Annotated in this window: 48 protein-coding genes (2 of these 48 only partly in view); 8 read left to right on the forward strand and 40 right to left on the reverse strand. The window is 66.8% G+C overall.

Going from position 1 to position 57,671, the window contains the following annotated elements; genetic code table 11:
• On the reverse strand, window positions 1–21 hold the start of the coding sequence (locus H582_RS0103015; RefSeq protein WP_028597319.1) for a hypothetical protein. 432 nt of this gene lie to the left of the window's left edge; the window shows 21 of its 453 coding nt (coding positions 1–21); its start codon is at window positions 19–21; its stop codon lies beyond the left edge, outside the window.
• 359 nt (window positions 22–380) lie between these two features.
• Here H582_RS0103015 and helD point away from each other — a divergent pair, with 359 nt between their 5' ends.
• The 3 genes from helD (at window position 381) to H582_RS31565 (ending at window position 4,565) form a co-directional block, all read left to right on the forward strand.
• Entirely contained in the window at window positions 381–2,729 is a 2,349-nt protein-coding gene (gene helD, locus H582_RS0103020) for an RNA polymerase recycling motor HelD (RefSeq protein ID WP_028597320.1), read from the forward strand.
• Window positions 2,730–2,791: 62 nt separating this feature from the next.
• Window positions 2,792–4,231 (forward strand): hypothetical protein, encoded by a 1,440-nt coding sequence (locus H582_RS0103025; protein WP_028597321.1) that lies wholly within the window; start codon window positions 2,792–2,794, stop codon window positions 4,229–4,231.
• 157 nt (window positions 4,232–4,388) lie between these two features.
• Window positions 4,389–4,565, forward strand: coding sequence for a hypothetical protein (locus H582_RS31565; protein ID WP_153783699.1), 177 nt, complete (start codon window positions 4,389–4,391; stop codon window positions 4,563–4,565).
• 60 nt (window positions 4,566–4,625) lie between these two features.
• Here H582_RS31565 and H582_RS0103035 read toward each other — a convergent pair whose 3' ends face one another.
• The 8 genes from H582_RS0103035 to H582_RS0103070 all read right to left on the reverse strand — a co-directional run bounded on the left by H582_RS0103035 (window position 4,626) and on the right by H582_RS0103070 (window position 12,444).
• The gene (locus tag H582_RS0103035) at window positions 4,626–5,849 is read right to left on the reverse strand and encodes a Ger(x)C family spore germination protein (RefSeq protein WP_164820142.1); all 1,224 of its coding nucleotides are present in this window, start codon (window positions 5,847–5,849) and stop codon (window positions 4,626–4,628) included.
• On the reverse strand, window positions 5,836–6,930 hold the full coding sequence (locus H582_RS0103040; RefSeq protein ID WP_028597323.1) for a GerAB/ArcD/ProY family transporter: 1,095 nt from the start codon (window positions 6,928–6,930) through the stop codon (window positions 5,836–5,838). The genes H582_RS0103035 and H582_RS0103040 overlap by 14 nt, the downstream gene beginning before the upstream one ends.
• 19 nt (window positions 6,931–6,949) lie before the next feature.
• Window positions 6,950–8,401, reverse strand: a complete 1,452-nt coding sequence (locus tag H582_RS25765) for a spore germination protein (protein WP_240478918.1) — start codon at window positions 8,399–8,401, stop codon at window positions 6,950–6,952.
• A 50-nt stretch (window positions 8,402–8,451) separates the two neighbouring features.
• Complete coding sequence (locus H582_RS33080) at window positions 8,452–8,586, reverse strand: hypothetical protein (protein WP_255309697.1); 135 nt, start codon at window positions 8,584–8,586, stop codon at window positions 8,452–8,454.
• Between the two features lie 129 nt (window positions 8,587–8,715).
• Window positions 8,716–9,507 carry an undecaprenyl-diphosphate phosphatase gene (locus H582_RS0103055; protein WP_043110844.1) on the reverse strand — a complete coding sequence of 264 codons (792 nt, stop codon included), beginning with the start codon at window positions 9,505–9,507 and terminating at the stop codon, window positions 8,716–8,718.
• Between the two features lie 74 nt (window positions 9,508–9,581).
• The gene (locus H582_RS0103060; protein ID WP_043110845.1) at window positions 9,582–10,709 is read right to left on the reverse strand and encodes a DUF3900 domain-containing protein; all 1,128 of its coding nucleotides are present in this window, start codon (window positions 10,707–10,709) and stop codon (window positions 9,582–9,584) included.
• A 24-nt stretch (window positions 10,710–10,733) separates the two neighbouring features.
• Window positions 10,734–11,258 (reverse strand): glycosyl-4,4'-diaponeurosporenoate acyltransferase CrtO family protein, encoded by a 525-nt coding sequence (locus H582_RS25770; RefSeq protein ID WP_052332914.1) that lies wholly within the window; start codon window positions 11,256–11,258, stop codon window positions 10,734–10,736.
• Window positions 11,248–12,444, reverse strand: coding sequence for a glycosyltransferase family 2 protein (locus tag H582_RS0103070; RefSeq protein WP_028597326.1), 1,197 nt, complete (start codon window positions 12,442–12,444; stop codon window positions 11,248–11,250). Before H582_RS0103070 ends, H582_RS25770 begins: the two co-directional genes overlap by 11 nt.
• Before the next feature lie 175 nt (window positions 12,445–12,619).
• On the opposite strand from H582_RS0103070, the gene H582_RS0103075 reads away from it, so the two are divergent.
• Window positions 12,620–14,119: a phytoene desaturase family protein gene (locus tag H582_RS0103075; RefSeq protein ID WP_028597327.1), complete on the forward strand. Its 1,500-nt coding sequence runs from the start codon at window positions 12,620–12,622 to the stop codon at window positions 14,117–14,119.
• Window positions 14,120–14,618: 499 nt separating this feature from the next.
• Here the strand turns inward: H582_RS0103075 and mnhG are convergent, their stop codons facing one another.
• The 9 genes from mnhG to H582_RS0103130 form a co-directional block, all read right to left on the reverse strand.
• The gene (gene mnhG, locus H582_RS0103085; protein WP_028597329.1) at window positions 14,619–15,011 is read right to left on the reverse strand and encodes a monovalent cation/H(+) antiporter subunit G; all 393 of its coding nucleotides are present in this window, start codon (window positions 15,009–15,011) and stop codon (window positions 14,619–14,621) included.
• Complete coding sequence (locus H582_RS0103090) at window positions 15,004–15,279, reverse strand: Na(+)/H(+) antiporter subunit F1 (RefSeq protein ID WP_028597330.1); 276 nt, start codon at window positions 15,277–15,279, stop codon at window positions 15,004–15,006. The genes mnhG and H582_RS0103090 overlap by 8 nt, the downstream gene beginning before the upstream one ends.
• The gene (locus H582_RS0103095; RefSeq protein WP_028597331.1) at window positions 15,279–15,755 is read right to left on the reverse strand and encodes a Na+/H+ antiporter subunit E; all 477 of its coding nucleotides are present in this window, start codon (window positions 15,753–15,755) and stop codon (window positions 15,279–15,281) included. The genes H582_RS0103090 and H582_RS0103095 overlap by 1 nt, the downstream gene beginning before the upstream one ends.
• Window positions 15,756–15,761: 6 nt before the next feature.
• Window positions 15,762–17,252, reverse strand: a complete 1,491-nt coding sequence (locus tag H582_RS0103100) for a Na+/H+ antiporter subunit D (RefSeq protein WP_028597332.1) — start codon at window positions 17,250–17,252, stop codon at window positions 15,762–15,764.
• Window positions 17,245–17,583: a Na(+)/H(+) antiporter subunit C gene (locus H582_RS0103105; protein ID WP_028597333.1), complete on the reverse strand. Its 339-nt coding sequence runs from the start codon at window positions 17,581–17,583 to the stop codon at window positions 17,245–17,247. The genes H582_RS0103100 and H582_RS0103105 overlap by 8 nt, the downstream gene beginning before the upstream one ends.
• A complete protein-coding gene (mbhE, locus tag H582_RS0103110) occupies window positions 17,584–20,436 on the reverse strand; it encodes a hydrogen gas-evolving membrane-bound hydrogenase subunit E (RefSeq protein ID WP_028597334.1) in 2,853 nt (950 codons plus the stop codon).
• Between the two features lie 232 nt (window positions 20,437–20,668).
• Window positions 20,669–21,928: a nitric oxide synthase oxygenase gene (locus H582_RS25775; protein WP_084136532.1), complete on the reverse strand. Its 1,260-nt coding sequence runs from the start codon at window positions 21,926–21,928 to the stop codon at window positions 20,669–20,671.
• A 4-nt stretch (window positions 21,929–21,932) separates the two neighbouring features.
• Entirely contained in the window at window positions 21,933–22,787 is an 855-nt protein-coding gene (locus H582_RS0103125; protein ID WP_052332915.1) for an EcsC family protein, read from the reverse strand.
• 161 nt (window positions 22,788–22,948) lie between these two features.
• Complete coding sequence (locus H582_RS0103130; protein ID WP_043110846.1) at window positions 22,949–25,021, reverse strand: HelD family protein; 2,073 nt, start codon at window positions 25,019–25,021, stop codon at window positions 22,949–22,951.
• A gap of 152 nt (window positions 25,022–25,173) precedes the next feature.
• Here H582_RS0103130 and H582_RS0103135 point away from each other — a divergent pair, with 152 nt between their 5' ends.
• Together H582_RS0103135 and H582_RS0103140 are read left to right on the forward strand one after the other, a co-directional pair.
• Entirely contained in the window at window positions 25,174–25,929 is a 756-nt protein-coding gene (locus H582_RS0103135) for a response regulator transcription factor (protein WP_240478919.1), read from the forward strand.
• Entirely contained in the window at window positions 25,926–27,983 is a 2,058-nt protein-coding gene (locus H582_RS0103140) for a sensor histidine kinase (RefSeq protein WP_028597338.1), read from the forward strand. The genes H582_RS0103135 and H582_RS0103140 overlap by 4 nt, the downstream gene beginning before the upstream one ends.
• Before the next feature lie 285 nt (window positions 27,984–28,268).
• Here H582_RS0103140 and H582_RS0103145 read toward each other — a convergent pair whose 3' ends face one another.
• The 5 genes from H582_RS0103145 to H582_RS0103165 all read right to left on the reverse strand — a co-directional run bounded on the left by H582_RS0103145 (window position 28,269) and on the right by H582_RS0103165 (window position 34,208).
• Window positions 28,269–28,526, reverse strand: coding sequence for a hypothetical protein (locus tag H582_RS0103145; RefSeq protein WP_028597339.1), 258 nt, complete (start codon window positions 28,524–28,526; stop codon window positions 28,269–28,271).
• Between the two features lie 628 nt (window positions 28,527–29,154).
• Window positions 29,155–29,436, reverse strand: a complete 282-nt coding sequence (locus H582_RS0103150) for a DUF1294 domain-containing protein (protein WP_052332916.1) — start codon at window positions 29,434–29,436, stop codon at window positions 29,155–29,157.
• A 30-nt stretch (window positions 29,437–29,466) separates the two neighbouring features.
• Window positions 29,467–32,133 (reverse strand): ATP-dependent helicase HrpB, encoded by a 2,667-nt coding sequence (gene hrpB, locus H582_RS0103155; RefSeq protein WP_028597341.1) that lies wholly within the window; start codon window positions 32,131–32,133, stop codon window positions 29,467–29,469.
• Window positions 32,134–32,168: 35 nt separating this feature from the next.
• A complete protein-coding gene (corA, locus tag H582_RS0103160; protein WP_028597342.1) occupies window positions 32,169–33,119 on the reverse strand; it encodes a magnesium/cobalt transporter CorA in 951 nt (316 codons plus the stop codon).
• A gap of 66 nt (window positions 33,120–33,185) precedes the next feature.
• A complete protein-coding gene (locus H582_RS0103165; RefSeq protein ID WP_028597343.1) occupies window positions 33,186–34,208 on the reverse strand; it encodes a hypothetical protein in 1,023 nt (340 codons plus the stop codon).
• 128 nt (window positions 34,209–34,336) lie between these two features.
• On the opposite strand from H582_RS0103165, the gene gluQRS reads away from it, so the two are divergent.
• Window positions 34,337–35,302 carry a tRNA glutamyl-Q(34) synthetase GluQRS gene (gene gluQRS, locus H582_RS0103170; RefSeq protein ID WP_028597344.1) on the forward strand — a complete coding sequence of 322 codons (966 nt, stop codon included), beginning with the start codon at window positions 34,337–34,339 and terminating at the stop codon, window positions 35,300–35,302.
• 542 nt (window positions 35,303–35,844) lie between these two features.
• On the opposite strand, the gene H582_RS0103175 is transcribed toward gluQRS, so the two are convergent.
• The 11 genes from H582_RS0103175 to H582_RS29745 all read right to left on the reverse strand — a co-directional run bounded on the left by H582_RS0103175 (window position 35,845) and on the right by H582_RS29745 (window position 50,827).
• A complete protein-coding gene (locus tag H582_RS0103175) occupies window positions 35,845–38,073 on the reverse strand; it encodes a heavy metal translocating P-type ATPase (protein ID WP_028597345.1) in 2,229 nt (742 codons plus the stop codon).
• 279 nt (window positions 38,074–38,352) lie between these two features.
• A complete protein-coding gene (locus H582_RS0103180; protein ID WP_174817712.1) occupies window positions 38,353–38,664 on the reverse strand; it encodes a rhodanese-like domain-containing protein in 312 nt (103 codons plus the stop codon).
• Window positions 38,661–39,047 (reverse strand): DnaJ family domain-containing protein, encoded by a 387-nt coding sequence (locus H582_RS0103185; protein ID WP_028597347.1) that lies wholly within the window; start codon window positions 39,045–39,047, stop codon window positions 38,661–38,663. The genes H582_RS0103180 and H582_RS0103185 overlap by 4 nt, the downstream gene beginning before the upstream one ends.
• Window positions 39,047–39,358 carry a YbjQ family protein gene (locus H582_RS0103190; RefSeq protein ID WP_028597348.1) on the reverse strand — a complete coding sequence of 104 codons (312 nt, stop codon included), beginning with the start codon at window positions 39,356–39,358 and terminating at the stop codon, window positions 39,047–39,049. Before H582_RS0103190 ends, H582_RS0103185 begins: the two co-directional genes overlap by 1 nt.
• 40 nt (window positions 39,359–39,398) lie before the next feature.
• The gene (locus H582_RS25780; RefSeq protein ID WP_043110847.1) at window positions 39,399–39,779 is read right to left on the reverse strand and encodes a DUF3889 domain-containing protein; all 381 of its coding nucleotides are present in this window, start codon (window positions 39,777–39,779) and stop codon (window positions 39,399–39,401) included.
• Between the two features lie 130 nt (window positions 39,780–39,909).
• Complete coding sequence (locus H582_RS0103200) at window positions 39,910–43,116, reverse strand: efflux RND transporter permease subunit (RefSeq protein ID WP_028597349.1); 3,207 nt, start codon at window positions 43,114–43,116, stop codon at window positions 39,910–39,912.
• 81 nt (window positions 43,117–43,197) lie between these two features.
• The gene (locus H582_RS0103205; RefSeq protein ID WP_028597350.1) at window positions 43,198–43,887 is read right to left on the reverse strand and encodes a response regulator transcription factor; all 690 of its coding nucleotides are present in this window, start codon (window positions 43,885–43,887) and stop codon (window positions 43,198–43,200) included.
• Window positions 43,884–45,347, reverse strand: coding sequence for a sensor histidine kinase (locus H582_RS0103210; RefSeq protein WP_028597351.1), 1,464 nt, complete (start codon window positions 45,345–45,347; stop codon window positions 43,884–43,886). The genes H582_RS0103205 and H582_RS0103210 overlap by 4 nt, the downstream gene beginning before the upstream one ends.
• A gap of 342 nt (window positions 45,348–45,689) precedes the next feature.
• A complete protein-coding gene (locus H582_RS29740) occupies window positions 45,690–46,691 on the reverse strand; it encodes a DUF4184 family protein (RefSeq protein ID WP_052332917.1) in 1,002 nt (333 codons plus the stop codon).
• A gap of 136 nt (window positions 46,692–46,827) precedes the next feature.
• A complete protein-coding gene (locus tag H582_RS0103220; protein WP_240478920.1) occupies window positions 46,828–48,081 on the reverse strand; it encodes an MFS transporter in 1,254 nt (417 codons plus the stop codon).
• Window positions 48,082–48,178: 97 nt separating this feature from the next.
• Window positions 48,179–50,827: an ATP-binding cassette domain-containing protein gene (locus tag H582_RS29745; protein WP_052332919.1), complete on the reverse strand. Its 2,649-nt coding sequence runs from the start codon at window positions 50,825–50,827 to the stop codon at window positions 48,179–48,181.
• A 172-nt stretch (window positions 50,828–50,999) separates the two neighbouring features.
• On the opposite strand from H582_RS29745, the gene H582_RS0103230 reads away from it, so the two are divergent.
• On the forward strand, window positions 51,000–51,614 hold the full coding sequence (locus H582_RS0103230) for a biotin transporter BioY (RefSeq protein WP_028597353.1): 615 nt from the start codon (window positions 51,000–51,002) through the stop codon (window positions 51,612–51,614).
• Window positions 51,615–51,684: 70 nt separating this feature from the next.
• On the opposite strand, the gene H582_RS0103235 is transcribed toward H582_RS0103230, so the two are convergent.
• The 6 genes from H582_RS0103235 to H582_RS0103265 form a co-directional block, all read right to left on the reverse strand.
• The gene (locus H582_RS0103235; protein ID WP_028597354.1) at window positions 51,685–52,848 is read right to left on the reverse strand and encodes an iron-containing alcohol dehydrogenase; all 1,164 of its coding nucleotides are present in this window, start codon (window positions 52,846–52,848) and stop codon (window positions 51,685–51,687) included.
• A gap of 16 nt (window positions 52,849–52,864) precedes the next feature.
• Window positions 52,865–53,350, reverse strand: a complete 486-nt coding sequence (locus H582_RS0103240) for a YlbF/YmcA family competence regulator (protein WP_028597355.1) — start codon at window positions 53,348–53,350, stop codon at window positions 52,865–52,867.
• A gap of 183 nt (window positions 53,351–53,533) precedes the next feature.
• Window positions 53,534–54,112 (reverse strand): phosphate propanoyltransferase, encoded by a 579-nt coding sequence (gene pduL, locus H582_RS0103245; RefSeq protein ID WP_043110849.1) that lies wholly within the window; start codon window positions 54,110–54,112, stop codon window positions 53,534–53,536.
• Window positions 54,113–54,772: 660 nt separating this feature from the next.
• Window positions 54,773–55,819, reverse strand: a complete 1,047-nt coding sequence (locus H582_RS0103255) for a glycosyltransferase WbsX family protein (RefSeq protein WP_028597358.1) — start codon at window positions 55,817–55,819, stop codon at window positions 54,773–54,775.
• Between the two features lie 12 nt (window positions 55,820–55,831).
• Entirely contained in the window at window positions 55,832–56,653 is an 822-nt protein-coding gene (locus tag H582_RS0103260) for a CgeB family protein (protein WP_127464366.1), read from the reverse strand.
• Window positions 56,654–57,030: 377 nt separating this feature from the next.
• On the reverse strand, window positions 57,031–57,671 hold the 3' portion of the coding sequence (locus tag H582_RS0103265; protein ID WP_028597360.1) for a 2-oxoacid:ferredoxin oxidoreductase subunit beta. The gene runs 232 nt beyond the window's last position; the window shows 641 of its 873 coding nt (coding positions 233–873); its start codon lies off the right edge, out of view; its stop codon occupies window positions 57,031–57,033.

A 57,671-nucleotide genomic window follows, 5' to 3' on the forward strand; every position in this document is an offset into this window, starting at 1 on the left:
GACGGCGTTGAATCGGATCATCGCGCTCCCTCCATCCCGCGCCGGCGCAGCCGCAGCTAAAGAAGAGGCGCGCAAGATGATCCATCCTATCGGGCCGACACCGGAATTATTCCTGCGGAGCCGCCGTTTCCGAGGAAGGAAATCCGCGGCGGACAGGGAACAAGCTTTGTTAGGAGGCCAGCCAAAAAAATCCTGACCGCAGAGCGGGCAGGATTGAAACGGGATCGCTTCCCGTAGTATAGTAATTAAGTCACGCAAAAACATCCACATAAAAATGGACATTAGATTTCTATCTTATATTACATCGAAACCACCCTCCCTGTCAAGCTTGCTTTTCAGAACGGAGGCGTGCCGATTCCAAGGAAAGGATGTGTCTCTCGATGGATGCAGAGCAATGGAACAAGGAACAGGCTCGGGTCGACGACGTCCGCAGCCAGCTGAAGGCGCGGATCGCAAGGGACGAGCCGCTCGTCTCGGAGCTGAAGTCGCAAGTCGTCGGCATCCGCTCGGAGTTCTGGGACGATGTCACCGTCAACCTCGCCGAGAGCGACGACCGGATCGAGACGGCGGTCAGCATGAAGCAGCAAGCGGAGGTGCTGTCCGAGCGGGAGCGCAGCCATCGCGCGCTGCGCAGCGGGCTGCAAAAGATGCGCCGTCTGCTCCCCGCGCCGTATTTCGGCCGCATCGACCTCGTCGAGGACGGGACGGACGGAACGCCGGAGCCGGTCTACGTCGGCGTCGCTTCCTTCCTTGCGGATGACGGAGAGACGTTCCTCGTCTATGACTGGAGGACGCCGATCGCGAGCCTCTACTACGATTACGGACCCGGCGCGGTCCGTTACGAGACGCCGGGCGGAGAGATCACCGGGGAGATGACGCTCAAGCGCCAGTTCTCCATCCGCGAGGGCCGCATCCGCTCGATGTTCGACACGGGCATGACGATCGGCGACGAGCTGCTGCAGGACGTGCTGAGCCGCACGTCCAGCTCGCAGATGCAGGCGATCGTCGGCACGATCCAGCAGGATCAGAACGCGATCATCCGCAACGACCGCGAGCGGCTTCTGATCGTGCAGGGAGCGGCAGGCAGCGGCAAGACGTCGGCGGCGCTGCAGCGCGTCGCCTACCTGCTCTACAAGCATCGCTCCCGCATCTCCGCCGAGCAGATGGTGCTCTTTTCCCCCAACCCGATGTTCAGCAGCTACATCTCGTCCGTCCTGCCGGAGCTCGGCGAGGAGAACATCAAGCAGACGACGTTCCAGGACTACCTCGAGCTGCGCCTCGGCAAGCGCTGGCGGCTGGAGGACGCCGCCGAGCAGCTCGAAGCGGTGCTGGCCGGGCCGGAGGCGGACGAGGAGATCCGGCTGCGCGCCGCGGCCATCCGCAGCAAGAGCTCCGTGCGCTTCCTGGAGCGGATCGAAGCGTTCGCGAGCGGCCTGCTCCGCTCCGGCATGCGCTTCAAGGGCTTCCGCCTGCGCGGACGGGTCGTCATCGCCCGCGGCCAGCTGGAGGAGCGCTTCTATGGCATGGACGCCTCGATCCGCCTGCCCAACCGGATCGAGCTGCTCAAGGAATGGCTGCTCGAGGAGCTGGAGCGGCTGGAGACGGAGGAGCGCGACGCCGACTGGGTGCGGGAAGAGATCGAGTATCTCGACAACGAGCAGTATCGAAAGATCCACAAGTCGCTGAGCCGCCAGCGGCGGGCCGGAGCGGACGAGGACGAGAGCGTGCTCGAGGAGCGGCTGCTGCGGGCCGAGGTCGCTCGCCGGACGTTCCGTCCGCTGCGCCGCCTCGCGGAAAGCCTCGCCTGGGTCGATGCCGCCGGCCTGTATAAGGATCTGTTCCGCGGCGAGCATGCCGCAGACGCGGAGGAGGAGCGCTGGAGCGAGATCGGCTCCCGCACGCTCTCGGCGCTGGAGGAAGGCCGCCTGCTGCACGAGGACGCCGCCCCGCTCCTGTATTTGACGGAGCTGGTGCAGGGCTTCCGCATGAACACGGCGATCCGCTACGTCATCGTCGACGAGGCGCAGGATTTTTCGGCGTTCCAGTTCCACTTCCTCAAGCGGCTGTTCCCGATGGCGAAAATTACGGCGCTCGGCGACTTCAACCAGGCGATCTTCGCCCACTCCACGGAGCTGGCGGCAAGCGCGTGGCTGCAGCGGCTGTACGGCCCCGAGCAGACGAAGACGATCGTGCTGCGCCGCAGCTACCGCTCGACCCGGCCGATCGTCGAGTTCACCCGCTCGCTGCTGCCGGACGGCAGCGGCATCGAGCCGTTCGACCGGCCGGGCGAGCTGCCCGTGCTCGTCCGCGCCGGCGGCCCCGAGGAGCGCGACCGGCTGCTCGGCGCCGATCTGCTGGAGCTGGAGGCGTCCGCGGCGACGGCGGCGGTCATCTGCCGGACCGAAGCGGAATCGCGGACCGCTTGGGAGCGCTTGCGGCGGATGCCCGGCCTCGAGAAGCTGAAGCTCGTGACGAAGGATACGGTCAAGTTCGAGACCGGCCTGCTCGTCATCCCCGCCTATCTCGCCAAAGGCGTCGAGTTCGACGCCGTGCTGCTCTACGACGCCAGCGCGGACGCCTATGGCGAGGAGCGCCTGCGCAAGCTGTTCTACACCGCCTGCACGCGCGCCATGCATGTGCTGCGCATGTATGCTCCGGGCGAGCCGTCGCCGTTTTTCGCCGACGCCGCTCCCGGCTCTTATCGCGAGGCGAATCCCGCCCGTTCCTAAGCGAACGTCACGTCCCGGTCCGGCATAGGATGCTGTAGCCTATCCGTGAAAGGACCGATCCTATGGACGTCACCGCCGGTTCCATCCACTGGCTTTACCTCGCTTTTGTCGGCGCCATCATCGTCCTGCTCAGCCTCCGCCGCGATACGACGATCGCCTGCCTGCTCGGCATCGGCGCGATCGGCTGGCTCGCCTCCGGCTCGGCGAGCGGCGCCGTCGGCGGCCTGTTCAACAGCTTGATCTACGCGATCAAGGAGCTGTCGGGCACGATCCTCATCATCTCGATCATCGTGGCGATGAGCCGGCTGCTCGTCGCCACCGGCATCAACGAAATCATGGTCTCCCCGTTCGCGCGCCTGCTGCGGTCGCCGGCGATGGCGTATTGGGGCATCGGCCTGATCATGATGACGGTCAGCTTCTTTTTCTGGCCGTCTCCGGCCGTCGCCCTGATCGGCGCCGTGCTGCTGCCGGTGGCGATCCGCGTCGGCCTGCCGGCGCTCGGCGCGGCGATGGCGATGAACCTGTTCGGCCACGGCATCGCCCTCTCCGGCGATTATGTGATCCAGGGCGCCCCCAAGCTGACCGCAGACGCGGCCGGCATCGGCGTCGCCCAAGTGATGGCGGCGAGCGTGCCGCTCGTCATCGTCATGGGCCTCACGACGACGGTCGCCGCCTTTTGGTTCATGCGGCGCGACATGAAGACCGGCGCCTGGCGCGACGGCCTCGTGCAGCCGTCGTCCGGCACGCTGTTCGGAGCGGCGGAGGACGGCGCGAGCGGCCGCTCCGGCGGCGACGGCGACAGGGCGATGCCGCTCCCGCTCGGCGCGAAGCGCGCGGCCGCGGTCGCGATCCCGCTGCTGTTCGCGCTCGACGTCTATCTCCTGTTCCGGCTCAACCTGCAAGGCGGAGACGCCACCGCGCTCATCGGCGGGACTGCCGCCCTCATCGTCGCCGTCCTGTCGCTGCTCGCCCATCGCGGACGCGGCCTCGAGAAGTCGACGACCTATCTGGTGGACGGCTTCACGTTCGGCTTCAAAGTGTTCGGCCCCGTCATCCCGATCGCCGCCTTCTTCTACCTCGGCGACTCGGCGCTGCCGGCCTTGTTCGGCGAGTCCGCCCTTCCGGCCGGCTCGCACGGCATCGTCAACGATCTGGGCGCGCTGCTGGCCCATTCGGTGCCCGTCAGCGGCGCCTTCGCGGCGGGCACGCTCACTGCCGTCGGAGCCATCACCGGACTCGACGGCTCCGGGTTCTCCGGCATCTCGCTCGCCGGCTCGGTCGCCAGCCTGTTCGGCACGGCGCTCGGCCACGGCACCGACGTGCTGACGGCGCTCGGCCAGATCGCGGCCATCTGGGTCGGCGGAGGCACGCTCATCCCGTGGGCGCTCATTCCGGCGGCGGCGATCTGCGGCGTCAGCCCGTTCGAGCTGGCCCGGCGCAACCTGAAGCCGGTCGCGATCGGACTCGTCGTGACGACGGTCGTAGCCGTATTTCTGCTTTGAGCCGATGCAAAAGCCCCATACGAAAGCCAAAAAGACGAAGCGGCCGCCCGGCTGCTTCGTCTTTTTGGCGAGCGGAATCGGTTCACCGCTAAAGTTTCTCCGGCGGCCAAACGGGTAAGAAGGAATCAGAACGAACACGACAAGGGAGGACCCGACGATGAACAAAAAAGTGCTCGGAACGGTGATCGGCGCAGGCGTGACGTATCTCATGCGCAACAAAAGCGCGCGGGACAAGCTGATCTCGACGGTTCGGAACTTCGCCTCGAGCCGCCAAGGCTCCGTGCAGCGCCCGGCCGCGCAGCCGGCTGACCGCAGCGGATCGTCCAAGATCTGAAGCACCGGCAACGGACGTCAAAAAGCATCCGTTCCTTCGGGAACGGATGCTTTTTTTGCCTCAAGTGAGCTCGGTCGCGCCATGGCCTTTCAAGGCGATACTGACCGATACGGTGATGTCCGCCTCCGCGAAATGGCGGTCCCAGTCGGCATGGATGCGGCTCCACGTCTTCGGCATCCGCACCCGCACCGACTCGTACAGTCCGATCGCATCGGCGCCGTACGTCTTCTGCAGCTTTTGGATGAGAAGATCGGCATTGCCCTTCAGCTTCCGTTCCAGCTTCTTTTCGACCTCCGCATAAAACGCTTCCGACACGCCGCCTCTGCCCGCATCCTTGTAGCTCCACGATTCCATCAGATCGCCTTCCGCCTCCAGCTCGATCCGGAAGGCGAATCGCCCGTCGGCCATCGAAGGCACGATCCGGCTGCGGACAGAATTGATCTCCATATCCAGCGGAGCGCCCAGCTCCGGATCGTCCAGCTTGAGCAAGCCTCCCTTGCGTCCGCCGCCTTTGATCCAGAACACCGTTTCCATGTCCTTTTCCGTAAGGAAGCCGATCAGCCTGCCGCTCGTCCCCTGGATGACCGCCGCGCCCGAGTAGACCAGCTCCTCCTTCGTCTTGACGACATTTTGGAGCAGAAAGCTCGTCTTGGCATGGAGCCGGCTCATCAGATTGTACATGCGGATCGGCTCGAGGATCTTGTTGTTGCGATATTGGTTGCGCACCGTCTCGGGAATCTGGAATCCGGGAATATCGCCTTTGTACAAAGGCTCCAGCGTATCGGAAGCCTTGCCTTTGCAGATCAGGACGAGCGGACTGAGCCGAATGTCGTTGTCGCGGAAGAAGAAGTCGAGGAAGGTCATCAGGTCATGCTTTCTTGCCAGGCGGTCTCCGATGACGATCACCTTGAGATGATGGCCCAGCGGGGCCGCATTCGTGCGCAGCGACAGCTGCCTGACGTTCTCCAGCAGCGAGTCGCCCGTCTGCGTCATGTTTTTGAACGGGCTGGACGATGTCTCGTCGCTGGTCGATCCGCCGATATCGCCGATCAGGCTCGGGAGGATGAGCTGGTACGTCGACGTGATGCGGTCCGTGCGGTCGACGCCGGGGCTTTTGCGCTGGAGCTCCCTCTCGCTTGCCGCCGGCTCGGGCACGTCCACCGCCACGGCGATCTCCAGGCTCTGCGTCTCGATCTCCTTGTTGCTCCAGCAGCCGCCCGTCAGCAGCAGCAGCGCGATCTGGCTCGCCGCCAGCATGCGCCGTGGAAAGCTAGACGCGGCCATGGGCGGCTCCCTTCTTCCATCGCTGCAGAACGAGCAGCAGAGCCGGAACGCCGACGGACAGCGCGGCTCCGGCCATCGAAAGATAGTCCCAGACGCGGAAGACATCCTCGATCGTCTTCGGGAGCTCCTGGACGATATAGATGAACGGAAGCTGCGCGAAAACAGCCGTGCGGAACGGAACGCGGAACAGCTGCGAGATGCCGAGGGACGAGGCGAACAGCGCGAGCACGAAGGTCGAGAAGAACTTCATGATCCAAATCGCCAGAATGAGCGATTCGTACCGCTCGAAGATCAGGCCCGGAATTTCGAAGCTGCGGATCAGATCGATCGTCGGCCATGTCCGCAGCGTAACTCCGTCGATGGAGAACGCTCCGATGACGATGACCGTCGTGACGACGTAGAACGCCATGCAGATGGCGATGGCCGCGGCATACGCCTTGCCGGCCGAGCGGGGCCGCTTCATGTAGGCGACGAGCAGCAGCATGAGCTCCGGACCGCTGTAGGCGAATGCGGCTGTCTTCATCGACCGCAGCACCGGCGGCAGGCCCTGGCCGAGCACGGGGAGCAGATGGCTGAACTCGACGACGCGCAGGCTGAGCAGCAGCACGACGAGCAGGATGAATCCGGTCAGCGGAAAGATGAGGTCGCTCGCCTGGACGATCGCTTGGATGCCTCCGAGGACGAGATAAGCCCCCAGCCAGAGGAAAGGCAGCGTGACGGCCCAGGAAGGCGTTCCTTCCAGCAAGTATTTCGTCGTGATTTCCTCCAGCGATCTCGCCTCCAGACCGCAGATGACGAGGAAATAAAGCACGAGGCTCGTTCCGAAAGCGGCTCCGAGCCCTTTGCCGATCAGCTTGCGGCCGTATTGGAAAATGGTCTCTCCGGGAAAGCTCAGGCTGAGCCGGCTGGCGAGCCAGCCCCCGGCGGCGGAAATGACGCCCGCGAGCATGAGGCTGAGCCATACGTCCGGCGTGCCCGCCTTGTCCACCAGCATGCGGGGGAGCACGAGTATGGCCGTAGCCAGCATGTAATTGACGATGAGGATGGAGATCTGCGTGTTCGTCAGCTTGTCGGCGTTCATAGGCCGTCTCCTCTCTTTTTTATTCCGACGGCTTGGCCGGGTCGCGCCGGTCCGCCGCCAGGAACCGCCGCCGCTCCAGCATGGCAGGCAGCGGGAAGCGGACGAGCATGTCCTTGAAGTCGTGGGCGCGGTACGATCCGAGCGGACGCAGGAACGGCGTGCCGAAGCTCTTGAGGCGGGACAGATGGGACAGCAGCAGCAGGAAGAACAGCACGACTCCGTACAAGCCGTAAACGGCGGCGCTGAACATCGCTCCGAAGCGCAGCATCCGGATGGAGATGCCGGCGCTGTAGACGGGAATCACGAACGACGAGATGGCCGTAATCGCCACGACGATGACCAGGATCGGACTGATGATGCCCGCTTGAACGGCGGCCTCCCCGATGATGAGGCCCCCGACGATGCCCATCGCCGGTCCGATCGGCTTGGGCAGTCGCAGCCCCGCCTCGCGCAGAATTTCCAGCGACACCTCCATGATCAGCGCTTCGATCAGCGAAGGGAACGGCACGCCCTGCCGGGCTCCGACCACGGTCAGGGCCAGCTTGGTCGGGATGAGTCCCGGATGGAACGAGGTGAAGGCGATATAAAGAGCGGGGGTGAACATCGCGATCAGGGCGGAGAAGAAGCGCAGCATGCGGATCAGCGAGCCGGGCAGCCAGCGCTCGTAATAATCCTCCGGCGACTGGATGATCATCGGCAGCGTGAACGGCGCGATCAGGGCGAACGGCGTCCCCTCCAGCAGGATCGCCGCCCTCCCCTCCAGCAGGCCCGACATCACCCGGTCCGGCCGCTCGGTATTTTGCAGCTGCTGGAACGGGCTGTAGGAGTTGTCCTCGATCATCTGCTCGATATACCCGGACTCCGGAAAGTCGTCCCCCTCCAAGCCGCGGATCCGCAGCTTCATCTCTTCGATCAGGCCGGCCTGGACTACGTCCCGCATGTAGACGATGAGCAGCGGCTTGCGCACGGCGCTGCCGACTTCGAGGCGCTCCATCGCCAGATCGGGCACGGAGCCGTACGAACGGAGCAGCGCGGCATTTTTCTCGAGCGACTCGCAAAAGCCGATCCGCGGTCCGCGCAGCACCGCCTCGGAGATCGGCTCTTCCAAGCTCCGCGCCTCGATATGCCGGGTATCGACCAGCAGCGCGTCGGGCAATCCTTCCGCGAGCAGCGCCGTGCTCCCTTCTTGGACCTCCTTCAGCAGCTCCTCCAGCCCTCCCGTCCAGCGCTCGGCTCCCGAGGCCTGCAGTCGCAGCTTGAGCCGCTCCGCAGCCGCTTCTCCGTCCTCCGGATGTTCCGGCGCAGGGAACGCGGCCATCTCCGTCCGGATCGCCTCCAGCTTGCTCTCCTGGACCATGCCCGGTATATAAAGCATCAGCGCGCGAGCCGTCCGCCCGAAGCTGATCTCGCGCCGCGCCATGTCGGCGCGGGTCTCCAGCCGATCGAGCAGCTCCTCTCGGAGCTCGCCCACGATGCCGTCCCCATCCCAAGCTTTCTCCGCCCGCCCCACGCCGCTCCCGCTCACCGCTTCCAATCCTTCTTCCTCGCCGGCTCCAGCTTCCGGGCGAGCGCGGACAGCGCCCAGGGCACGACGGCGGCCGTGACGGCGAATCCCCACATCGAGGGGGTCAGCAGCCGCTTCAACAGCTCCTCCATTCGCACACTCTCCTTTGACGGTTTGCTCTGCCTTAATGTGCGCGGGCTCCATCCAGCTTATCCCAAGACATGAAAAAGCCGGCGTCCGCATGGACGCCGGCTTGTACCCGTAAGCGCTGGATGTTGAGTCTACATTACAAAAAGGAAGAATAAGGCCGCCAAGACGAAGCGGTAGTACGCGAACCAGCTGAGCTTGAGCTTTTTGATCAGGTTGATGAAGGTGACGACGGCGATCAGCCCGACGATGAACGATACGACGAGGCCGACGAGCAGCAAGCCGTAATCTTCCCGGACGAGCAGGTCGCGGCTCTTGTACAGGTCGACTCCCGTCGCGCCGAACATCATCGGCACCGACAGGATGAACGTGAAGTCGGCCGCCGCCTTTTGGCTCGTGCCCATGAAGATGCCGCCGGAAATCGTCGAGCCCGAGCGCGAGAAGCCGGACCAGAGCGCGAGGATCTGGAAGACGCCGATGCCGAACGCCTGCTTGTAGGTGATGTCGTCGACCGTCTCCGCCGACGGCACATGCCGCTTCTGATATTGCTCGGCGGCGATCATGAGCAGGCCGCCCGCGATCAGCGCGAGCAGCACCGTCGTCGGTCCGAACAGATGCTCCTTGATGAAGCCGTGCAGCACGACGCCCAGGACGCCGGCCGGAATCATGCCGAGCACGATATGCAGCGCGTTGAGGCCCGAGCCCTTGGAGAAGTCGAACTTCAGGAAGCTGATGAACCGCTTGAAATAAAGGACAAATACGGCCAGCACGGCGCCAAGCTGCACGACGACCTCGAACGTGCCGGCCTTGTCGCCCGTAAAGTTCATCAGATCGCCTGCCAAAATCATATGGCCGGTCGACGAGACCGGCAAAAATTCCGTCAAGCCCTCGATGATGCCGAGGACGACCGCCTTGATGTAATCCACTCGCTCCACTCCTGTCCCTGCATGCTGATTTCGACTTTATCGGTTCCTTGAGAAATAGACGTCGGAAGGACGCCTTACCACGGCACGTCCCCGTCATCCTCCGGCGCGAGATCCGAAGCGGCGGCCGCCTCGGCCTCCGGCTCGGACGTCCCGATGACCTCCATCACCTGCGCGAGCTCCGGCGGATGCAGCAGCTCGACCGGCGACAGTCCCCGCTCGAACTGGAACGCGTCGCCCTCGATGACAGCGACGTATTTGCCGTTGTGGCGAGCGAAATGAAGCGAGCGGCCGAAGTCGGTGAGCAGGCCTTTGACCTGCACGCCGCCGAGCTTGAAGCTGAGCCCGAGATCCTCCTTCTGCTCGACGAGCAGGGCGGAAGCCTCGTACACCTGCTCCGGCGTCCAGCGCTCGAGCAGCTCCCGCTTCTCGGAGGCGGCCCAGATCTCGACGGCCTCCTCCTCTTCCTTGCGAAGCGGGCTCGCGTCGTCGCGCCACTTGTCCTCCATGTACTGCTGCACCATGTCCAGCACCTGCTCGCCCATCACCTCCGGCAGCGGACGCTCGTAGCTGACGAACTTGAGGAAGTCCTCGAAGTAGCGGGCATGCGACGCCTGGTGGATCTTGACCTCCCACGGCTCGAGCATGCCCTCCTCCGGCATGTGCGGGTACTGGATCGACTTGATCGTGCGCGCGCTGATCGCCATCTCGACGTTCGCGACGAGGCTGCGCTCGTCGGCGATGCGGGCGATCTTGGACTCGAAGTCGCACTTGAGCACGAACAGGAACGGCGTGTCGAACAGCTTGCTCAGCGTCGCCTGCACGGCGATGAGCGCTCCGCCCCGCACCGCCGAGGTGTCCATGTAGATCCGCACCAGCTCGTCCGCGATGCCGTGGAACCGCTCCGCCGTATCGGCCGTGCGAAGCCGCTGCAGCAAGTTGTAGTCGGGATTGCTGTCCAGCTCATAGCCGGGCTCGACCCGGAACCGTCCGATCTTGGTCGGAACGGACTCGGAGGGCGGATGCCGCTCTGCCTTGCGCTTCACGATGCGCGCGAACTCGCCGCTCAGGAAATCCTTGAGCGGGCTGTCCTCGTAATCCTCGCCGTCCATCGTCTGGAAGTGACGGAACCGCTTGCCGGAATCCGTTCCTTCCCCATCCGTCTGGATGACAAAAAAGCTTATGTACTGCACGTCAAATTCCATTCCCGCAAGACAGCTCCCTCTACCCTATTCTTCCAGATGGCCGGATATCACTTTCCTAGAATAGCATACTCGGCTTGGCCGCGACATGACTTTCAGCAGGCGGGCGCGATTGTAGCGCTGGACGAGAATGCAGGGAATATTCGCGATAAGCGCATATATCGTCATGATAATCATGCCGATCGCGTTATTCCACAACGCAAAAAGCGGCAGCGGCAGCAGCATCGCCCAGTGGGTCAGCTCTCCCCGACGCGTCTCCGCCGCGAAGCGCTCGAGATACTCGCGGCTGCCTGAGCGCAGGCGCCGCTTCGGAAAGCCCGCCTTCACCCACCCGCCTCCATCCGGCAGTCGGTCCTTCCAGCGCTGGACGAGCAGCCGCCGCTCGTACCAGCGGCCGCCGGCCTCGAAGCCGCGCAGGCGGGTCACCGGCCCGTCGGCGGCGAAGCGCTCCCAGGGGATGCGGATCGCGGCGGCGACGGCTGCTCCATGCAGGAGCAGCCAGACGGCGGCATCAAGCAGGATGACGGCCGCCGGGCCGAGCTCATGCGACATCGAGATCCCTCCCTTTCCAGCTCACGCGGCGGCGAACGAAGGCGCGATAGAAGGACAGCGCGAACACGGCGAAAAAATAGAGCAGCGGCAGCGGGTACAGCAGCGCGGCCAGCCAGCCGAAAGAGCCCGCGTGCTTCCAGGCCCGCCGCGCGCTGAGGACGGCGAGCGCGTAGAGCAGCGCGGCGGCGGACAGCGCCCCGGCGGCTGGAAGGCCGCCCTGCGCGAGCGCCGCCGCTGCCGCGAGCAGCTGCTCGAGCCATGCCGCGGCGGCGCCGGCCAGCCCGCTGACCCAGCCGATCATGAGCAGCAGCGCCGCCGCCGGCGTGCCGCCGGCTCCGAGCGCGATGCTTTTGCTCCAGCCCGCCGTCATCTCGCTCCAGCCGCCCGCATACATGCGGAAGGCCAGCCGCTCTCCGCCCAGCAGCGCCAAGCTCCGCCTGCCGCAGGCGGCGAAGCGGGCGGCCAGGCGGTCGTGGTCGAGAATCTCCCCCTTGACCGCCTCGTGGCCGCCTGCCGCCTCGTAATCGTCGCGCCAGCAGGCGAGGCAAGGCCCGAACGAGCCCGGCCGGGGGCCGCCGACGCGCCGCCAGGCGGCGAACCGTCCCGAGCCGGCGATGACGGCGGCATTCAGCATCGCCGACAGCTGCTCGCGGAGGCTGTCCGCGCGATGCCAGGGCTGCACGGTGACGACGGTGCCGGCCGGGCAGGCGGCGGACAGCGCCTCGAGAAAGTCCGGCCCCGGACGGGCGTCCGCGTCCAAAAAGACGATCCGGCCGCTTGCGGAGGCGGCTGCGCCCCGGCTGCACGCCCAGTTTTTGCCCCGCCAGCCTGCAGGCAGGCTGCCGGCCGGAACGACGCGCACGCCCGCATGCTTGGCCGCGGCGGCGGCGGTTCCGTCCGTCGAGCCGTCGTCGACGACGACGATGTCCGCTTGAACCGTCTGGCCGAGCAGCAGCGGCAGCAGCGCCTCGAGATTGCGAGCCTCGTCGCGCGCCGGAATGACGACGCTCCAGCGCCCGGCCTGCGCTGCCTCCTTGTCCGCAGACGAGCCAGCCTCGCGGAAAGATTCATTTGCCCCCGCCGGCTCGAGCTCGCTCCCGAGCTTTGACGCCGTCAGCCGCCGCTCGGCCAGCAGCAGCCTGCCAAGCGCCAGCAGCCCGAAGGTCAGCCACCATCCTGCATCCATGCCAGTCCCTCCCCGTTTCGTACGATGCTTGATTTTTTGCCCCCCGCCGCGTATTCGCGGAGCGAAAAGCGCCCACAATGGGTAAAAGAGGAAATCGGGAGATTTGCCCGGTCCTAAGCTAGTATGGACGATCCATCGCCCGTCAAAACCGCATGGACTAGAGGAGGAGCTAGAGTTGAAAAAAACGATCATCGTCGTCGGAGGCGGCCTGGCCGGCCTGTCGGCTGCGATCCGCCTGAGCGCGGACGGCCACCAGGTCACCGTGCTCGAAAAGAACGAGCGCGCCGGAGGCAAGCTGAACATCCGTTCCGGCAAAGGCTACCGGTTCGACACCGGTCCGTCGATTCTGACGATGCCCTGGACGCTGGAGCAGCTGTTCCGCTCCGCCGGCCGCGACCTGCATGACTATGTCCAGCTGAAGCGCGTCGAGCCGCAGTGGCGCGGCCTGTACGAGGACGGCGCGACGCTCGATCTCGTCGGCGACCTGCCGCAGATGCTGGAGGCGATCGGAGAGCTGTCGCCGGACGACCGCGAGCGCTTCCTCGGCTATTTGGACTACAGCCGCAAGCAGTACGATCTGAGCCTGAAAAGCTTTTACAGCCGCTCGCTGTCCGGCCTGCCGGACCTGCGCCAGCAGCATACGCTCAAGGAGCTGCTCGCGATGGATCCGATGAAGACGACCGCGCAGCTGACCGCCCAGCATCTGAAGCATCCGCAGCTGCGCCAGATCTTCAATTTCTTCACGATGTATGTCGGCTCCTCCCCGTACGCCGCGCCGGCCGTGCTCTCGCAGCTGACGTACGTGCAGATGGGGCTCGGCATCTACTTCGTCGAAGGCGGGATGTACGAGATCGCCCGCGCCGAGCTGCGGCTGCTCGAGGAGCTCGGCGCCCAGGTGCGCACGGGAGCCGAGGCGGCGGACATCCTCGAAGCCGGCGGCCGGGCCGTCGGCGTGCGTCTGGCGAGCGGCGAGGAGCTGCGCGCCGATGCCGTCGTCTGCAACCTGGAGGCGATCCCGGCCCATCGCTCGCTGCTGCGGGACGTGCCGGGCGCCGATCGCCAGGCGGAGAAGCTCGCCAAGTATGAGCCGGCCGTATCCGGGCATGTGCTGCTGCTCGGCGTGAACCGCAGCTACGAGGCGTTCAAGCATCACAACTTCTTTTTCTCCCGCGATCCGGAGCGCGAGTTCCACGACATGTTCGTCGGCAAGATTCCGACTGACGACCCGACCGTCTACGTCGGCATCTCGTCCAAGACCGACCCGTCGCAGGCGCCGGAAGGCTGCGAGAACTGGTTCGTGCTGACGCATGTGCCGCCGCTGCGCGAGGGCGAGAGCTGGGAAGCCCATCGCTCCCGCTACCGCGAGCTCGTGCTGGACAAGCTCGAGCGGATGGGCGCCGACGGGCTCCGCGGGCATATCGAGTACGAGGAGCAGTTCATTCCGGACGATCTGCAGCAGCTGTACGGAGCGAACGGCGGCTCCATCTACGGCGTCGTCACCGACCGCAAGCTGAACGGCGGCTTCAAGATTCCGAGCCGCAGCCCGCTGCTCGGCGGCCTCTACTTCGTCGGCGGCTCCACGCATCCCGGCGGCGGCGTGCCGATGGTGACGCTGAGCGGCCAGCTGACGGCGGACCTGATCCGCGAGGATCTGTCCGCCTCCGAGGCGATGTAGTCCAGCCGACGCTAGAGCGTGCCGAGGGTGACCGATTCCGCTTGAAAAAGGGCTTTCGCCGGACCGATCCACGGTCGCGGCGAAAGCCCTTTTTTTGACGTCCGTCCACTCAGCGCCTGAACGAAGAAGTCGGCTTGCCCGTCTCGCGACGGCCGGCCTCGGACTTCCGCCGGCTTTTGCGGCGGCGATACGGAAGCGTCCATCGCGGCCGCTCTTCGAGCAGCGACAGCGACAGCCGGGCGAAGCCGAGGAATAGAGCCATGCCGAGCGAATAAATTCCGAACGGCCCTAGAAAAAACAGCACATACAGCAGCAATAAGATTCCAACGCGTCCGCACAAGGCCAGCATGCCGATTCAGCTTCTCCATTCCGAAAAGAAATAAGACCTTCAGGCTTTCTGCATGAATAGGCATATTTTACCACAATATTCTGGAAAGGACAGTGGTTTCTTCTCTTTTTTCCATTTTCCAGGAGAAATTCCGGATCGGCGGGCAGCGGCTCAGCGCAGCTTATCCCGTATTTCCGCTTGCTTCTTGGCCTGCGCCCGTTCCTGCTGCAGCGCCTCCTTGAGATCGTCGCGCGTGCTCCGCTCCCACAGGCGGACGCCGGTCCGGTAAGCGGCGCGGGCATTGAGATGCCCGGCCACCGGGCCGGTCAGGAAGACGAAGACGATGCCGAGCAGCAGCTTGACGCTGACGACGTCGTGGACGAACGTGTAATAAAGGAAAGCGCCGGTCAGGATGAACAGCACGCCGAGCGTAGCGCTTTTGGTCGCCGCATGGGAGCGCAGGTAGACGTCCGGCAGCCGGATCAGGCCGAAGGCGCTGAACAGGCTGAGCACGGAGCCGAACAGGACGATGACGGCCGAGCCGATCGCGAGCGCCTCATTCATCCTCCATCACCGCCCCTCTCTCGATATAGCGCGCGAAGGCGGTCGTGCCGATGAAGCTGACGATGCCGATGACGAGGATGATGTCGAAGTAGACGGTCGTTCCCTGCAGCATGCCAAATACGGCGATCATCGACAGCAGCAGGATGCCGATCGTATCGAGCGCGGCGATCCGGTCGGATACGGAAGGGCCTTTGAGCAGCCGGTACATGCAGCCCGCGATCGAAAGCATGAGCAGGACAAGCGACGCTTGCAGCAGCAGATCGACCATCAGCGCGTCACCTCCATGATCGCCCGCTCGAACGTCGAGCGGATCTGCTGACGCAGCTGCTCGGCGTCGCCGATATCCATCGCGTGGATGTACAGCGTCCGATGGTCGTCCGCCACGTCGAGCGTCAGCGTGCCGGGCGTGAGGCAGATGAGGCAGGCGAGCAGCGTCAGCTCCCCGTCGCTCTTGAGCCGCGTCTCCATCGCCACGATGCCGGGCCGGATCGTCAGCTTCGGCTTCAGGATCTGATAGATGACCGTGAAGCTGGACAGGAACAGCTCGCGGATGAAGATGAGGAGCAGGACGAGCACGGCCTTCACCTTGCGCAGGTAGAAGTCCCGCTTGAGGAAGCGGTTGAGCAGGCCGATGAACAAGAGCCCGAGCCCGAAGCCGGCCGCGAAGCGGGTAAAGCTGAGATCGTCATAGAGAAACATCCAGAGGAACGCGATCAGCAGGTTGATGAGAAACTGGGAAGCCATTCGGGCTCACTCCTTCCACACGGCGTCGATATAGTCGGACGGCGAGACGAGCGTGCGCGCCGCCTCCGCGGATGCCTGGACCATCCACTCCGAGCCAAGGCCCATGAGCACGACGAGCAGGCAGAGCGCCGCGGCGCAAGCGGTATGAGCCCTCGAAACGCGGGCCTCCTCCGCCGGAATCGGCAACGACGCCGGCGCTTCTCCCCAGAAAGCACGCATGAACAGCCGCACGAGCGCATACAGGACGACGAGGCTCGTCGCCAGCGAGATGCCGGCGAGCAGATGCGAGCCGGCCTCCAAGCCGCCTTGCACGAGCAGCAGCTTGCCGCCGAAGCCGCTGAGCGGCGGAATGCCGGCCGCAGCGAGCGAGGCGACGAGGAACATCCAGCCGACGAGCGGCAGCCGCCCGATCAGTCCCCCCATCTCGTCCAGGCGGCCGCTGCCGGCCGCGCGGATCATCATCCCGGCGAGCAGGAACAGCAGCGCCTTGACGGCCATGTCGTGGATCAGGTAAAAGACGGCGCCCTGCAGCGATTTTTCGCCGGAGACCGCCAGCCCGAAGGCGAGGAAGCCGACGCTGATGACGATGTTGTAGTTCAGGATGCGCATGACGTCCTTGCTCGCGAGCGCTCCGGCCGCTCCGAGCAGCATCGTCGCTCCGGCCATCCAGGCGATCCACTCCTGCGCGGCGAATCCGTGCCCGGCGGGGAAGATGAGCGTGAACGTGCGGATGAGCGCGTACAGCCCGACCTTGGTGAGCAGCGCGGCGAACAGCGCGGAAACGGCCGCCGGCGGCGCCTCGTACGCCTCCGGCAGCCAGAAGAACAGGAACAGGCCGGCTTTGAGCGAGAACACGATCAGGAAGAACACCGACAGGACGTCCAGCATGCCGCCGGAGCCGGCCTCGGCGATGCGGGCCGACAGCTGCGCCATGTTGAGCGTGCCGATCATCCCGTACAGGTAGGCGACGCCGGCCACGAACAGCGTCGAGGAGACGATATTGACGAGCATGTAGCCGAGCGTCGCCTTCAGCTGCCGCTTCGTGCCGCCCAGCACGAGCAGCGCGTACGAGGAGATGAGCATCACCTCGAAGCAGACGAACAGGTTGAACAGGTCGCCGGTCAGGAACGAGCCGTTCACCCCGGCGAGCAGGAAATTCAGGAACGGGTAGAAATAGAACTTTTCCCGCTCCGGTCCGACCGTCCCCATCGCATAGGCGAGGCAAAAGCCGGTCGTGACGCTGGCGGCGGTCACGAGCAGCGCGGCAAAAAAATCGGCGGCGAAGACGATGCCGAACGGCGCGGCCCAGCCGCCCATCGCCAGCGTCTGCATGCCGTCCGAGCCCGCCCTCGCGAGCAAGAGCGCGCTGGCCGCCGCTGTCACGGCGATGCCGGCGGCGCTGATCAGGCGCTGCAGGATCACCTTTTCCTTGAAGAAGAGCAGCAGCACGGCCGTGCACAGCGGCAGCAGCAGCGGCAGCACGACAAGATTAGTCATTCGCTTCCCTCCTGAGCTGCTCGGTATCGTCGGTGCCGATGGATTTGTACGCCTTGTAGGCGAGGACGAAGTAGAGCGACGTGACGCCGAAGCTGATGACGATCGACGTCAGGATGAGCGCCTGCGGCAGCGGGTCGACGTAGCGCTCGGCATGCTCGCCGAGCAGCGGCGCCGCTCCGCGCTTGAGGCCGGACATCGTCAGCAGCAGCAGATGGACGCTATGCGTCAGCAGCGACAGGCCGAGGATGACGCGCAGCAGGCTGCGGGCCAGGATCATGTAGACGCCGACGCCGAACAGGGCGCCGACGGCGAGCGCGAGCAGCAGCTCCATTTATTTGTCCCTCCCGATCGCCAGAATGATCGTCATCGTGATGCCGACGACGGTGAAGTAGACGCCCAGATCGAACAGCACGGCGGTCGCCAGCTCGTTCTGGCCGAAAAACGGCAGCTGCGCGTAGCCGAACGCATGGCTCAGGAACGGCTTGCCGAAGGCGAACGAGCCGATGCCGGTCAGCAGCGCGAGCGAGATGCCGCAGGCGCTGACGATGCGGAAGTCGACCGGCAGCGCCTTGCGGATCGTGCGCACGCCGAACGCGATGCTCATGAGCACGAGCGCCGAGGCGGTCATGAGCGCTCCGATGAAGCCGCCGCCCGGCTGATGGTGTCCGGCGAACAGCAGGTAGAGCGAGAACGTCAGGATGAGGAACAGGATGACCTTGGCCAGCGTCTGCAGGATGACGTCGTTGCTGCGCGCGTCCTCGTAGACGAGGCGGAACTCGCTTTCCCGCAAGCCGCTGCCCTCCTCCTCCGCCTCGCCCGGCCATTTGAGCCGGATGATCGCATAGATCGCGTAGGAGGCGATGCCGAGCACGACGATTTCGAGCATCGTATCGAAGCCGCGGAAGTCGACCAAAATGACGTTCACGACATTTTTGCCTCCGGCCAGCTCATAGCTGTTGCGGAGATAAAAGTCGGAGATCGAGCCGAACTTCCGGTCCGAGAGCGCGCCGAGCGCGACCAGCGTCATGGCGAGGCCGGCCGCGCCGGCGATCAGGCCGCTGGCCAGCTTCGTCCGGCGGGCGACGCGCTCCCGCTTGAGCGCCGGCAGATGATAGAAGCAGAGCAGGAACAGCGTGACGGATACCGTCTCGACGATCATCTGCGTCAGCGCCAGGTCCGGCGCGCGGAACAGGACGAAGAACAGCACGACCATATAGCCGACCGTGCCGGTCAGGATGATCGCCATCATCCGCGACTGCGCGAACGGAACGGCGAGCGTGGCCGCGATCAGCGCGAGCACGGCGATGCCCTCGAACAGCGTCACCGGCGCCATGCCGGACAGGACGACCGAAATGTCTCCGGCCAAGGCGGCCGCGATGGCCAGGAACGCGGCCAGCACGACGAAGATGTAGCCGGCGCTGCGGCGCATCCCTCCGTCCATGTATGCGGCTGTCAGCTTTTCCGAGCCGGCGTCGAGTCCGCGCAGCAGGCGCTCGTACATGCCGTTCCAGCTCAGGGGCAGCCGGATGGTCCGGTGCAGCGGCGCCCAGCGCGGCGCGGCGTACAGCAGCAGGCCGCCGACGGCGAATACGGCGGCCGTCAGCAGCAGCTCCGGCGTGACGCCATGCCATAGGGCAAGCTCGCCGTAAGCGTCCGGCGCTGCGGGATGCATCGACAGCAGCGCCGGCTGCAGCAGCCCCGGCGCCACCAGCGCCGGAGCCAGGCCGAGCAGCAGCGCCGCGGCGGCGAGCACGAGCGGCGGCGCCAGCAAGCCCCAGGACGGCTCATGGACGGCGGCCTCCCGCGTCTCGCGCGCCGGTCCGCCGAACGTGCGCCAGGCGAAGATGCCGCTGTAGACGAAGGTGAACGCGCTGGCCGTCCAGGCGACGGCCGGCACGAGCAGCGCGGCCAGGCTCCCCTCGCCCGCCCGATAGGCGTTCAGCGCCGAGCCGAAAAACAGCTCCTTGCTGAGGAAGCCGCCCAGCGGCGGCACGCCGGCCATCGACAGCGACGCCGCGAGCGAGACCGCGAACGTGACGGGCATGAACCGGATCAAGCCGCCGAGCCGCCGCAGGTCGCGCGTGCCGGTCTCGTGGTCGACGATGCCCGCCGTCATGAACAGCGCGCCCTTGAACGCCGCATGGTTGAGCAGATGCAGCAGCCCGGCCGCGGCTGCGGCCGCTCCGTAAGCGGCGTAAGGCGAGGCCGAGCCGGCCGGATAGACCGAGCCGAGCCCGATCAGCGCCGTCACGAGGCCGAGCTGGCTGATCGTCGAATAGGCGAGCAGCGCCTTCAGGTCGGTCTGCTTGATCGCGCGGAAGCTGCCGTAGACGAGCGTGGCGAGGCCGACTGCCGTGAGCGAGCCGTACCAGAGCTGCTGGCCGGCGAACAGCGGCGTCAGCCGCGCGGCCAGGTAGAGGCCGGCCTTGACCATCGTCGCGGAGTGCAGGTAGGCGCTGACCGGCGTCGGCGCTTCCATCGCGTCCGGCAGCCAGATGTGGAACGGGAACTGGGCCGACTTGGTGAATACGCCGAGCAGGATGAGCCCCATCGCCGGCAAGAGCAGCGGGCTGGCGGCGAGCGCCTCCGCCGAGCCGATCAGCTCCGAGACGCGCAGGCTGTCCCCGGCGATGCCGAGCAGCAGGAAGCCGGCCAGCATCGCGAGTCCGCCCATGCCGGTCACGAGCAGCGATTTGAGCGCGCCGTCCAGCGAAGCCTGCCGTCGATGCCAGAAGGCGATGAGCAGGAACGAGCTGACGCTCGTCAGCTCCCAGAACCCGTAGAGGACGATCAGATGATCCGACAGCACGACGCCGAGCATCGCTCCCATGAACAGCAGCAGGCAGGCGTAGAAGCGGCCGACCGCCTCGCGGCGGCGGTCCAGGTAAAAGATCGAATAGAGCACGACAAGCGCTCCGATGCCGCTGATGAGCAAGGCGAACAGCATCGCCAGGCCGTCGAGCCGAAGCTCGAGATTGACGCCGAGGCTCGGCATCCACGGCATGGAGGCGGAAAGCGGCGCGCCATCCCCGGCGGTCCGCAGCCGAAGGAAGCCCGCGAGCAGCAGAAGCGGGCCGGCGAGGGCGATCCAGCCCGCGTGCAGCCTAGGCGCGAGCCGGCTCAGCCAAGGAAGCGCGGCCGCCAGCAGGAAAGGGAGAAGCAAAAGGACATGAAGCAATGGCAAGATAGAGCCTCCTTACGTTCGGAATGACGCTTGGCATTCCTTCCAGTATTTCCTGATGCGCCCGAAAAAACAGGCCGATAGCCCCCTTTACCCGGAAAATGACAAAAAGAGCCCGCTGGTGGCAGGCTCCTCCGATAGAACGTATCGTATTTTCCGGTATAAACAAGTTAGGCAGTAGGAATATTGTATCGAATTCCAGCGCAGCGTGTCAACCGTTTTTGAGCGAGGCCGCTCAGCTGCTCGCCCCGAACGGACAGCGGGCGGCCCCGGAGACGCCCGCGCCCGCTCCCGCGGAAGCGCCGGCATGCGCCGCTCCAGCCGGGCAGCCCGCCGCTCCGGAGGCGGCCGCGGCTCCGAAGCCGCTCCGGCATTGCCGCTCCAGCCGCTCCAGCCGGGCCGGCTTGTCCTGCGGCAGCAGGCGCGGCGACAGCTCCAGCTCGCGCATCCCGGCATCATGCCAGACCGGCGTCAGCGAAGGCGACAGCGGCGGGATCAGCCAGGACCAGCGGGCGCTCGTCTCGCGGCCGCGCTCCGCCTCCTGCCGCTGGAAGCGGACGAACTGGTCGGCAGCCGTATGATGGTCGACGATGCTGACGCCTGCCTTGCGGAACGAATGCAGCACGGCAATGTTGAGCTCTACGATCGCGCGGTCCTTCCAGAGCGTCGTGTTGCTGCTGCGGTCGAGTCCGAGCGCGTCGGCGACGGCGGCGATCCGGTCATAGCGGCCCGGATCCCCGAAGTTGCGCGCGCCGATCTCCGTCTCCATGTACCAGCCGTTGAACGGAGCGGCCGGATAAACGGTCCCTCCGATCTCCAGCGCCATGTCGGAAATGATCGGCACGGCGTACCAGCGCAGGCCGAGCCGCCCGATGCCCTCATGCTCGGGATGCTCGATCGCCACCTCCGGCGTCAGATGCGCCGGGATCGGGAACCAGCGCGGCTCGCCTCCGCCCGCGCTGACGACGAGCGGCAGCAGGTCGAAGTCGCCGCCCGTCCCCCGCCAGCCGAGCTCCAGGCAAAGCGCCGTGAACGCATCCGATGCCGGATCGCCGCGGCGCTGCTCTCCCGGCCCGGCGGCGGGATAGCCGGCGTAGCGAAGCAGCTGGTGGTTCCAGACGCGGATGTCCGCGCCGGAATCCGCGCTTGGGAACACCGTCATGACCGAGCGGATGCGCCCGCCGTTCGCGGCCGTCTCCAGATGCCGCAGCAGCGCCCCCGCCGCTTCTTCCTCGGTCCGTACGCCGCGCGCGTCGATCACGTCGAGCGTCTGCCAGAACAGGCGCCCGATGCAGCGGCTGTTGTTGCGCCAGGCGACGCGCGCTCCCCAGACGAGCTCTTCCGCCGAGGGCTCGTATGCTTCTCCGCGGCCGATCGCCGCCCGGACTGCTTCTATCCGCGCCGCCAGGCGCTCCTCTTCCCATCCGTTCTCCATGCCGAACTGGCGGAGCCAGGCTTCCGCCTGCTCCTCCCTTCGGCTGCTGCCGCCGTTCATGCTGTCATTCCCCGCTTTCTGCCAGCCTTTCGGTAATGCGCCGCTTGCGATAGAGCATGATCGCGGATTCCGTCACGTTCTGGAGCATGCCGCGATTGATGAACGCCCCGAACACGAGTCCGGCGACCGGCACGGCCTGGAGCAGCTTCTTCCAGCCCCAGTTGTCCCGGTAGACGGCGATCACCTCGCGCCAGCCCTGGATGCGGGAGACGGCCTCGCCGGCCGCCTTGCCTCCATCCGCGGCGCTCTGCATCATCTCTTCCAGAATAGCACGTTTCCCGACAATATCCGAGGATGCGAACTGCATGACCTTGACCGTGAAGACGCGCTCCTCCTTGAGCGTCGGGTCGTAGCCGTAGCTGAGCGCGATTTCCTGAATCGCCTTGAGCGACAGGCCGAGCACCGCAGGCACGTCGATCGCCAGCGTGAAGAGGCCGCCGAAGCCGGTCGTCGCGCCCTGCGCAGTCGCGAATCGCGTGCGTTCCTCGGCGAGCTGGGCCGCTGCCGCATTCATCGCGGCCAGCGGGTAAGGTCCGTCGCCGCTTCCGCCCTGGCTGCGGTCCGCGGACCGCAGCAGCTCCCCCACCTTCCGTCCGGCGACGAGATACTTGCCGCCGTTCTGGATGTAGCCGCCCAGCTCGTCGAGCGCCAGGCCGAGCTTCTCGTGCACGATTTTCGGCGTCAGCCGGTCGAGCAGCTTGAACGGCAGCCGCGCCATCCGGTCCCAGATCATCAGGTTCTTCTGATCCTTTTCCCATCGCTCGATTTCCGCCAGCGCCGCCTGCAACTGCTCTCGCGACTCCATCCGGCCCGCCGGCCGCTCCTCCTGTACTTCGCTCGTGTCTCGATCTGTCTCCATGCGTCGTCTTCCTCCTTCGGGATCGCCTGCCGCCGGCCCGGCTGTTCCGCCATGGCCGCGCGGTCCGTGCGCTGCCGTGCAATACGCAGCCGCATCGGGCGCGGTTCCGGACGAGCCGGCTTTACCGCGTATTACCCTGTATGCCCGATTCTGTCCCTTTTTCAGCCGAGCAGGACGGCCGGCTCTCCGCGATGGAGCAGGCCGAGCCGATGCAGCGCCCTCGTGCAGGCGACGTACAGCAGCTTGGCGTCCGCCGCTCCGTAAGCCTCGGCGCTCGCGTCGGCGACGAGCACGGCGTCGAATTCCAGCCCTTTGGACAGATAGGCCGGCACGACCGTCAGGCCGCCGCCGTAAGCGGGCTGGCGAGCATGGACGAGCGCCGCCTCGATGCCCGCCGACTCCAGCGCCGCATGGATGTCCGCGCACTCGCGCTCGGTGCGGCCGATGACGGCGATCGTCTGGAAGCGCCCTTCTCGCTGCCAGTCCGCGACGACCGCGGCCAGCCTAGGCGCCCAGCTGTCGGCGGATACGCGCTCCAGCACGACCGGATCGCCGCTGCGGAACACCGGCACGGCCGGCTTGACCGCGCTGCCCATGCCCGCGAGGACCAGGTTGGCGAAGTCGATGATCTCCGTCGTCGAGCGGTAGCTGCGGTCCAGCTCGAAATAACCGGCGCTGCCCTCGTCGAACCGTCCGCTCAGCTCGCTCCAGTCGGAGATGCCGGCATAGGCATGGATGCCCTGCTGCAGGTCGCCGAGCACCGTCATCGACGGCTGCTGCTGGCAGAGGCGGAGCGCCTCGAGCTGGAACGGCGAGTAGTCCTGCGCCTCGTCGATGACGATATGGTCGTAGAACGGCCGGCCGAGGCCGTGCAGGCGGATATGCAGGTAGACGAGCGGAGCGAGGTCCTCCGCCTCCGCTTCTCCTTGCTTGAGGCGGGCCGCCGTCGCCTTGGCGAGCGGCGCGGGCAGCAGCTGCGCCCCGCTCTTGCCCTCCAGCAGCTTGCGGTACAGCTGCGGAGCGCTGTAGGCGGGGATCCGTTTGGAAAAGGCGTTCAGCTTGGCCATCGCCTTCGAGCGCAGCTTTTTGTCGGCGACGCCCCGCTGCTTGAGCTCCGACTCGAGCCAGCGCTTGACGCGGCTGACGAGCCGCTCCCTGCGGCGCATGATCGACTCCTCGCCGTAGTCCGTCTCATGCCATTCCTTCATCTTGGCGACGGTCAGCTGGAAGCCCGGCAGCGGCTCGAACGGCTCGGCCGGCAGCAGCGAAGCCTCCAGCTCCGCGAGCCGGCCGTCGAGCGCTTCCTTGAATGCCGCGCTGCCCTTGAGCCGCCCGGAGGCGGCGGCGTATTCCTCCTCCGCATGAGGCTGCTCGAACCAATAGGCGAGCGTCTCTACCGGCGAGCGCAGCATCACCTCGCGCTCCAGCAGCTCGATCGCCCAGTCGGCGAACGTCGTCTGCACGATGTCCCCGACGCCGAGCTCCGGCAGCACGCCGCTGATATAGTCGAGGAACATGCGGTTCGGCGCGAAGATGATCATCCGTTCCGAACGGATGCGGCCGGCGTACTGGTACAGCAGGAACGCGAGCCGGTGCAGCGCGACCGTCGTTTTTCCCGAGCCGGCCACGCCCTGGATGAACAGCGCCAGGTTCTTGTCCGCGCGGATGATCTTGTCCTGCTCCTGCTGGATCGTCGAGACGATGTCGCGCAGCTTGTTGTCCTTGCTCTCGCCGAGCCGGTACAGCAGGAACTCGTCGGTGACGGCATCCTCCTCCTGCCCGCGCACGAAGCTGTCGACGAGCCGCAGCAGCTCCTTTTGCCGGACCATCAGGTTGCGCTTGAGATGCACCGTGCCGCCGATCTCGCCGTCCGGCGAGTCGTAGGTTGCCGGAGCTTCCCCACCGCTGAAGGAATAGAACAGGCTCGCGACGGGCGCCCGCCAATCGATGACGAGCAGCTCGTCCGAGCCTGCGCGGGCGACGCCGGCCTTGCCGATGTACAGCGGCAGCGGCGCCGGCTTGCCTTCTTCTTGAAAGTCGATCCTTCCGAAATAAGCTTCCTTGCGGGCGATCTCGAGCCGCTGGCGGCGCTCCTCGCGCTGCAGGTCGAGCATCTGCTCGGTGAAGTCGTCTCCGGTATAGCGCGGGCCGATGCCTCCGAGCTGGCCCTTGATGTCCTCCACGGCTTCCGCGAGCCGCGTTTCTTCCGCTTGATAGGCACTTTGAGCGCTCATGGTCAGTTACCTCCTAAGGGATTCCATTGAAAAGCGAAAGAAAACTATACCATAGCGCCGCTTGCGCCTGCAATAGCGGCATGGAGGGAATCCGGCGGCATGACTTGGTCACGGCGGGCTGGTTCCTGCGTCCTCTTTTTGGAGGGGGAGGCTTGCCCGGGCGGAAACGCGGCTCGTATACTCGAATGGATGAGGCTGGAAAAGCCGACGAAGGCGACGAAGGGGCGGCGGAAGCGATGATCGAGGTGCTGCTGGCGGACGACCAGAAGCTGATGAGGGACGGGCTGAGCACGATTCTGGGGCTGCGGGACGACATGACGGTGACGGGCGCGGCGGCGGACGGCGCCGAGGCGCTGGAGCTGGCCGTGCGGCTGAAGCCGCAGGTCGTGCTGATGGACATCCGCATGCCCGTCATGGACGGCATCGAGTCCGCGCGCCGCATCAAGCAAGCGCTGCCCGGCACGGTCGTGCTCATGCTGACGACGTTCGAGGAGGACGACTACATCATCGAGGCGCTCGCCGCCGGAGCGGCCGGCTTCCTGCTCAAGGACATCCCCGGCGAGCGGCTCGCCGAGGCAATCCGGCAAGCGGCGGACGGCTCCTACATGCTGCCCTCCTCCGTCGCCGGTCGGCTGGCTGCCCGGCTGAAATCGGCCGGAGCGGCCGCCCAGGGGCTGATCGGCGCGAGCCGCGCCCGCGCCGGACGGCTGCAGCTCGGGGCCAAGGAGCGCGAGGTCGCCGCGCTGCTCGCCGCAGGCTGCGCCAACAAGGACATCGCCGCCCGCCTGTTCATGAGCGAGGGCACGGTCAAAAATTACGTCAGCGGCCTGTACGCCAAGCTCGGCACGCGCGACCGCACCGTCGCCGCGATCGCGCTCGGCGAATGGCTCGCGGAGAGCCGCGAATGAAGGCGGCCCGGCTGGCAAGGCGGCTCGCCTCGGCGCTGCTGCTGGCGGCGATGGCCGCTACGGCCGTGCTCTATTTGGTGCCGCTGCAGCCGGGCGTCGCGCGGCCGGCGGAGATGTTCACGCTCAGCTCGCCGGAGCGCTGGGAGCTGCTCGCCGCGGACGGCCGCTGGATTCGGCTGGATCGGGCCGAGCGGCTGCTGGCCGAGGGCGAGATCCAGGCGGCAGGGGGCTTGGCGGAGCGGGGCTTGGCGGACGGCGAGAGTGATCGCGATGGTGCGGCACGAGGCGAGGCGACAACGACAAGAGCCGAGGACCGCAGCGGCGGGGCGGACAGAGATGGCGCCGGGCAGCTCCACGCCGCCTCCGGCGGCTCGGACATGCGCCTGCCCGGCGAGGCGGCGGAGCGGTTCATCGTGCGGAGGACGCTGCCGGACGCGCTGGACCAGCCGCGGAGCTACCGCCTCTTTTTCCGCCAGCCGGGCGCGTTCCGCGTTACGCTGGACGGGCAGCCGCTGGCGGACTACGGCCCGCTGCCGGAGCAGGCGCCGCTCGCCGACCGCTGGCGGGCGGCGGAGCTGCCGCTCCGCCCCCAAGGACGGCTGCTCCAGCTCGAGATCGAGCCCGCCTCTCCCGGCTCGCTCGCCCTCGGCGGCATCGCCGCCGCGCCGGCGGAGCGGCTGCTCGACTACGCGCTGCGCGCGGACTCCGTCCGCTTCGCGATGGCGGCTTGCTACGGGATGCTTGCCGTCTTTTCCGGCATCGCCTGGCTGCTCGTCTCCCGCAGTTCGCTTTACCTGTATTTCGGCGCCATCACGTTTGTCTCCGGCTATTCCGCCTTGTTCGGCTCGTCGCTCTTCTATGTGCTCGCCGCCACGAGCCGCTTCTCGTACTTCAACGGCATCAGCAATCCGCTCATGGCTTGCGCGATCGCAGGCTTGCTCGGCCACCTGGCCGGAGCCGGACGGAGCCGGTTCCGCAAGCTGACGATGCTGTTCGGAGCGCTTGCGATCGCAAGCGCCGTCCTGTCGCTGACGAGTCCGTACCTGTATCGGACGCTGACCGAAGCCACGTTCGCCTTCATCCTGCTGTCCACGCCGTGGTATCTGCATGCGCTGCGCTGGGAATTCGGCCTCAGGAGCGGCGAGCTCGCCTGGCTGCGGACGGGGCTCGTCGCGCTGCTGCTCAGCGTCGCCGCCGACCGGATCGCGGTCGCGATGCCGTCGGTCTCGGTCTGGCTGGAGAACTCCCTCTCCGATATCGCGCTGATCGTGCTGCGCCAGCTCGTGCTGATCGCCGTCTTTGTGCTCATCTGCTGCATCGGGCTCGTCCTGCTGCTGCGCGAGAAGCGGCTGAGGCTCGAGTATCAGCGGGTGCTGGAGCAGCAGAACGAGGAGCTGCTGGAGCGCGACCGCATCAAGGACGGCATCCTGGCAGAGCGCTCCCGCATCTCCCAGGAGCTGCATGATCATGTCGGGCATACGCTGACCGCCTCTATCGTCCAGCTTGAGGCGTCCATCCTGCTGCTGGAGCGGCAGCGCAACGAAGGGCTGGACAAAGCCCGCCTTGCCCAATCGCTCGTGCGCAAAGGCTTGGACGAAATCCGCGCGTCGGTGCGCGCGATGCGCGAGGAGGACGAGGAGCTGCGGCTCGCGCCGGCGCTCGAGCGGCTGTTCGCCGACGCCGAGGCGAATGCCGGCATCGTCGTCAGCCTGGAGCTGCGACCGCTGCCCCCGCTGCCGCGGGAGCTGATCTCGCTGCTCGTCCGAGCGGCTCGGGAGGGGCTGACGAACGGCCTGCGCCATGGCGCCGCGAGCCGCTTCCGCTGCCGCGTCGCGGCGGAGGGCGGCACGCTCTCGTTCGAGCTGCGCAACGACGGACAGCCTCCGCGGCCCGAAGCGGCGGAGGGCTTCGGACTGCGGAGGCTGCGGGAAGAAGCGGAGCGCCTCGGCGGGCGGCTGCGGCTGGAGGCGCAGCCGGGCGAAGCGGCGCTGTCGCTCCGCCTGCCGCTCGACTGCGGAGCGGCAGCAGGCAGCGGCGCCGACGAGGCGGGATGAGGGGCGGCCGTCGCCGCAGCATCAGGCAAAGGAGACCGATGCCTGAGACGCCGACTATGAGGCGGTCAAGGCAGCTCAGTCGGCCGTTTCCGCCGAAGCAGGCGATGAATCCGCGCCGCCTAATAAGCCGACTATGAGGCGGTCAAGGCAGCTCAATCGGCCGTCGCCGCCGAAGCAGGCGACGAATCCGCGCCCCCTGATAAGCCGACTATGAGGCGGTCAAGGCAGCTCAATCGGCCGTTTCCGCAAAACGGGCGGTCACGGCGCTAGGGACGCAGCGGACGTCTAGTCTGGCAAACCCGGTCGGGAATAAGCGCGCCGCAGCCGGCGTTCCGTGCCGGCCAGCCGCGCGATCCAATACAGCATGCGCCAAGGCAGCCGCTTGCCTTTCGGCAGCCTGCCGGCGGGATGGCTCGCTGCCCGGGCATGCCAGACTGCCCGGTCCAGCAGCCGCTTCGGCAAGCCGTTCGGCAGCGCCCGTCCTTCGCAGGCCAAGCCGTAGGCAATGTCGAGCGCCAGCCGCCGATTGTCGCATTGATTCATGGAGGAACCTCCTAGCGGTCATGTTCCTCTCCAGCATCTCACAGCGTCATGCGCCGTCCCAGCGGCGGGGAGCCTATTTCCTTCATGACCCGGTCATCGCTTGCCGGATAGACCGTCATGGCTGGTTGGGTCGTAAGCTCCCGCTGCCTTCCACTTCCGGCAACAGGCAATGCGGAGCCGATTAGTCGCGCAACTCCCCTCGGTCTGCCTCCTCCGAACGCGAGTTACTCGGTTTTTCCGCGCAGCTCCACTCGATCTGCCTTCCCCGTGCGCCAGTTACTCGGTTTTTCCGCGCAACTCCCCTCGGTCTGCCTCCTCCGCACTCCAGTTACTCGGTTTTTCCGCGCAACGCAGCTCCGGCGCATCGGCTCAACCAGAGAGTCGACCTTGCCAGCCCTCACGCAGCGGACTAGAATGCAAGCCTAAAAAGGCATGATCTCTAGCAACGACAAAAGCGAGCCGTCCCGACGGGGCAGCTCGCCTTTTTTTGTTCCTGTATCGTCAATCAGCGGATGAGACAGGCCAACCTTGTTCCTGCATCGTCAATGAGCGGACGAAACGGTCCAACCTTGCTCCTGCACCGTCAAGCTGCGAACGAGACAGGCCATTCTTGCTCCTGCACCGTCAATCAGCGGACGAGCCAGGCCAGCGCGCCAAGCGCTGCAACGCTCCAGACGGCGAGCAGCGGCACGCCGATGCGGAAGGAGGCATGCTTCGTCTTGTGCCGCCATGCGGACATGCCGATCCAAGCCCCGATGCCGCCCCCGAGGAAGCCTGCGGCAAACAGCCTTTTTTCCGGTATGCGCCGCCGGGACTTCCGCGCCGCCTTTTTGTCGATGCCGAACAGCGCGAACGCGTAGACGCTCATGGCCGCCGCATAAAGCAGGACCGCGCCTTGCCATCCATTCATCCGACCATCCCCCTCTCTCCTGCCCCTCGCTCAGCCCGGGCTCCTCGGCCGCACGCGGCTCGTCGCCTGGGCTTCCAGCGGATTCTCCGGCCAGTAATGCTTCGGATAGCGCACCTTGAGCTCCTTGCGCACCTCGAAGTACGTCGTGCTCCAGAAGCTCTCGAGGTCGCGCGTCACCTGCACCGGGCGCTGCGCCGGCGACAGCAGATGCAGCACGACCGGGAGCCGGCCGCCGCCGACGCGCGGCGTCTCCTTCATCCCGAACATCTCCTGCAGCCGCACCGCGAGGAAAGGCGCCTGCGGATCGCTGTAATCGACCGGAACGCGCGAGCCGCTCGGCACCGTCAAATGCGTCGGCGCATACGAGTCGAGCTGCCTGCGCCGCTCCCAGCCGAGCCGCGAGTCGAGCGCCTCGGCCAGCGGCAGCTTTTGCAAGCCGGAGGCGCTGCGGATGCCGGCCGCATGCGGCGCCAGCCAGTCCTCCAGCGTCGCGAGCAGCCCTTCGTCGGACGCGTCCGGCCAGTCGGGCCGCACCGCATGCATGAGCTGCATGCGGGCTTGCAGCTGGCGCGTCTGGCGCGTCCACGGCAGCAGCCGCAAGCCTTCGCTGCGGATGCCCTGAAGCAGCGCCGCCGTCACCCGCTCCGGATCCGGACGGTCCAGCTGCGCCTCGCGCACGACAATCGCGCCGAGCCGGGTCCGTCTGCGGCTGCGCACCGCTTGCGCGGCGGCATCCCATTCGACAGTCTGCTCCGGCTCGAACAGCTCCGGCAGCAGCGCCTCCAGCGCCGCGAGCTCGACCGGAGCGGCCAGATCGATCCGGCTTTCCGTTCCGGCATCGTCGAGATCGGCGGCGACGAGATAGGCGGACGAGGAGATCGGCTGGACATTCGCCAGCGCCGCTCCGCGGCCGATCGCCAGCACATAGCGTCCGTCCGGGCGCCGCTGCGCGATCCGGTCGGGATAGGCGAGCGCGAGCAGCAGTCCGATGTCCGGCTGCTCCGCCCCGCGCGCGGCAGACGGCACGGAGCTGCCGCGCGGCGAAGCCTCGCCTGCCGTCCGCCCGGCTTCGCCGCCCGGCGTCCGCTCCGTTCCGGCCGCCGGAGCGGCCCTTCGCCTGTCCGCGCCCGGCGCCGAAGCAGCCGCTCGCCGCTCCGCCGCCGCCGAGCCGTCCCGGCGCATCGCCTCCAGCGAGCGGCGCCACTGGCGCGCTTCCGCCGCGGTGCGCGCAGCGGCGGCGGCCAGCGCCGGATCGCCGCCGCTCCCGCCGGCGCGGCCGGCGGCGCGCAGCGCTTCGACGCGCAGCCGCAGGTCGGCGCTGCGCTCGCCGCGCAGCAGATCGCGCTCGCCGAGCAGCGCCGCCAGCTCGCAGGCGGCCTCGCTCCAGCCGAGCCGCTCCGCCTCCAGCGCCATATGCGCGAGCCGCGGATGCCCGCCGAGCGCGGCCATGCGCCGGCCGTGCGGCGTAATGCGCCGCTCCGCCGTGAGCGCGCCGAGCCGCTCCAGCAGCGAGCAGGCCTGCTCGTACGCGCCGGACGGCGGCGCGTCCAGCCAGTCCAGCTCCGCCGGATCGGCCGTGCCCCAAGCCGCCAGCTCCAGCGCAAGTGGCGCGAGGTCGGCCTCCAGCAGCTCCGGCGTGCCGTAGGCCGGCAGCAGCCGATGCGCCTCCTCGCTCCACAGCCGCCAGCAGCGGCCCGGCGCGGTGCGCCCCGCGCGTCCGCGCCGCTGGTCGGCGGACGCCTGCGACACCGGCACCGTCTCGAGCCGCGTCATGCCAGTGCGCGGCGAGAAGCGCGGCACCCGCATCAGCCCGGCGTCAACGACGGCCCGCACTCCGGCGACCGTCAGGCTCGACTCCGCGATCGACGTCGCGAGCACGATTTTGCGCCTGCCGGGCGCGCAGGCGGCGACCGCCTCGTCCTGCGCCTGCAGCGGCATGCCGCCGTGCAGCTGGCGCGCGTCGACGCCAGCCGGCAGTCCGACCCGCCGCAGCTCGGACTCCGTCCGCCGGATATCCGCGATGCCCGGCAAAAACACGAGCACGTCGCCTTCCTGCTCGCGCAGAGCCTCGAGCGCCGCCGCGGCCGCCGCCTGCTCCAGCCGCGAGCCCGCGGGCCGAGGCCGATGGCGCGTCTCCACCGGATATTGGCGCCCCTCGCTCGCCAGCACCGGCGCTCCGCCGAGCAGCTCCGCCACGCGGCCGGCGTCCAGCGTCGCCGACATGACGACGAGCCGCAGGTCCTCGCGCAGCAGCGCCGCGGACTGCAGGCAAAGCGCCAGGCCGAGGTCGCTGTGCAGATGCCGCTCGTGGAATTCGTCGAACAGCACCGCTCCGTACGCCTCCAGCGCCGGGTCCTCCTGAAGCAGCCGCGTCAGGATGCCCTCCGTGACGACCTCGACGCGCGTGCGCGGTCCGACCTTGGTGTCGAGCCGCACGCGGTAGCCGACCGTGCCGCCCGGCTCCTCGCCGAGCTGCCGGGCCATGTACGCCGCCGCCGAGCGCGCGGCGAGCCGCCGCGGCTCGAGCATGAGCACCTTGCGCCCGCCGAGCCAGCCCGCGCCGAGCAGCGCGAGCGGCACGCGCGTCGTCTTGCCCGCGCCGGGCTGCGCGACGAGCACGGCACGGCCCTGCGTTTCCAGCGCGTCCAGCAGTCCCGGCAGGATCTCGTCGACCGGCAGCCTGCCTGATCCTTCCATCGTCCCACCTCTTTCCGTAGGCTTGCCCGCTCCGCTCAGTCGAACCACCCCTTGCGCTTGAACCAGGCGAACATGCCCGACGCGATCAGCCCCATGCCCGCCAGCACGCCGAAGTAGCCGTAGCGCCACTCGAGCTCGGGCATATGGATGAAGTTCATGCCGTAGATGCCCGCGAGGAACGTCAGCGGCATGAAGATCGTCGTGATGACGGTGAGCGTCTTCATGATGCCGTTCATCCGGTTGGAGCTGTAGCTCATGTAGCTGTCCCGCATGTCCGCGGTCATGTCCCGGCACGCCTCCAGCGTCTCCGCCTGCTTGAGCAGATGGTCGTAGATGTCGTGGAAAAAGGCCCGGAACTCCTTCAGCCCGGGAATCGCCTCGATCGTCGTCATCCGGTACAGCAGGTCGCGCATCGGCACGATCGTCTTGCGCAGGCGCAGCAGCTTGCTGCGGATCGCGAACACCCCGTCGATGCCGGTCCGGTCGGAATAGCCGCGGCTGCCGGGATCGGCGTCGAGCAGCTGGTCCTCCAGCTCGTAGATCGACGGGAAATACCGGTCCACGAGCCGGTCCATGACCGCGTGCGCGACGGCCAGATGGCCGCTGCGGGGATGCTTGGGATGCACGGCCGCCGCCTGCCAGGCCGCGTCGATCTCGGCGCAGGCGGCGAAGCGGAACGTCACCGCGAAGTTCGGGCCGAGGAACAGGTTCACTTCCTGCACCTGAAGCGTCTCCGCCTCCAGCGCATGCAGGACGAAGAAATGGACGTCCTCGTAATGGTCGACCTTCGGCCGCTGCAGCAGATGCAGGCAGTCCTCGATGGCCAGCGGGTGAAAATGGAAATACTCGTCCAGCAGCCGGATCTCGGCCTCTTCCGGCTGTCCGATATCGGCCCAGTACCAGACCGGGTCCATCGTTTTAAGCTCGTCCAGCCCGACATCCTTGCGGAGTCGGCCGGTTGAATCCATCGCCATGATGCGCAGCATGCTCGCAGCTCCATTCTATTGATTCGCTTCCTAAATCATCGCTTGGGGAGGACGGCCTCCGGTCCGTCATCCCGCCGAGTCCAGCAGGGACGCGCGGCGGGCGCGCAGCGCCGCCAGCTCCCGCTCGGCCTTGCCCGCTTCCGTCTCCAGCCGCCGCCGAAGCTGGCGAGCCTCGCCCAGCAGGCGTTCGTTGCTATCCCTCGCGCCGTTGATCTTGCCCTGGACATGCCAGTCCATGAACAGCCCGTCCAGCAAATAATCGCCGAGCCGGGCTCCGTCGCTGATCGCGATGTCGAACGAGGCGGCCTCGCCGACATCGGCCAGCTCCTTGTGCAGCCGCCGCGCCGCCGAGCGCGCGCCGACCAGCGCCTCCTGCGCCTCGTCGAGCCGGCCATGCTTGGCCGCTGTCGCGATCACGCCGCCGCCGAGCATGTCGTACGTGCCCCAGGCGGCCGCCGACTCCAGCCGGTCCACCGCGCGCTCCAGCTGCGAGACGAGCGCGCCCGCCGCATGGATCGCCTCGCGCAGCTCCGCGAGCAGCGCCTGCCTGGCGCGGAGCTGGCCGTCGACTTCCCGCACGCCGGCGGCGACGGCGGGGAACGCGCTCAAGACGAGCCGCTCCCGCTCGCTGCGGATCGCCTCGCTGCCGCCCGCCGCAGGAGCGAGCTCTCCGAGCCGGACGCTCGTCCGCGCCAGCATCTCGCGCAGCTCCTGCAGCTCCGCCTCGCCCTCCTTGACCTCGGCGGCCGCCCGCTCGGCTTCCAGCTGCTCCAGCTCCAGCTGCTCCTCCAAGCCTCCGGTGAGCCGCAGCCAGATCGAGCTCCAGCTGCGCCGCGACAGGCGCTCGACGTCCGCCGCTTCCTTGCCGTGCCGCTCCAGACGCTCCGCCTGCCGCCGCTCCAGCTGCCAGATCTCGCGATCGAGCCGCTCGCGGCTGCGCTCCAGCACGCGCTGCTCCGATTCCGCCTCCAGCGCCTCGTCCAGCCGCCGTCCAAGCTCGCGGACGCGCTCCGCGACCGTCGCGTCCGACGCGTCCAGCCCGTCCGGCCCGGCGGCTCCATGGCCGCGAACTGTCGTCCTGTCGTCCATCGTCGTCCTCTCCTCTCGAATTGCAGCCCGCAATCTCTCATGCTATCATACCAGTCAGACCGGGCGCGCCCAAGCCCGAAGTTGAATTCGCGGGAGCCGCAGGCTTCCGCCGCGAGGAGGGACAACCGATGACCGCCGGCCGCTTCGCTCCGACTCCGTCGGGGCTCATGCATCTCGGCAACGCCCGCACCGCCTTGCTCGCCTGGCTCCAGATCCGCCGCCTCGGCGGCTCGTTCCTGCTCCGCATGGAGGACATCGACGGCCCGCGCTCGCGGCCCGACTACGCCGAGGCGGCGCTGCGCGACCTGCGCTGGCTCGGACTCGACTGGGACGAGGGGCCAGACAGCGGCGGCCCGCGCGGACCGTACACGCAGAGCGAGCGGCTCCCTCTTTACGAAGAAGCGCTGGAGCGGCTGCGCGCGCAGGGGCTGCTGTACCCGTGCTATTGCAGCCGCGCCGAGCTGGCCGCCGTCGCGAGCGCGCCCCATGGCCTGGCCTCGGAAGGGCCGGCCTATCCCGGCACCTGCCGCTGCCTGAGCGAGGAGGAGCGGCAGGTGCGCGCGCGGCGCAAGCAGCCGTCGCTGCGGTTCGCCGTGCCGCCGGAGCGGATCGTCCGCTTCGATGACGAATGCGCCGGGCCGCAAGAGACGGCGCCCGGAGCCGGAGGCGACTTCGTCGTGCGGCGGGCGGACGGCATCTTCAGCTACCAGCTCGCGGTCGCCGTCGACGATGCCGCCATGGGCGTCACCCATGTGCTGCGCGGCAGCGACCTGCTCGACTCGACGCCGCGCCAGCTGCTGCTGCTCGAGGCGCTCGGCCATGCGGCGCCGCGCTACGCGCATGTGCCGCTGCTCATGGGGCCGGACGGCAAACGGCTTGCCAAGCGCCACGGCGGCATCTCGCTGCAGGCGCTGCGCGAGGCCGGCGTGCGGCCCGAGCGCGTCGTCGGCCTGCTCGCCCGCTGGAGCGGCCTGCTCGAGCGGGCCGAGCCGGTCATGCCGAGCGAGCTGATCGAGGCGGCGCGGGAGCGGCCTCTGCCGCTCGAGCCGGTCGTCGTGCGCGAGGAGGAGCTGCGCGGCATGCTCGGCGAATGAGGCGCATGCGGAGCTTGGGGCGCATGAAGCGTATGAGCCGCATGAAGCGCTTGAGGCGGACCAGCCGCCTCTCTCGATGCTGGCCTAGAGCGTGTTTGACTACTCCGAAAGAAGCCGATAGGGCCGAATTTTTGGTTCCTGCGTGGCAAAGCAGGGGGCAAAAAGGCGGTGATAATGCCCCTTGGCGGGTTTGCAACCACACCCTAGACAAGCCTAACAGGCGTTTTGCGGCGGCGGCCCTCTCGGCCGCCCGCAAAACGCCTGTTTTCGCCATCTAGGCCCCTCTGGCCGCGCTCGACCTGCCCGCAGTCGCGCCGTACAAGCCGAGCCACGTCTAGCCCGAGATCAGGAAAGGCAGTCCGTCCCGCCAGCCGATCTCGGTCATCGACAAGCACCAGGAGCGCCCCATGTCGCCATTCCCCTGATCATACAAGTACGTCCGCCCGTCTTCGTCCGTGAACAGGAACGGATGTCCGGACTCGCTCGAGTTCCAGCTGCCGGGCTCCCCGTTCGGCAGGAACGGCTCGTCGAAAAGCCGCGTCCTAGCGGAGCTCGCGCGCCAGGCGCCCGGACAGCCGCAGCGCGTTGCCCACGACAGTGACCGAGCTGAGCGCCATCGCCGCTCCGGCCATCCACGGCTCCAGCAGGCCGCAGGCGGCGACGGGCACCATGACGACATTGTAGAGGAAAGCAAAGCCGAGATTCTGCTTGATGTTGCGCATCGTCAGCCGGCTCGCCGCGATCGCGCCGTGGATGCCCGTCAGGCTCGGCCGCAGCAGCGCGACATGGCCGGCATCCAGCGCGGCGTCGGTGCCGCCGGCCATCGCGAAGCCGGCATCGGCCGCCGCGAGCGCCGGCGCGTCGTTCCAGCCGTCGCCGGCCATCGCGACGACGCGCCCTTGGCGCTGCAGCGCGCGGATCTGCTGCAGCTTGTCTTCCGGCAGCATGCCGCCCTTCCAGCGGACGATGCCCGCCTCCCGCGCCGCGGCGGCTGCCGGTCCGGCGCTGTCGCCTGTCGCCAGCCAGACGTCCAGCCCGGCCATCCGCAGCGCCTGCACCGCCTCCGGCGACTCCCGCTTGAGCCGGTCGCCGAGCGCGAGCGCGCCGATGCAGTCGCGGCCGAGCGCGACGAACAGCACCGTCTCGCCCTGCGCCTCGCGGATCGCCGCGAAGTCCTCCGCCCGCTTCATGCCGCTCCAGCGCTCCTGCTGGGCCAGCTGCCTGCCGCCGACGGCGATCCGCCCCTCCGCGCAGTCCGCGGCTACGCCGTAGCCCGTCCACTCGATCCGGTTGTCGGCGGCGGGCGGCACGAGCCCGCGGCGCCTCGCCTCCTCGCGGACGGCCGCCGCATACGGATGCGGCGACTCCGCTTCGGCGGCGGCGGCCAGCTTCAGCACGGCGGCAGCGCTCCAGCCCGGCGCAGGCTGCATGCCGGCGACGCAAGGCCTGCCTTCGGTCAGCGTGCCCGTCTTGTCCAGCAGCACGACCTCCACCTTGGCCAAGCTTTCCAGCGCCGAAGCCTCCTTGACGACGACGCCGCGCCGCGCCAGCTTGCCGGAGGCGATGACGAGCGAGATCGGCGTCGCCAAACCGAGCGCGCACGGACAGGCGACGAGCAGCACCGCCAGCGCGCTCAGCGCCGCCTGCGAGCCGTCTCCCGGAGCGAGCCAGAGCGCCCAGGCGGCGTAGGTCAAGGCGGATGCGAGCAGCATGAGCGGCACGAACCGAGCGGATATGCGGTCCACCTTGCGCTGGATGCCGGTCTTGGACGCCTGCGCCTGGCGCAGCAGCGCGTCGATCCGGCTCAGCAGCGTGCCGTCGCCGGTCGTCTCCGTGCGGATGCGCAGCGTATCGCCGCGGTTCGTCGTGCCCGCCCAGACGCGGCTGCCGGGACGCTTGGAGACGGCGCGGCTTTCGCCCGTCAGCAGCGATTCGTCGACCTCCGACTGCCCTCCCGTCACCAGCCCGTCCACCGGCACGAGGCCGCCCGGCGCGACGAGCACGATATCTCCGTCGCGGACGCTCGATGCCGGCACCAGCCGCGCCTCCTCGGCCCGCAGCACGGTGATCTCCTCGGCCTTGAGCTTGGCGTAGCCGTCGCTCTCCCGCAGCGCCCGCGCCGCCGAGCGGGATTCCATGTACTTGCCGAGCAGCACGGCCGTGATGACGACCGCTCCGGTATCGAAGTACAGCGGGAGCATGCCGTCCGGATGCGCGTCCGAGGAGGAGGCATGGGCGAATACGACATAGTGGCTGTACAGATAGGCGGCGGACGTCCCGAGCGCGACGAGCACGTCCATGTTGGCGCTGCCGGCCCGCAGCGCGCTCCAGGCATTCTGGTAGAAAGGCAGGCCGACGCCGAACTGGATCGCCGTCGCCAGCCCGAGCTGCACCCAGCCGCTGCGGATGAAATCCGGCAGCGGGAGGAAGGAAAGGGCCGCGTAATGCCCGGCCATCGCCCACAGCAGCGGCAGCGTCAGCAGCGCCGAGACGAGCAGCCGCAAGCGCAGCGTCCGCATCGCGGCGTACTCGGCGCTCCGGTCGCCCGGATCCGAGACGCCGAAGCCGAGCCGGCGGATCCGCTCCTTGATCGCCTCCGCCTCGAGCTCGTCCGGAACATAGCGGATCCAGGCCCGGCGGGAGGCATAGCTGACCGCAGCCTCCTGCACGCCGCCGAGCTTGCCGAGCGATTTCTCGATGCGGACCGCGCATGCCGAGCAGCTCATCCCCTGGATGCCCAGATCGAGAGCCGTTCCCTTGTTTCCTTCCATCTCCAGCCTCTCCCTTCGCCGCACGGCCTGGCCTCAGACTCTCGCAGCCTTCCCTAGATTCATAGAATCGCTTATCCTACTCTATGGCGCCTTCGGACCGAATTATGCGGATGCAGCGCAAAAGTTGCCCGCGGCCTTTCCCGAAGGCGGACGAAGGCACGGGAAGTTCCTCCTTCGCTTGAAGCCATGGAAGCCGCCGCGCAGCGCGGCATAAAAACGTAAAGGGACGCAGGCGGAAAATTCCGCCTGCGTCCCTTTTTCACTTCAACGATCCCCATCCTAGCGCCCGGTCACGATCTCCCCCGGCCAGGACAGCATGCCGCCCTCGACGTTGACCGCGTCGTAGCCGATCGCGTTCAGATAGTCGCAGGCGCGTCCGCTGCGCGCGCCGCTGCGGCAGATGAGCCAGATCGTGCCGTCCTCCGGACGGAGCTCGTCCATGCTCTCCTGCAGGCGCGAAAGCGCGACATGGCGCGCCTCGGCGATATGCCCGTCCTCCCATTCCTCGTCCTCGCGCACGTCCACGAGATTGATCGCTTCGCCTTGCTCGAGCCGCTTCAGCAGCTCCTCTGTCGTCTGCACCTTGCTCACTGCTCCGATTCCCCTTCCAGCTTCTCCCTGATTTTAGCTCCATACTCCGCATGCGCGGCCAAGTGGTCCCAGCCGCGGGAGCCGGACAGCGCCTGCAGCCGCATCCGCTTGAGCGACAGCTGCTGGCCGAGGCTGCGGCGCTCCTCCTCGTCGCGGCATAGCGCCAGCAAGCCGTTCAGGCTGGCGATGTCGCGCGAGAGCTGCACCTCCTCGGGCACCATGCCCGCATTTTTGAGCATGCGGTAGCCGGCTCGCAGCTCCTCCGGCACATGCGCCAGATCGTCGAGCTCGAGCGGCCTGCCTTTGCCTGCCAGCCCTTCGAATTCCCCTCTCTCCATCGCCTCGCGAATCTTCTCTTCGGCGATCCGGTAGAGGAAGTCCATCAGAGGCGGACCGCCGTGCCGCTGCAGGTGACCATCAGCATGCCGTCGCGCACGACCTCGTAGTCGAGATCGACGCCGACGATCGCGTTGGCGCCGAGGCTCGACGCCTGCTGGCGCATCTCCTCGATGGCGATGTCGCGCGCCTGCTTCAGCTTGCCCTCGTAAGCGCCGGAGCGGCCGCCTACCACATCCGTGATCGAAGCGAGGAAGTCCCTCACCACGTTCGCTCCCATGATCGCCTCTCCGTTCACGATGCCCACATACTCGCGGATCGGCCGGCCCTCTACGGACGGCGTCGTCGTAATCAGCATATCGCTTCCTCCTCATTGGATATCGGCTGCCCGGCGCTCCTCACGGAGCGCTCTCCGTCCATTCTACCTCCAGCAGCCGGCCCTCTTCAACCCGCACGCGGCAGACGACCGCCGCCGGCACGCCGGACTTCGGCTCGAGCACGAGCTTGAAGCGATGCTCCACCGAGCCGCTTTGGCCTGGAAAGGCTCCTTCGTAGCGGTAGTCCCGGATGCCGGCTCCATACTTCTTCATCGTCTGCTCGACCGCGAGCCTGCCCCATCTCGCGTAGGCAGGAGCCGCATGCGAAGGCGCCGCTGCGACAAGCGCCGGGACCGCTCCCCCTGCCGGCCCCTCCGCTGACGCCCCCGCCGCGCAGGCGCTGCCCGCAACGGCGGCCAGCAGCCCCGTTCCGACCGCCAGTCCTGTCAGGATCGCTTTCATGCGCCCGCCTCCTTTCGTTTTCCCTAGCTTTTCCCGTGAAAAGAAAAAGCATCCTGCCCGATGAGGGCAGGATGCTCGCTGTCGCGGCGGATCCGCGCATCCTGCCCAAGAGGGCGGGATGCGGGAGCCGTCATTCCGCAGCCGGAGAGGCGGCGACGCCATCGCGCTGCCGCTTGGCGCGGCGGCGGTTCAGGAACTCGTACACGACCGGCACGATGATGAGCGTCAGCAGCGTCGAGCTGATGAGGCCGCCGATGACGGTCACGCCGAGTCCTTTGGAGATGAGCGCTCCCGACTCGAAGCCGAACGCCAGCGGCAGCAGCGCGCCGACCGTGGCGAGCGCGGTCATCAGGATCGGACGCAGGCGCGTGCCTGCCGCCTCGAGCAGCGCCTCGCGCACGCTCAGCCCGTCACGCTCCATGTGGATGACGCGGTCGATGAGCACGATCGCGTTCGTGACGACGATCCCGATCAGCATGAGCATGCCGATGAGCGCGGTGACGCTGACCGTCTCGCCGGCGATCAGCAGGCCGACCAGCGCGCCGATGACGGTGAACGGCAGCGAGAACAGGATCGTGAGCGGCGTCAGCGCGCCGCCGAACGTGATGACGAGCACGAGGTAGACGACCGCGACCGCGACGAGGATCGCCAGGCCGAGCTGGCGGAACGATTCGTTGATGTCCTCGGTCACGCCGCCCATCTCGACGTCGACGCTCGCCGGCAGCTGCAGGCCGTCGATGACCGCCTGCACGTCGCGCGACGCCTTGCTGATGTCGCTCGACGTCACGTCGGCCGTCACGTCGGCGTAGACGCGGTCGCCTTTGCGGGTGATCGTGTTCGGCGACGTGCCTTCCTCGATCGTCGCGACGTCGGACAGCTTGACCGTCGTGCCGAGCGGCGTGACGATCGGCGTGTTCTCCAGCGCGGCCTTGTCCGCGTACGTCCGCTCCTCGGTCTTGAGGTAGACGTTCAGATTGCTGCCGTCTTTCTCGATCGTCGTCACGAGCGGACGCTCGCGGACCGGGCTGAGCGCCATCGCCAGCTGGCCGGCGCTGAGCGCGTTCTCGCTGAGCTTTTTCTTATCGGCGACGATGCGGTACTGCTCATATGTCTCCGACAGGCTCGTATCGAGGTTGGTCAGATGCTCGATGCCGTCCAGCTTTTGCTTGAGGTCGGATACGACCGGCTCCAGCGCCGCCATGTCCGGCCCGAAGGCGGTGACGGTCAGGCTGCTGCCGCCGAGGCCGCCGCCGGTGAAGTCCTGCTGCTTCCATTCGCCCTTGCTGCCGCTTTCCTGCAGCAGCTCGACGACGCGCTCCTTCTCGGCGTCGAACTCCTTGTAGTCGGAGCTGTACCGGAGGTTGAACAGCGCCTGCTTGGAAGCGCCCGGATTCAGCGGGTTGCCGCCGCCGATGGAGTATTGCACGATCTCCACGCCTTCGCGCTCCAGCAGCTTTTTCTCCGCGTCCAGCGCGTATTTCTCCACGTCCTCCAGCTTCTCGCCCGGCGCCGGGTTGTACGTGACGATCATGGAGTTGTCGCCCGTATTCGGGATGAAGCTGACGCCGATGAGCGGGAACAGGAACAGGCTGCCGACGAGCAGCAGCGTCGCCGCTCCGAAGCTGATGCCCTTGTGGTCGAGCGTCCAGTTCAGCAGACGCTTGTAGCTGTTCGCCAAGCGGCTCGGCTTGTCCTCATGCTTCGTGCCCTTGAGTCCCTTGCGGAACATCATGTGGGCGAGCATCGGCACGATCGTGATCGCGACGAGCAGCGAGGCGAGCAGCGCGAAGACGATCGTCAGCGCGAACGGCAGGAAGATCTCGCCGATCGGGCCCGTGACGAGGCCGAGCGGCAGGAACACCGCGATCGTCACGACGGTCGAGGCGAGGATCGGCACGAACATCTCGCGCGTCGACTCGAGGATGAGCGATTTGCCCGTCAGCTTCTCGCCGGACATCGCCATGCGCCGGTAGATGTTCTCGATGACGACGATCGAGTCGTCGACGACCCGCCCGATCGCGACGGTCATCGCGCCGAGCGTCATGATGTTGAGCGTGATGTCCATCTCCTGCAGGACGAGCACCGCGATCAGCAGCGACAGCGGGATCGAGACGACCGCGATGATCGTCGAGCGCAGGTCGCGCAGGAAGATGAGGATGATGAGCACCGCGAACGCCGCGCCGAGCACCGCCTTGGACAGCATCGTCTCGACGGACTCCTTGATCGGCTTGCCCTGGTCGAGCGTCACCGTGGAGCTGAGCCCCTCATGGCTGCCGGCCAGCTCGGCCATGCGCTCCGATACGGCGTCGGAGACGTCGACCGTGTTGGCGTCGGCCGCCTTGACGATCGAGACGCCGATCGCGTCCTTGCCGTTCGTGCGGGAAATGGATTCCGCCTTGTCGAGCACGGTCACGTCGGCGACCTGGCTCAGCTTGACGGTCGGCAGCTTGACGCCGCCTGCCGCCGCTCCGCCAGCGGCTCCGGCTGCGCCGCCTTGGCCTGCGCCAGCCTCTGCGCCGGCACCGCCTGGCGCTGCGCCGCCTTGGCCCGCGCCGGCACCCGCGCCGGCAGCTCCGGCTCCGCCTGCGGCGGACGGCATCAGCGGGATCTCGACGTTCAGCAGATCCTGCTCGGTCAGCACGCGGCCGTCGACGACGACCGATTTCTCGGCGTCGCCGAACGGGAAGATGCCGAGCGGCACGCTGACGGCGGCCGCCTTGATCGCATTTTGCACCGATTCCGGGGTCAGGCCGTACTTGGCCAGCTCCTCGGCCTTATAGCTGAGCTCCGCCTCGGTCACGTTCTGGCCGGAAATCTGCACGGACGCGACGCCCTCCACGGACTTCAGCTCCGGCAGGATCTCGTCCTCGACCGTCTTGGTCAGCGCGACCAGATCCTGCGAGTCGCTGGAGATGCTGAGCGACAGCACCGGGAAGGCGTTCAGGCTGATCCGCGACACGCCCGGATCCTGGATGCCCTCCTTGAAGTCGAGCCCGTCCAGCGCCTTGCGCACCTCGTCCTGGGCTTTGTCCATATCCTTGCTGTAGTCGTACTCGATGATGATCGACGAGGCGTTTTCCATCGAGGTGGACATGACGTCCTTGACGCCGTCCAGATTGCGGGTCGCCTGCTCGATCGGCAAGGTGACCTCGTTCATGATCTCCTCGGGCGAAGCCCCCGGATAGACGGTCGTCACGCTGACGATCGGCACCGTAATGTCCGGCAGCGTCTCCATCTTCATGTTCGTGCCGGCGTAGACGCCTCCGAACAGGACGATGATCGTCATGATCCATAGCGCGAACTTGTTGTTCAAGGAAAAATTGATGATGCTCTTCAAGCCGACATCCACTCCTTTTCTCTATCAAGCGAAAAATATCGTTGCTCTATGGTCAACGCGGCCGCAGCCGCGATGCTCCCCCTACCCGCGCAGCCGATAGCCGACTCCCCAGACGGTCTCGACATACTTCGGCTCGGACGGCGACTCCTCCAGCTTCTCGCGCAGGCGGCGGATGTGCACCGTCACCGTCGCGATGTCGCCGAGCGAGTCGTAGCCCCAGATGCGCTCGAACAGCTCCTCTTTGCTGTATACCTTGCCCGGATGGGAGGCGAGCAGCTGAATCAGCTCGAACTCCTTGTTCGTGAGGCCCTTCTCCTCGCCGTTGACGAATACGCGATGCGACGCCTTGTCGATGAGCAGCCCGCGCACGCGGATCTGCTCCTGGACGGTGCCGGACTGTCCGGTCAGACGGTCGTAGCGGCTCAAGTGCGCCTTCACGCGCGCGACCATCTCCCCCGGACTGAACGGCTTGGTCATGTAGTCGTCCGCGCCGAGCCCGAGGCCCCGGATCTTGTCGATATCCTCCTTGCGGGCGGTGATCATCAGGATCGGGACCTCCTTGTCCTGACGGATCCGCCGGCAGATCTCGAAGCCGTCGAGCATCGGCAGCATGACATCCAGCACGATGAGGTCGAACCGCTCGTTGAGCGCCCGCTCCAGCCCGCTGTCGCCCCGATGCTCGATGCTGACGGCGAACCCGTAGCTTTCGAGATAATCGCGCTGAAGCTCCGCGATGGAGCTCTCGTCTTCGATGATGAGGATCTTCTTCACGGCTGAGCCTCCTTTTCCCGGTCCGCGGCGAGCGGCAGCTCGATGACGAACGCCGCTCCGCCATGCGGACGATTGGCCGCCTCGATCTTGCCGCCGTGCTCCTCCACAATCTGGCGGACGATCGCGAGGCCGAGGCCGCTGCCGCCGGTTTCCGAGCTGCGGGACAGCTCGGCCCGATAGAAGCGGTCGAACAGATGCGGCAGCGCGGCAGCCTCGATGCCCGGCCCGTTGTCCTCGACCGTCAGGCGGGCGAAGCTGCCGCGCGCCTCCAGCGTCGCCGATACGGCAGGCGGATCGCTCCGATCCGGCCCTCGCATCGACATGTACTTCGCGCTGTTGTCGAGCATGTTGCCGAGCGCTCGGCTGAGCTTTTCCGCATCCGCCCGCACAGGCAGCGGCGACTCGCCGGCCTTCACGGCCAGCGCGATGCCCCGCTTCTCCATCTCGAAGTGCTGGTCCTCCATATAGTGGACTACGAATGCCCGCAGGTCCATCCGCGCGAAGTGGAACTCTTCCTTGTGCAGGTCGAGCTTGGAATAGAGGAACAGCTCGTCGATCAGCCGGTCCATCCCGTCCGCCTTGGCGTAGACGGTGCGGATGTACTTCTCCTGCTTCTCCGGGGTGTTGGCGACGCCGTCCATGATGCCCTCGATGTAGCCTTTGATCGCGGTGATCGGCGTCTTGAGGTCATGCGAGATGTGCGACAGCAGCATCTTGCGGTTCTCCTCGTACTGCTGCATCTGCTGGATCGTATCCTTGAGGCGCTGCCGCATCTCCTCGAACGCCGTCCCGACCTCGCCGAGCTCGTTGCGCGAGCGGGGCAGCGGCACCGGCTCGAGGTTGCCCTCCTTGAGCGACAGCGCGGCGTCCCGCAGCGTCGACAGCGGCCGCACGATGCTGCGAGAGACGACGACCGTCATGAACACGCTGACGAGCCCGACGAGCAGCAGCAGGCCGAGGCCGCTCACCGGCCGCCAGATGACCGGGATGTCGTCCTTGCGGAAAATGAGCGCCGCCTCGGAGGCGGTTCCGTCGCCGAAGCGGAAATCGGTTGTGAACACGCTGAACGAGAAGCCGCCGACCGTCATGTCGACGGAATGGCCCTTGCGGTCCGAAAACCAGGCTTGCGGATCCTTGCTCGCCTCCGCCAGTCCCGAGACGTACAGTCCGCGGCCCGGAATCGTCAGCACGAAGCCGCTGCCGACCGTCTCGAGCCGCTCGTCGATGTCGGCGACGTAGGACGCGTCGAGCAGCTTGTCCGCATCGTGGTTCAGCACGTACCACATCTCGCCGAGCTGCACCGACTGGCGGTACGTCTTGTCGCGGTTCTTCTCGAAGAAGTCGCGCATGTCCTCGTAGCCGAGCAGATAGATGACGAACATCATCAAAATGCCGAGCAGCACGACCGGAATGGCCGCCATCGCGATGTAGGACAGCAGCAGCCTGATGCGGATCGACAACGGATCACCCCCTGAAGCTTTCGGTCCTGCTGCGCCATATCCAGTGTAACCGACAGATCTAAACGATTGCGGACGCAATTCTTACAAAAGTATAAACCATTTCCATCCGTTTCATCATGGATGCCGGAGGAACAGGCTTGGACGGCTGCGGAGCCAAAAACATCCCTGACCTGACCGCGCGGTCCCGATCCAACTGCCGATAACGATTGGCGCTAGGGAGCCCCTCAGACGCGAAAAGGCTCCCTCACGGGTGAATTTGGCGCTAGGGAGCCCCGCGCCCGGCCGCCGAGGGACGCCCCGAAGAAGTCCCTTTTCGCTAAAAAAGGACCCTCGGAGGGTCCTTCAAACGGCGGGGCCGGACCGGCTCTCCGAGCGTCTACGGGCACCGCCCGCGCCGGCGGCGGCAGCGCGCCCGGACGGCACCGCGGAAAGCGCGACGAAGGCGATCGAGAGCAGCCACACGTAGCCGATCCAGAGCGGCAGGTCGGATGCGGCCATCGGCCCGCCGATGTCCCGCGCCATCGCCGCCGCCTTGTAGCCCGCCGCGAGCAGCGGCACGAGCGCGGCACCGGCCAGCTTGCGCAGGATGCGGCCCGGACGGAGCAGCAGCCCGGCGGCGAACAGTCCGAACAGCAGCGAGCTGCAGGCGGCGACCAGCCAGAGCACGGGATTGTCCGGCGACGGGGCGAGCAGCAGCTTGGGCGCGAACAGCAGCAAGCCGCACGTTCCGGCGAGCGTCCAGCCGCCGAGCTTGGCGAGCGGCCGGACAGCCGGACGTCCCGGGCGCGCCGAGCGGGAGGCGCGTCGCCAGCGCGCGTAGTCCGCCGCGAGCCAGCACGCTCCGGCGAGCAGGCCGAGCAGCGAGAACAGGTACTGGAGCCAGCGATACAGCGGCAGCCCGGCATGACGCGCGTGCATCAGGTCGGACTGCCACAGCACGAACCAGCCATGCGTATGCGTCATCCCGTCGACGAGCAGATGGCTGAGGAAGCCGATATAAAGCGACAGCAGGAACCAGCCGGCCGCGCGCGGCGTCAGCAGCGGCTCGCGCCGTTCGGCGAGCCGGTCGGCCGCGTAGCGGTCGAGCCGCAGCGCGGCCGGCAGCAGCCTCGGCAGCAGCGGCGCGAGCACGAAGCGCCAGGCGGCAGCGGCGGCGATGCTGAGCGGCACGCCGAGCAGCAGGAAGCCTTGCCACGAGTGGCCGATCGAGCGGAACGGCTCCATGGCGACGAAATATTCCATGTCCGGCGTCATGCTGCCGAGCAGCAGGCCGGAGAGGCTGAGGCTCGGCGCGAGCCGGCGCAGCGGCACGGCGAACAGCGGATGCGAGAATGTGAACGGCATGGCGGCCTCCTTTCCCTCTGGAACGAGCGCCGCCTCCTCGCTTTCTCGGGATGCCGGCGGCCTCTTTTCCGCTACGACGAGCGGGGGCTGGAAAAAGCTTCTTCCGAACAGAGGCCGGCCGCTCTAATCATCGGATTCAGCCAGCGCTCTCCGGCTCGCCTCGTCCACGGCGCAGCATGCCTCCGGCGAACAGCAGCGTGCCGATCCAGCCGCAAGCCGAGGCGAACAGCAGCATCCAGCTCAGCGTCAGATGGCCGGAAAGGCCGGTGCTGAGCAGCGGCCCGACCGTGCCCCGGATGCCGAACAGCATGAGGTGGATCGAGAAGACGGCTCCCTCGCGCCCAGGCGCGAGGCGGAAAATGAACGCCAGGATGCCGATGTCCCAGATCGCCTCGCCCATGCCCTGGATGAAGTTGCCGAGCATGACGGCCTCGTACGTGCCCCAAAGGCCGTACAGCATCGGTACGACCGCGTACGCGCCGATGCCGGCGAGCAGCGTGTAGCGGATGTCGAATCGGTCCAGCATGCGCCCGGCCACCAGATAGGTCAGCAGCAGCGCCGTAAAGTAGGCGACGCGCGTCAGGCCGATCTCGGCATTGGACAGGCCGAGGTAGGAGACCTGGAAAATCTGGTAGAGCGGATAGGCGAGCATGTTGCCGAAGCCGGCGAACATCGTCGCGCCGAGAAACGCCGCCAGCGGCCGGTTGCTCTTGACGAGCTCCCATTGGGACCGGGGGCTGAAGCGCGGCGGCGCCGTCCGGCGCGGCGGCTCCTTGCGCAGCTTCATCGTCTGGAACAGCAGGATCGACGCGACGCCCATGAGCGATGCCGCCGCGAGCGGGCCGGACGGACCGGACGCCTCGGCCCAGATGCCGACCAGATACGACATCGGAATCATGAGCACGCCGGAGGCCATCCGTACATAGCCCATGAGGCGTCCCCGCAGGTCGGGCGGATAGACCTTGGGCAGGAAGGCGGCGTAGGCCGGCGCCTGGATGCCCATCAGCAGCTGGAAGGCGAACGCCGTCGCCACGTACACCTGCGGATCCGGGAACAGGGCCGGGAGCAGGATGAGCAGCCGTCCGACCAGATTGGGCAGGACGACATAGGGCTTCGGCTTGCCGCTGCGCTCGATCAGCGCCGCCCACAGCGGGGAGAAGATGAGCCCGACAGCGGGCGCGGCGGCGAGCAGGCCTGCCTCCGCGTTGCTCGCTCCCTGCTTGAGCGCGAACGTGATGAAAAACTGGTTCATGACGACGTTGAACAAGCTGAACAGGCAGGTCGCCGCAAGGTCGATCCTCGCGTTGAGCCAGACTCGCGGGCTCATGACCATGCCGAATTTCAGCAGACGGGCCCTTCCTGGCCGTCCTTCTGCTTGCACTTGATGCACCTTCGCTTCTTCGGTTGATCTCGCCGGACTGGCTCACGTCGCCTCGCCCGGCCGCATCCACATTATCTTCCAACAGAACCGGCGTGTACATCTTTTTTTAGCGCATCGCCAGCAGCAGCAGCCACGCCGCCGCCGCGGCCAGCAGCAGCGCGTCCTTGCGGGCGAGCCGCAGCCGGAACGCCGACGTCTTGACTGCGGCGCCGTGCCCGAAGCCTCGCGCCTCGAGCGCGTCGGCCACCGCGTCGCCGAGCCGGATGAGCGACAGCAGGAACGGTAGCACGATGCGGGAAAGCATCGCCGCCGGGACCTTGCCTGGACGAGCGGCGAGCTTGCCTCGGGCGGCGGCGATGCGGCTGTAGCGGCGCCACTCGCCGGCGAGCAGAGGCAGGAAGCGGAACAGCAGCGAGATGGACAGCGTCAGCCGCGATACCGGCACGCCGAACCGGACGAGCGGCCGCAGCAGCTGGTCCGCCGCCCGCTGCAGCCGGAAAGGCGGCAGCAGCGAGAGCAGCGGCAGGCCGAGCAGCAGGACGGCGAACAGGCGAGACAGCTTGAACAGCGTCTGCGCCGCGGCCGCGGCATCGAACGCTGGCGGCGACAGCTCCATGCCCGCGACGGCCGCCAGCGTCAGCGCGAAGACGGCATAGCCGCGCGCCAGCGGCAAATAAAGGCCGATGCGCTCGCGCTGGAGGACCGCCAGCAGCGCCGCCCCAGCCAGCGCGAGCAGCAGGCCGGGCCAGCGGTCTTGCGCCATGATGCCGGCGCCGACCAGCAGATACGACGCGATCAGCGCGCGCGGATCGGGCAAGCCGCTGTCCGGCAGGCGCGTCGCCGCGGAGGCGGCGACAGGAGCAGGCCCGGACTGGCGCTGCGCGGACGGTTCGCCGGCCGGGACGGCGGCCGTCGTCTTCGCGGCGGCGATGCCGGGCGCGGCGGCAAGCTCCGTCCGGACAGGGCCGGCCGCCGCCAGCCGCTCCGCCAGCTCCTCCGGCTCGAGCCAGAGCCTGCCGTCCGCAGCCGCGCCGAAGCGCGCCGCCGCCAGCAGCGGCGGCGGGGCGGCGCGGTCCCCGCGCTCCGCCAGCCGGCGAGCATATTCCGGCGCGGGCAGCAGCTCCTTGAGCCTGCCGTCTTCCATGACGGCGACGCTGTCGGCTATCGGCAGCAGCGCGGCGAGGCTGTGGGCCGACACGATCGCCGAGCCTCCGCTCGCCCGGTGCCGCTGCAGCAGCTCCGTCAGCCGTTCGAGTCCTTCGGCGTCAAGTCCGGCCGCCGGCTCGTCGAGCAGCAGCCATTCCGGCCCGCCGACGAGCGCGCAGGCTAGGGCGAGACGGCGCTGCTGGCCGCCGCTCAGCGTCAGCGGATCCTGCTCCAGCAGACGTTCCGGCAAGCCGGCCCGCCGCAGCGAGTCCGCGATAGCGGCGGCGCGCCGGGACGGCGGCAGCCGGAACGGCCGCGCGGAGTAGTCGAGCTCCTCGCGAACCGTCCGCGCGAACCATTGCGTCTCGGACTGCTGCAGCGTCGCTCCGAGCTGGAGCAGCGCCGCCCGGTTCGGCCTCTTGCCGAGCCAGAGCGGCTCGGAGCCGTACCGGATCGACCCTGACGAAGGCTCGCGCAAGCCGGCCAGCGACTCCAGCAGCGTCGACTTGCCGGAGCCGTTGCTGCCGGCGAGCAGCAGGATGCGTCCCGGCGGCAGCCGCAGCTCCGTCGGCTCCCCTTTTCCGGGAGCGGCCGCGTCGGGACGGAACCCCTCCACAAACAGCTCCTCTGCGGCGAAGCGCAAAGGGTCGGCGACTCCCCGCTCCGCGCCGCCTGCCTCGTGCCGCTGCATCCCGGCGGATGCGGCCAGCGACTCCGCCGCGGCATTCCCCCGACTGCCGGCCGCCGCTTCCGCGCGGCTATCCGCGGACGGCTCGAACGCCGGCGCCAGCTCCTCCAGCCGCAGCGGCAGCCGGTCGAGGCGCACGCTCCGCTCCTGCAGCGCCCATGCCGCGCGTACGGGATAAGGAGCGGCCAATCCGACTCGTTCGCAGGCCGAAGCCTCTCCACCCGTCCGTTTGAAAAACGCCTCGGCAGAACCGGAATATTCGATGCTGCCTTCCGCCAGCGCCAGCACCCGATCCTCGCTCTCCAGCTCCTCCAGCCGCTGGGTGCACCAGACGACCGTCGCCCCGGCCCGATGGAGCTGCCGCACCTGACGAAGGACGAGCCGCGCCGATTCCGCGTCCAGCATCGACGTCGCCTCGTCGAACAGCAGCGCCGGCGAGCCGGCCGCGACGGCGCCGGCGATCGCGACGAGCTGCTTCTGGCCGCCGGATAGCTTCTCTGCGGGCGTATCCGCCAGCGCCGTCAGGCCGAAGCGCTCCAGCGCCTCCTCAGCCGCGTCGAGAATTCGGCTCCCCTTCATGCCAGAGTATTCGAGCGTGAGGATGAGATCCTCCCTCGCCGTCGAGCCGACAAGCGCCGCGTCGGGCTGCTGCAGCACGACGGCGAACGGACGAACGTCATAAGGAAATGCAGCCGTCCGCTGATGCCGGATTCCGTCAGGCGGCGCCCCGAGGCCGGCCAGCTCGCGGAGCAGCGTGGATTTTCCCGATCCGTTGCTCCCGCATAGAGCAAGCCAGTCTCCCTGCCGCAGCTCCAGGCTGGCCGATCCGATGATCGTCCGCAGCTGTCCCCCGGCGGCCGCCTGCACGGCATGCTCGTTCCAATAGACGAGCCGTTCCCCTTTTTCGCTTGCGCTCCGCATCGAGCCGCACCTTCCTTCTGCCCTATATTTCGCCCGATCCGCAAAAAAAACGCCTGAACCGGCTTCTCAAACCGGAACGGCTATGCTACAATCCGTTCTGTTAACCAAATCTACCAGATTCAAGTTAACCTATCAATCCGAATGTTATATCCTCAAAGGAGCGAATTTCCGAATGCCAACTGTATCTCCGCTTCGCCGCATCGTATTCATCGCCCTGTTCGCCGCGCTCTTCGTCGTCTTCAGCGCCGTCCAGATCCAAATCGGCATCTCCCCGGTTCCGTTCACGCTGCAGACGATGGCCGTCGCGATCGCCGGCACGTTCCTCGGCGCCAGAGACAGCTTCCTCAGCATCGCGCTCGTGTACGGACTTGCCGCGACCGGCTTGCCGCTCATCCGTTTCCAAGGCGGGCTCTCGCTGTTTGTCGGACCGACGGCGGGCTTCCTGTGGGTGTTTCCGATCTGCGCGCTGCTGATCGGCCTGATCGTGCCGCGCCTGCTGGTCCGCCTCTCCGGCCGCAGCCCCGTGCTGACGTTCCTCGCCGTGTTCGCCGTCCTCGAGCTGCTCGGCTCCCTGCTCGCCTACGTTGTCGGCATCCCTTGGCTGATGCAGGCGACCGGCATGAGTTTCGCTAAAGCGATGGCCGCCGGCTGCTACCCGTTCCTGCTGCCCGACCTGCTCAAAAACGTCGTCGCCGCCGGAGCCGCCGTCGCGCTGAGCGCCTATCTGCCGTCGCTGCGGCTGCTCCGTGCAGCCGATCGTCCCGACCGCCCGACTGCAGCCGCTTGAGCGCCTGCTGCCGCAACACAAAAAACAGCCGCGCAGACTGCGCGGCTGTTTTTGGCTTCCGCCGATGCTCTCAAAGGGACATGCGGTAGATGTTCCGAACGTCCTGCTCATCCAGCTTGCGGAAGTTGCCGATCTTGCGGCCCGGGGCCGCCTTGCCGGCCATCTCTTCCAGCCGGCTCTCGTCGATGCCGTAGTCGGCGAGCCGCGACGGCGCTCCGAGCGAGCTCCAGAACGCGCGCAGGCGGCGGATGCCTTCCTCCGCGATCTCGCGGTCGCTGCGTCCGTCCGTGTCGACGTCGAAGACGTTGACCGCGAACTGCTTGAAGCGGCCGACGTTGTCGTCCAGCACATACGTCATCCAGTTCGGGAACAGGATCGCCAGGCCGCCGCCATGCGGGATGTCGTAGACGGCGGACAGCGCATGCTCCATGTCATGGTTGGCCCAGTCGCCAAGCGTGCCCATCGCCAGCACGCCGTTCAGCGCCATCGTGCCGGCGTAGAGGATCGTGCCGCGATGCTCCAGGCTGGTCAGATCGTCGACCAGCTTCGGCGCGGTGTCCACGACGGCGCGCAGCACCGACTCGCAAAATCCGTCCTGCACCGGCGTCAGCGCGTCATGATGGAAGTATTGCTCGAACACATGGGACATCATGTCGACGATGCCGTACACCGTATGGTCCTTGGGCGCGGTCGCGGTGAACGCCGGGTCGAGGATCGAGAAGCGCGGAAACACATGCGGGCTGCCCCAGCCGTGCTTTTCCTGCGTCTCCTCGTTGGTGATGACCGAGCCGCTGTTCATCTCGCTGCCGGTCGCGGCCAGCGTCAGGATCGTGCCGAGCGGCAGCGCCTCCTGCACGGCTGCCTTGCGGCTGACGATGTCCCAGAAGCTGCCCTCGTAGCGCGCCGCCGCGGCGATCGCCTTGCCGCAATCGAGCGTGCTGCCGCCGCCGACGGCAAGCACCCAGTCGACGCCGTGCTCGCGGCATAGCTCCGCTCCGCGGTGGACGGTGGACAGGCGCGGATTCGGCTCGACGCCGGCGAGCTCGACGACGCTGCAGCCGGCATCGGCCAGCACGCCAAGCACCTGGTCATACAAGCCGCTGCGCTTGATGCTGCCGCCGCCGTAGACGAGCAGCACCTTGCGCCCGAGCTTGTCCGCTTCTTTGGTCAGCTGCTGCAGCTGGCCTTCGCCGAAGATGAGCTTCGTCGGGTTGTGGAATACGAATGGTCTCATGCGCTCCCGCCTCCTTTTATTCGTCGCAGCTTTCGGGATCTTCCGGACGGGCGCCGTCGAGCGTGATCTTCTCCGCCACCGTATCCTGAATGATCGAGACGACCATCTGCAGCAGGTAGTTGATGTCCGCCTGGCTCTGCTGGAACTGGCTGACGATCGGGATGCCGTCGAGCTCGTTCTGGAGGGAGTCCATCTCGCCCTCGATCTTCTGCACCATCGTCGGATTTTTGAACGTCTGCTCGAAGGCGACAAGCTCCTTCTGCTTCTTTTTCAGTCCGGCCATCAGGCTCTGCACCCGCTCGTTGCCCTTGATCTGATCCTCGGCCTTGCGGAACTGCTGCACCTCGTCGGAGGAGAAGATCAGTCCGGCGAGCTCGCGCGCCTTTTGCATGATGTCCTCGCGCACAAGAAGGTCCCGCGTATCGTACACTTCGACGGGGCAGTTCGGTCCGTGGTCATGCACTTGTCCCGGCTTGAGCGCCGATGTATGCTGTTCTGCCATTGTCTATCGCTCCTGTCTGCTGACGTGTATGTAGAGCCATGCGGCGCCTGGGCCGCTAGATCTGGTTGTCCAAGTCCACATTATACCACTCCGCGGACATAAAAACGACTGCCCGGTCCGGGCAGCCGCATCGGCCGAAGATGGCGCGCGGCTCCGGCTTCCCGCGTGGAAGGCGCCGCTTCCTCAGCCGACGATCTCGGCCGTGTCGCCGTTCTTGACGCCGGCCGCGTTGGCCTCGTCGGTATCGATGTGCATGTCCAGCGCGAAGCTGTCCGACACGCGGGCGATGACGTTCTCGAAGACGAGGCCGCGCTCGCCGCCTACGCGCACCTTCAGCAGCTGCTGGTCCGCGATGCCCCAGGCCGCCGCGTCATCCGTATGGAAATGGATATGGCGCGCAGCTACGATGACGCCTTCCTCGATCGTGACCTCTCCGGCCGGTCCCGTGATCGTGATGCCGGCCGAGCCGGCGATGTTGCCGGATTCGCGCACCGGCGCGGGCACGCCGATCGCGAACGCGTCCGTGCGGGAAATTTCGAGCTGGGTCGCCTTGCGCGCCGGGCCGAGGATGCGCACTTTCGGGAAAGCGCCCTTGGGCCCTTTGACGGCGACCGTCTCGTTGGCGGCGAACTGCCCCGGCTGCGACAGCGGCTTGAACTCGGTCAGCTCATAGCCCGCTCCGAACAGCGCTTCGACATGGGCTTGCGATAAATGGATATGGCGCGCGGAGACGCCTACAGGTACCGTTTTGGTTTCAGTCATGATGCTCTTCCTTTCTCCACTCGTCGATCTTGTCGGAGCTCTTCGTTGGCACGAAGCGTCCTGCTCTCAATTATAGACCGGGCAGACCATGATGTCGAATCAAGGGACAGGCGCCGGGACGACTCTAGCAACAGCGGCATAAGCTAGGATATATCTGCTAGAGAGGAGAGATTTCATGCCAACTTTCGACAGCGTGCAGGTCACCGGCTCGACGACGCTCCAAGGGCCGGTCCAGGTCCAGTCCAATTGCAGCTTCCAGTCCAACCTTCAGGTCAACGGCAACGAGACGGTCGTCGGCGACCTTCAGGTCAACGGCAACGAGACGGTCGTCGGCGACCTTCAGGTCAACGGCAACCAAAGCATTCTCAACTTCTTTGCCGTCGGTTCCTCGGCTGCTTTCGGCGATTCCATCGTGGCGGCGAACCGGGTAAACCTGACGACCCTTCCGATTCAGAATCCGCTTGGCCTCAGCATCCTGCGGCGTCCGCTTTTACGCGACCGGATCCGAGACGCAGCCCGGGCTTGTGCTGCCGGGAACCGACGGCTTCCGCTATGTCTTGTATATCGACACGCAAGGCACGACGCCGACGCTAGCCATTCAGCGCCTTTCGCTTTAAGCATCCAGCCGATCTACATTTCATGGGAAAAAGGCGCAAGCCATCAGTCCGTCCCTTGCGCCGCTTTTTTCAATTCCTCCAGATACCGGAATCCATGCCGCCGATCCGGCTCCAGATACGTCCCCTCCGCCCATTCGTTCCAGGCATTGATGAAGAGGAACTCGCTCCGATACAGCTCCTTCGCCCTGCGGATCTGCCGGCTCAGGTACCAGCCGAATTTCTCCGGCGTTGCGCCGAGACAGCTCTGGCCTCGGCTGCCGATGCGCGGCGTATTGTCCCAGCCGACAAACGCACCCGGGAGGATCGCTTCTCCCTCGCGGCGGATCGACCGATTCAAGATCTCCATCCAAAGCGGATCGTAGTCCACGACGAGATGCGGGCCATCCGCCGTCTTGAGCCTGCGCCAGGTAGGACTGCCGGTCGCGAACGTGTAATGCGGTTCGAACTCCACGCTGGCATCGAAGCCTTTTTGGCTCCCTGCCTGGAAGCCGCCCAGCGTCCGTACCCAATAGATCCCGTCAAGCCCGTTCTTGACCGCAAGCTTCTCCCATAGGCTCCTCATTTCGTTCCAGCAGCCGATGTCGCCCGGACGATAGATGACGAATAGGGGCTTGCCTCCGACGCGTACATACCGGCTGTCCTGAAAAAAAGGAAGCACATACTCGAAATGCTCCTTCCAGTCCTTTTCCGTTCCGTACGTCTGCTTCTGGATAATCTCATGGCTGCCTCCGTCCCATTTCCGCGTCCAGGATTCGTTCGCCCACGAAAGGCAGAAAGGCAGCGTGCTGAGAGGGTCGCGAAGCTTCAGCTCCAGCGGCTTCTCCAGCAGCTTTTTCCCTTTGAACCAGTAATGGTAATAACAGAACCCATGCAGCCCGTAGGCTGCCGCCAGCGTTTCCTGGCGCCGCCTCGCGCGATCCTCCAGCAAGCAGTAATAATCGTCCGCCCACGGCTCGTTCGGCTGATGATGGCCTTTGTAGAGCGGCTTCGCTTTTTTTGTATTTGTCCACTCCGTGAATCCCTTGCCCCAGTGAAGGTCGTTTTCCGGGATCGCATGGAATTGCGGCAGCAAGTAGGCGATGAGCTTCATGGGCGGATCTCCTCACTTAAAGGCGGTTGTGAGCAATTGGAGCAGCACCGGGACATGGCTGTAATCAAACCGGCTCGCCTTGAGCATTCTGCTGGAGGCAGCCCGCTTCTCGTCCGCAGACAGGCGTTCGAAGGCGTCCAGCCTCCGAGCCAGGCCGGTCAGCGTCCGGAATCGGACGCAGCTGTCGCTTTCGTTCGAAGGAACAGGCTCCGCGGCCAGCGTCTTGAGAAAGGGAACGGTTCCGCAAGCGGCCGCTTCATACAGCAGCGTTCCGCTCCAGCTCCAGCGGATGACCGCGCGCGCGCGGTTGAGCAGCCTTGCGCGGCTCTGCGGATCAGCCGCCGCCGGTACTGATTCCAGGGGCCATCCCTTTCCGCCAGCGAGCCACTTGGCACGGGGATGCTTCCGCCGCATGGCTTGCAGCCAGCGAAGCCGGGCCGGAGTCGCGTCGTCCAGCAGCAGATAGTCGGCCCGTTCCTCTTCTTTCATCGGAAGGGGCTGGTAGATGTCGGGATCCACCGGATAGACGATCATCTCCGAGCTCGCTGCGCCGAGCTCCTCGTAGGCGGAGCAGAACTCCAGCCGCTGCGTCGCCGCCAGCTTCGCATCGCCTCCTGCCGGATGCGGACGTTCCAGCCCGTCGTCATCCAGCCACCAAACCGAGCGCGGCCACTCGCGCAGCGCCAGGACGTCGGCATGCGAGATGCCGCTGCCGTTGCCCAGCAGCAGGACCAGATCCGGATGGTACAGCGCGAGAAGCTCTTTGAGGTCCTCCCGGTAGTCGACGGCGATGACTTCCTGGACGAGCAGCCTCAGCTGCTCCGACAGGGCCATCCCGGTTTTCCATTTCGTCGCATCGAGCAACTGGACGAGCAGCACGCGCTGCTGCTTGAATCCGACTTCCGTACGGAACGGCGCGGCATGCCGAACTCCCGAAAGGGATCGACCCGATGAGGAGCCTCTAGGCCGGACCCGCATCGGCTTCGGCTTCAGTTTGCTTCGCGCCTGTCTATGGAGCGGGATCTTTCCGGTTCGGACGCCCTCCGCCTTCCTGGTCCTCCTCATCCGTTCCCAGCCCCCATCGTTTTTGCTATCCTATGCATCCGGAGCACGGGAGAACAAGGCGTTTGTGCAATGGCTGCGCAAAAAAGCCGCATCGGCCCATGAAGGGCGATGCGGCGATACACGGAGGAAGCTTCGGCGAGCACGGCTTAAACGAAGTCAGCGGCCAGCTTCGCGAAGTCCTCGCGGGAGATTTTGATGTCCTGGTTCGCGAGTCCCTCTTGCTTGAACCCGGTGATGAGGTTCTCGTAGGAGCGGCGCTTCGTATCCTGGTAGATCAGGCCGGTAACGAGTCCGTTCGTCTCCATGATCTTCGTCATGGCCGCGAGGCGGTTCGACGGGTCATAGCCTTCGCCTGCCTCGCCGTCGAGGTTGACGATGTTCTCCTTGAACCAGTCGTACGTGTTGACCTTGTTGAACGTGACGCACGGGCTGAAGACGTTGATGAGCGAGAAGCCTTCATGCTTGATGCCGGCCTCGATCAGCGCGGTCAGCTGCTTGAGGTCGCTCGAGAACGACTGGGCCACGAACGTCGCGCCCGCCGACAGGGCGATCTCCAGCGGCGAGAGGACCGACTCGATCGAGCCCTCCGGCGTGGACTTCGTCTTGAAGCCCTCCGCGCTGCGCGGGGAAGTCTGTCCCTTGGTCAGGCCGTAGATCTGGTTGTCCATGACGATATAGGTCAGGTTGACGTTGCGGCGGATCGCATGCACCGTATGGCCCATGCCGATCGCGAAGCCGTCTCCGTCGCCGCCGGAGGCAATGACGGTCAGCTCGCGGTTCGCCAGCT

This window comes from Paenibacillus pasadenensis DSM 19293, assembly GCF_000422485.1.
Taxonomy (GTDB): Bacteria; Bacillota; Bacilli; order Paenibacillales; family Paenibacillaceae; genus Paenibacillus_O; species Paenibacillus_O pasadenensis.

Bases quoted from the DNA above. Each gene is read 5' to 3' on its own strand.
- helD (WP_028597320.1), top strand. From the start codon at position 381: ATGGATGCAGAGCAATGGAACAAGGAACAGGCTCGGGTCGACGACGTC.
- H582_RS0103025 (WP_028597321.1), top strand. From the start codon at position 2,792: ATGGACGTCACCGCCGGTTCCATCCACTGGCTTTACCTCGCTTTTGTC.
- H582_RS31565 (WP_153783699.1), top strand. From the start codon at position 4,389: ATGAACAAAAAAGTGCTCGGAACGGTGATCGGCGCAGGCGTGACGTAT.
- H582_RS0103035 (WP_164820142.1), bottom strand. From the start codon at position 5,849: ATGGCCGCGTCTAGCTTTCCACGGCGCATGCTGGCGGCGAGCCAGATC.
- H582_RS0103040 (WP_028597323.1), bottom strand. From the start codon at position 6,930: ATGAACGCCGACAAGCTGACGAACACGCAGATCTCCATCCTCATCGTC.
- H582_RS33080 (WP_255309697.1), bottom strand. From the start codon at position 8,586: ATGGAGGAGCTGTTGAAGCGGCTGCTGACCCCCTCGATGTGGGGATTC.
- H582_RS0103060 (WP_043110845.1), bottom strand. From the start codon at position 10,709: ATGGAATTTGACGTGCAGTACATAAGCTTTTTTGTCATCCAGACGGAT.
- H582_RS25770 (WP_052332914.1), bottom strand. From the start codon at position 11,258: ATGTCGCATGAGCTCGGCCCGGCGGCCGTCATCCTGCTTGATGCCGCC.
- H582_RS0103070 (WP_028597326.1), bottom strand. From the start codon at position 12,444: ATGGATGCAGGATGGTGGCTGACCTTCGGGCTGCTGGCGCTTGGCAGG.
- mnhG (WP_028597329.1), bottom strand. From the start codon at position 15,011: ATGAATGAGGCGCTCGCGATCGGCTCGGCCGTCATCGTCCTGTTCGGC.
- H582_RS0103090 (WP_028597330.1), bottom strand. From the start codon at position 15,279: ATGGTCGATCTGCTGCTGCAAGCGTCGCTTGTCCTGCTCATGCTTTCG.
- H582_RS0103095 (WP_028597331.1), bottom strand. From the start codon at position 15,755: ATGGCTTCCCAGTTTCTCATCAACCTGCTGATCGCGTTCCTCTGGATG.
- H582_RS0103100 (WP_028597332.1), bottom strand. From the start codon at position 17,252: ATGACTAATCTTGTCGTGCTGCCGCTGCTGCTGCCGCTGTGCACGGCC.
- H582_RS0103105 (WP_028597333.1), bottom strand. From the start codon at position 17,583: ATGGAGCTGCTGCTCGCGCTCGCCGTCGGCGCCCTGTTCGGCGTCGGC.
- H582_RS25775 (WP_084136532.1), bottom strand. From the start codon at position 21,928: ATGAACGGCGGCAGCAGCCGAAGGGAGGAGCAGGCGGAAGCCTGGCTC.
- H582_RS0103125 (WP_052332915.1), bottom strand. From the start codon at position 22,787: ATGGAGACAGATCGAGACACGAGCGAAGTACAGGAGGAGCGGCCGGCG.
- H582_RS0103130 (WP_043110846.1), bottom strand. From the start codon at position 25,021: ATGAGCGCTCAAAGTGCCTATCAAGCGGAAGAAACGCGGCTCGCGGAA.
- H582_RS0103140 (WP_028597338.1), top strand. From the start codon at position 25,926: ATGAAGGCGGCCCGGCTGGCAAGGCGGCTCGCCTCGGCGCTGCTGCTG.
- H582_RS0103145 (WP_028597339.1), bottom strand. From the start codon at position 28,526: ATGAATCAATGCGACAATCGGCGGCTGGCGCTCGACATTGCCTACGGC.
- H582_RS0103150 (WP_052332916.1), bottom strand. From the start codon at position 29,436: ATGAATGGATGGCAAGGCGCGGTCCTGCTTTATGCGGCGGCCATGAGC.
- hrpB (WP_028597341.1), bottom strand. From the start codon at position 32,133: ATGGAAGGATCAGGCAGGCTGCCGGTCGACGAGATCCTGCCGGGACTG.
- corA (WP_028597342.1), bottom strand. From the start codon at position 33,119: ATGCTGCGCATCATGGCGATGGATTCAACCGGCCGACTCCGCAAGGAT.
- H582_RS0103165 (WP_028597343.1), bottom strand. From the start codon at position 34,208: ATGGACGACAGGACGACAGTTCGCGGCCATGGAGCCGCCGGGCCGGAC.
- gluQRS (WP_028597344.1), top strand. From the start codon at position 34,337: ATGACCGCCGGCCGCTTCGCTCCGACTCCGTCGGGGCTCATGCATCTC.
- H582_RS0103175 (WP_028597345.1), bottom strand. From the start codon at position 38,073: ATGGAAGGAAACAAGGGAACGGCTCTCGATCTGGGCATCCAGGGGATG.
- H582_RS0103185 (WP_028597347.1), bottom strand. From the start codon at position 39,047: ATGGACTTCCTCTACCGGATCGCCGAAGAGAAGATTCGCGAGGCGATG.
- H582_RS0103190 (WP_028597348.1), bottom strand. From the start codon at position 39,358: ATGCTGATTACGACGACGCCGTCCGTAGAGGGCCGGCCGATCCGCGAG.
- H582_RS25780 (WP_043110847.1), bottom strand. From the start codon at position 39,779: ATGAAAGCGATCCTGACAGGACTGGCGGTCGGAACGGGGCTGCTGGCC.
- H582_RS29740 (WP_052332917.1), bottom strand. From the start codon at position 46,691: ATGCCGTTCACATTCTCGCATCCGCTGTTCGCCGTGCCGCTGCGCCGG.
- H582_RS29745 (WP_052332919.1), bottom strand. From the start codon at position 50,827: ATGCGGAGCGCAAGCGAAAAAGGGGAACGGCTCGTCTATTGGAACGAG.
- H582_RS0103230 (WP_028597353.1), top strand. From the start codon at position 51,000: ATGCCAACTGTATCTCCGCTTCGCCGCATCGTATTCATCGCCCTGTTC.
- H582_RS0103235 (WP_028597354.1), bottom strand. From the start codon at position 52,848: ATGAGACCATTCGTATTCCACAACCCGACGAAGCTCATCTTCGGCGAA.
- H582_RS0103240 (WP_028597355.1), bottom strand. From the start codon at position 53,350: ATGGCAGAACAGCATACATCGGCGCTCAAGCCGGGACAAGTGCATGAC.
- pduL (WP_043110849.1), bottom strand. From the start codon at position 54,112: ATGACTGAAACCAAAACGGTACCTGTAGGCGTCTCCGCGCGCCATATC.
- H582_RS0103255 (WP_028597358.1), bottom strand. From the start codon at position 55,819: ATGAAGCTCATCGCCTACTTGCTGCCGCAATTCCATGCGATCCCGGAA.
- H582_RS0103260 (WP_127464366.1), bottom strand. From the start codon at position 56,653: ATGGCCCTGTCGGAGCAGCTGAGGCTGCTCGTCCAGGAAGTCATCGCC.